This is a genomic window from Pelomonas lactea, assembly GCF_043555885.1.
Taxonomy (GTDB): Bacteria; Pseudomonadota; Gammaproteobacteria; order Burkholderiales; family Burkholderiaceae_C; genus Pelomonas; species Pelomonas lactea.
Genome location: NZ_JBIGHX010000001.1, coordinates 949,383 through 1,005,965 on the forward strand (window position 1 = coordinate 949,383; position 56,583 = coordinate 1,005,965).

Consider the following 56,583-nt stretch of genomic DNA (forward strand, 5'->3'; position numbering starts at 1 on the left):
TGGCGGCGGCGCCGCCGAGCACGGCACTCTTGCCGGCGTCCTGCACCACCTGGCCGGCGTTCACCGACTCGCCGCGGGCCGCGCGCACGCCGGCGTCCACCAGCGTGGCCGCAGCGCCGCCCACCGCGCCATAGCGCGTCGACGGTGCGCGCGGATAGCCCTCGCGGGCGCCCGTCAGCGCCTGGCGGGCGCGGTCCAGCCGCGTGTCGCCGCGGCCTTCCAGGCCCTCGTTGGCGGCCGACAGCGGCCGACCCGGGGCATCCGCGGGCGCGAAGCTGCGTGCATCGTTGGTCGTGTTGCGCACGACGGGCGGGCGCACGCCCGCCTGCTTGTCCAGCAGGCCATCGCGATAGGTGCGCGCATCGGCCGGCATGGGCTGGACGACGCCGGCGGCCGGCAGCTTGGCCACCACCGCGCCGTCCGGGCCGTGGCGCGTGACCGACAGCGGCGTGACCTGGTCGGGCCGGGTGTTGCGGCTGACGATGTCGATCTGCTCGCCACCAACGGCCGCCGGCGCGCGCAGCCCGCTGGCGCCGTTGTCCGACGCGCCCTTGCCGGCCTGCTGCGGCAGCGTGTACGGATGCTCGCCGGTGAGCTGGTGCAGCCAGCTGGGGTGGTCGCCCCCCTTGGGCTGCACCAGCGCCGCGGCCGGCAGCCGGGCGGCGCGCGCCCCCTCGGCCATGTCGGCCACGCCGCCGCGGCCCTGCGCATCCGGCGTCGCGGTGTAGCGCAGCTCGACGACGCTCTTGTTCTTCAGCGGATGCTCACCCGGCGCGGCGTAGACCGCGTTCTCGCGCAGCAGGCCGGCGGCGTCGGGCGCTGTGTAGATCATGCCCTGGCCGCGCGCATTGCTGCGGCCGGGGCCGCCGTACTCGTGGTTCAGCGCACCGGCCTCGTAGTCCGTCCTCGTCGCACGCAGCACGTTGGCGTCGAACGCGTGCTGCGGCGCCGCGCGGCCGGCCTCGTAGGCGCGCTGCTGCAGCGACTGCACCAGGCCTTCGCGCCCGGCGGCACCCGCCACGCCCGTCAGCGCATTCGCGACGACGGCCGGCAGCACGACCGGCTGGCCGGCCGGCAGCGAGCGGGCCTGCGCGAGATCGGGGTTGGCCTCGCGCAGCGCGGCCTCGTCAACCCCGTGGCGTTGCGCCACATCGGCCAGGCGGTCGCCACGTTGGGCATAGACGACGTCAGGGGTGGACGGCGCGGGAGGGGTGGGCCGCCAACCGGCGGCCTCCAGGGCTTGGGGCATGGGGAGCTCCTTGCAGCAGGGGCAGGAAGAACACGGGGCCGGCAGCCGGTGCGGTGGCACCGGCCGCGGCCCCGTGGCAGGCGGGTCAGAACTGGAAGCGGAACACCGTCAGCGAGAAGCGGTGCGCGTCACGCGTCTGTGGCTCGCGGGCCTCGTTGTTGACGGCCGAGGCCAGCGCGCCGAGGAAGGCGCCGCTGAACGACACCGACAGCAGGCTGCTGAACATGCCGATCAAGTCGCGCGCGAAGTCGCCGGCGCGGGCCTGCGTGGCGGCGTCCACGCCCGGGTTCAGCTTCAGGTCGGTCTTGTTGATGTAGGCCTGGTCGACCTTGTGGATGTTGCCGCTGGCGTCCACGCCCAGGTAGCCGGCGCCGGCCGGGTTCTCCTGCAGCACGTTGCCGTCGTCGTGCGTCCAGTCCAGCACCTCGCCGTAGCCCTTGGCCTCGTTGATCTTCAGGTCGCCGACGGTGCGGGTGTCCACGCCGCTGATCTGCACGCCGTAGTCACCGTTGGTGATGTTGACCTTGCTGGCCAGCGTCATGTTGTTGCCGGCGTCCACGGTCTCGATGGTGACCTTGGTGCCGTCCTCCAGCTTGAAGGTGGTGGTGCCCCAGAAGTCGAAGGCGTGCTTGCCGTCAATGGAGACGTGCGGGTCGCCCCAGATGTTGGTGGTCTCGCCGGTCTTCTTGTTGAAGATGTTGACGTTGTTGTCGTCGCCCGCGGTGATGCGGTAGTTGTCGTTCTCGAACACCGCCTTGCCGCCGCTCATGTGCGTGCTGGCGTTGGTCGGGTTGGACGGGTCGGCGGCCGCCGTCGTGTTGAACGAGGCGGCGCTTGTGGCCTGGATCGTGGTCATGGAAAGCTCCTCTGAGATGTCTTCTTCAGTCGCCCGGGCATTGCACGCGCAAGCGCCGCCACGCGCCAGCTGCGGCCGCCCGCAATTCGGGGCGGCCGCAGCTAGGGTCCGCCGCAACGGCGGCGGGCGAGATGACGCGCGCCAGGCCGGATAGCCAAGCCCGGCCACACCTGCTGTAATGGTCCTAACCGGCAGACCGAGGGAGGACCGTGCGAATGCCAGACGAAGCCCTCGCGCTGATGGCCCGCGAGTCTCCGGACGCGCTGATCCTGCTGACGCCGCAGGGCCGCGTGGTGCACTGGAGCGGCGGTGCCGGCACCGTCTTCGGTTACGAGCTGAGCGAGGCGCAGGGCCGCCCGCTGAGCGAGCTGGTCATCCCCGCCGACCGCGTCGACGAGCAGGCCCAGCGGCTGGCCGAGGCGTTGGCCGACGGTGGCGGCACCTACGAGTCGGTGCGCCGGCGCAAGGACGGCTCGCTGCTGTATGTCGACGTGTCCACGCGCCGCGTGCGCGCGGCCGATGGCGCGGCGCTCATCCTCGCGGCCGAAAAAGACGTCACGCACATCAAGGTGCTGCGCGACGCCAAGCTGATGGAGGCGCGCTTTCGCGACCTGCTGGAGTCCATGCCCGACGGCATCGTCATGGCCAACGCCACCGGTCACATCGTCATCGCGAACAGCCAGGCCGAGCGGCTGTTCGGCTACGACGCCGGTGAGCTGCGCGGCCGCACGGTGGAGACGCTGCTGCCCGAGCGCTACCGGCACGCCCACGTGGGCCACCGCTCCAACTACTTCCTGCAGCCGCGCAAGCGTGCGATGGGCTCCGGGCTGGACCTGGCCGGCCTGCGCAAGGACCGCAGCGAGTTCCCCATCGAGATCAGCCTGAGCCCGCTGCGCACCGAGGAGAGCTCGTTCGTCATGAGCGCCATCCGCGACGCCAGCGAGCGCAAGCGCTTCGAGAAGGCGCTGCAGGAGAAGAACCAGGAGCTGGCCAACGCCAACCGCGCCAAGGACAACTTCCTCGCCGGCATGAGCCACGAGCTGCGCACGCCGCTGAACGCCATCATCGGCTTCACCGGCACGCTGCTGATGAAGCTGCCCGGGCCGCTGAACGACGAGCAGCACAAGCAGCTGCGCACCGTGCAGTCCAGCGCGCGCCACCTGCTGGCCCTCATCAACGACCTGCTGGACGTGTCCAAGATCGAGGCCGGCAAGGTGCAGCTGGCCTTCGAGGCGGTGGACTGCCAGGCCGTCGTCGACGAGGTCGCCGCCGCGCTGCGGCCGCAGGCGCTGGGCAAGGGGCTGGCGTTCGACGTGCACGCGCCCGACGCCCCCGTCGTGCTGCACACCGACCGCCGCGCGCTGAGCCAGATCGTCTTCAACCTGGCCGGCAACGCGATCAAGTTCACCGAGCAGGGCCACGTGAGCCTGACGTTGCGCGTGCTGCCCGGCACCGGCCCGCAGCGCGCCGAAATCCGCGTCGACGACACCGGCATCGGCATCCCGCCGGCCGACCACGACAAGCTCTTCGCCGCCTTCAGCCGCGTCAACGCCGCCCGGCCCAATGCGCCGGACGGCACCGGCCTGGGCCTGCACCTGAGCCAGAAGCTGGCCGAGCTGCTGGGCGGCAAGATCGTGTTCACCAGCGAGAGCGGCAAGGGCAGCAGCTTCTCGCTGCTGCTGGGAGGCGGCTGAGCATGCCGGCGCGCATCCTCGTCATCGAAGACAACGCCGCCAACCTGGAGCTGGTGCGCTACCTGCTGAGCTACAGCGGCCATGCGGTGCTGGAGGCGCGCGACGGCGCACAGGGCGTGGAGACGGCGCTGCGCGAGCGGCCCGACCTCATCGTCTGCGACCTGCAGATGCCGCAGCTGGACGGCTACCAGGTGCTGGACCGCCTGCGCGCCGACCCCGGCTGCGCGGGCGTCGTCATCGTCGCGGTGACGGCGTTCTCCATGCCCAACGACCGGCAGAAGGTCATCACCGCCGGCTTCGACGGCTACCTGTCCAAGCCCATCGAGCCCGAGCACTTCGTCGCGCAGATCGAGGCCTTCCTGCCGCCGGGGCTGCGCACGCCGCCCCGCGCGGACGCCTGAGGAGGGTGGCGATGGCCAAGGTACTCGTCGTCGACGACCAGGCCGCCAACCGCGACCTCGTCGTCACGCTGCTGAAGTACGCGGGCCACGAGCCGCTGGAGGCGGCGGACGGCCACGTCGCGCTGGCGCAGGTGCGCGAGCAGCGCCCGGCCCTGGTCATCTGCGACATCCTGATGCCCACGATGGACGGCTACGAGTTCGTGCGCCAGCTGCGCGCCGAGCCGGACATCGCGCACACCGACGTCGTCTTCTACACCGCCACCTTCATGGAGCGCGAGGCGCGCACGCTGGCGCTGTCCTGCGGCGTGTCCACCGTGCTGCTCAAGCCCACCGAGCCGGAGGAACTGCTGCGCGTCATCGAGCAGCGGCTGGCCGGCGCCGCGCCCGTCGCGCCGGTGGCCGACGCCCAGCAGTTCGACCGCGAGCACCTGCGGCTGCTGACCGACAAGCTCGCGTTCAAGGTCAGCGAGCTGGAGGCCGCCAACCAGCGGCTGTCGGCGCTGACCGAGCTGAACCTGCAGCTCGCCTCCGAGCATGACCCGCACGTGCTGCTGGACAACGTGTGCCGCGGCGCGCACGGGCTGCTGGGCGCGCGCTACGCGGTGCTGGCCGTGCGCAGCCGCGACGGCGACGCCCGCGGCCACCTCAGCAGCTGGGGGCTGGCGCCGGAGCAGGTGCAGGCGCTGCAGCCGCTGGCCGTCGACGCCGGGCTGTGCGGCCAGGTGCTGGCCGACGGCCAGGCCCGCCGCTTCGTGCAGGCCGACGCCGCACGGCTGCCGGCCGAGCTGCCGCCCGCGGCCAACGGGCTCATCGCGCCCATCATGTCGCTGCAGCGCACCTATGGCTGGGTGCTGCTGGCCGACAAGCTGGGCGCGCCGGCGTTCACCGACGACGACCAGCACCTGCTATGCATCTACGCCGCGCAGGCCGGTCGCATCTACGAGAACGGCAGCCTCTACCAGGCCATCAAGCAGGCCGCCGAGCTGCTGCAGACCGAGGTGGACGAGCGCAAGCGCATCGCCCGGGACCTCAGCGTCGCCAACGAATCGCTGGAGCAGCGCGTGCTGCAGCGCACGGCGGAGCTGCACGCCGTCATCGACGGGCTGGAAAGCTTCAACCGCAGCGTGTCGCACGACCTGCGCGGCCCGCTGGGTGGCATCGCCGGCGCGGCACGCATGGCGCAGCAGTTCGTCGCCAACCAGGAGCCCGAGCGGGCCATCAAGTTCCTGCAGGTCATCGCCACGCAGGCCGAGACCACCGGCCAGCTGGTGGAGGCGCTGCTGGCGCTGGCGCGCGCGAGCGACGCCACATTGCACCGCGAACCCGTGGACATGAACGCGCTCACCGCCGAGGTGCTCGCCACGCTGCAGCCCGCCGCGGCGCCACCGCCCGTCGTCGTCGAGCCGCTGGCCGCCATCCATGCCGACCGCAAGCTGGTGCGCCAGGTGCTCGCCAACCTGATCGGCAACGCGCTCAAGTTCAGCGCGCGCGCCACGCCGCCGCAGGTGCGCGTGGGCATGGCCAGCGCGGTGCAGGGCGGGCCGCTGTTCTACGTGCGCGACAACGGCGTGGGCTTCGACGCGCACAACGCACAGCAGCTGTTCAAGCCCTTCCACCGCCTGCACGACACCCGCTTCGAGGGCTCCGGCGTGGGGCTGTCCATCGTCAAGCGCATCTGCGAGCGCCACGGCGGCACGGTCTGGGCCGACAGCGCCCCGGGCCAGGGCGCCACCTTCTACTTCAGCTTCGGCGACGACCCACCGGCCTGAGGCCCTCACCGCGCTGTCACGCGCCCGGCCTAGGCTGGCGCGCCGCATGACCGTTCCCACCTTTCCCGACGCTCCCGACTGGGCCTGGCCACTGTTCGCCTGGGGCCTGCTGATGGCCAGCCTCGCCGCGCTGCAGGGCCGGCTGCTGTTCGGCCGCACGTGGCGCATCCGCCGCGCCGCGCCCGGCCCCGCCGCAGCCAGGCGGCGCCGCATGCCCGTGTGGCTGGCGCGCCCGGGCGGCACGCTGCTGCAGGGCTGGCTGACGCTGCCCGAAGGCGGCCCTCCGCCCGCACGGCTGCTGCTGTGGTTCGGCGGCCGCAACGAGCATGTGGCCTGGACGCCCGACCTCGCCGGCTGGCTGCCCGACGACTGCGCGCTGCTGGCCTTCAACTACCGCGGCCTGGGCGGCAGCGGCGGCTGGCCCGGCGAGGCCGCCTGCGTGGCCGATGCCGAGGCCATCGCCCGCTGGGGCCTGGCGCGGCTGGGCCTGCCGACGGCCGCGCTGCACCTGGCCGGCCGCAGCCTGGGCACCGGCGTGGCCATGCAGCTCGCAGCCCGGCTCGCCGCGGCCGGCACGCCGGTCGCCGGCGTTGCGCTGATCACGCCGCTCAAGAGCCTGCGCGCGGTGCTGAGGCGCAACCCGCTCATCGCGCCGCTGATGCCGCTGCTGCGCTCGCCGCTGGACAGCCTGGCCGCCGCACGGGCGCTGGCCTGCGAGGTGCTCGTGCTGTTGGCCGAGCGCGACCGCCAGGTGCCGCACGCGCATTCGCACGCCCTCGTCGGCGCGCTGCAGGCGGCCGGCTGCACGGTGACCGTGCAGCAGTTCGCTGGCACCAACCACCGCAGCCTGGCGCGCACGCCGGCGGCGATGCAGACCCTGGGCGGCTGGCTGGCCCAGCCAGCCTGAGCGCGCTGCGCGAAGCGGCCGCCCGCGGCTGACCCGCCGATGTCGTCAAGAGGCTGAGCGTTCGGCGGGCCCCGCGCCGGCACACTGCCCCCCCATGAAGCGCCGCCTGCTGCTGTCCACCGCCCTGCTGCCCATGCTCACCCTTGCCGCCCCGCCCGTTGAGATCTCGCTGTGGCCCGAGGGCGTGCCGCCCGCGCGGCGTGCCGACGCCCCGGCCGCGCGCGGCGAGCTGGGCCCCGAGCGGCTGGAAGCCGACGGCCGCATCGCTAACGTGTCGCAGCCCACGCTGACCGTCGTGCCGCCCGCCGTGGACCGGCCCAACGGCACCGCGGTCATCCTGTGCCCGGGCGGCGGCTACGCCTACCTGTCCAACGCCCGCGAGGGCCAGCAGTACGCCGCGTGGCTGAGCACGCTGGGCATCACCACCTTCATCCTGAAGAGCCGGCTGCAGGAATGGGGCCACCCCGCACCGCTGCAGGACGTGCTGCGTGCCATCCGCCTGGTGCGCTCGCGCGCGGCCGAGTTGGGCGTGGCGCCGAACCGCATCGGCGTCATGGGCAGCTCCGCCGGTGGCCACCTGGTGGCCAGCGCCAGCACGCTGTGGGACCACGCCGACGGCCGCACCGGCGCCGTGCTGGACGCCGTCAACGCCCGGCCCGACTTCGCCATGCTCGTCTATCCCGTCATCACGATGACCGACCCCGCCGCCCACGCCGGCTCGCGCCGCGCGCTGCTGGGCGGGCGGCCCGCGCAGGCGCTGCTGACGCTGATGTCCGTGGAGCAGCAGGTGACGGCCGCCACGCCGCCCACGCTGCTGCTGCACACGCAGGGCGACAAGTCCGTGCCGGCAGACAACAGCCTGCTGTACTTCCAGGCTCTCACGCGCGCCGGCGTGCCTGCCGAGCTCTACGTCTTCGAGCAGGGCGGCCACGGCATCGGCATGCGCGACGGGCTGGGCAACGCGTCCGCCTGGCCGCGCCGTGCCGAGGACTGGCTGCGCCAGCGCGGCCTGCTGAACAGGGAGGCCGCACGATGAAGCGCCGCGACCTGCTGGCGCTGGCCGGCGCGCTGCCCGCCTGGGCGCGTGCGGCCGGCACGATGACGCTGCCCGGCATGGACCTGCACGATCCCTTCATCGTGACCGACACCACCAGCCAGACCTACTGGCTGTTCACGAAGAACAACCCGACCGTCAGCGGCAGCCCGGCCCTCGGCGTGATGGCCTACCGCAGCCGGGACCTCCAGCACTGGAACAAACCGGAACTCGTGTTCCAGCTGCCCGCCGACAGCTGGGCCAACGACGGCTGCTGGGCGCCCGAGGTGCACCGCTGGCGCGGCCGGTGGTACCTGTTCGTCACCGTCCACAACGAGGGCCTGGCGCTTGCCGAACCCAGCCCGGTGCCGGGCCAGCGCAGCTACCGCCGCAGCACCGTGCTGGCCGTGGCCGACCAGCTGGGCGGACCGTTCACGCTGGTGCGCGGCGGCGAGCCGGTGGTGGACAAATCACTGATGACGCTGGACGGCACGCTGCACGTCGACGCGGCCGGCAAGCCGTGGATGGTCTACGCGCACGAATGGCTGCAGCTGCGCGTGGGCGCCTTTGCCGCCGTACCGCTGGATGACGAGCTGCGCGCCACGGGCAGGCCGCGCGAGCTGTTCCGCGGCAGCGCCTCGCCCGCCGCACGACCGCAGCAGGGCCAGGGCATCATCGTCACGGACGGCCCACAGCTCTACCGCACCGCCGACGGCAGCCTGCACATGCTGTGGTCCAGCTGGGGCGACGACGGCTACTTCCAGACCCTGTCGCGCTCGCCCTCCGGCGAGCTGTTCGGGCCCTGGGAACACGGGCCCGTCTGGCTGGCCAAGGGCAGCGGCCACGGCATGCTGTTCAAGACGCTGGCCGGCGCGTGGATGCTCGTCGTGCACCGCCCGTTCAAGAACGCGCGCGGCAAGCTGTACGACGTGCGGGAACTGCACAGCGGGTTCGAGCTGGTGCGCCAGCGGGTCGACCTGGACCTCGATGCCGCGCCCCTGCCGCCACCGGCCACCGCCGCGGCCTTGCCATGAACCCGTCCACCTCGATGGGCGGCGGCGAGGCGCTGGCGCCCCGCCGCCTCCACGCTTACTTCGAGAACCAGCCGGCGATGCGCTGCTTGAGGCGCAGGAAGAAGCCGGCCCGCTCGACATCGGCCAGCGCAACGACCGGCGCCTCGCCCAGCACCTTGCCATTGGCCGACGCAACCACCTTGCCGATGACCGCGCCCTTGGCGATGGGCGCCTCCAGGCCCGGGTTCAGCGTCACCTCGGTCTTCAGCGCGGCGGCCTGGCCCTTGGGCACCACCAGCGTCCACGGCTTGGCCACGCCGGCCGCCACCTCGGGCGCCACGCCGTAGACCACCTTGGGCGTAGTCAGCGTCGCGCCGGCCTGGGCCGGCGTGGCCTCCTCGAAGTTGGCGTAGCCCCAGTTGAACAGCACGCGGGTCTGGTCGGCCCGGGCCTGCTTGCTGCTCGCGTTCAGGATGACCGAGATCAGCCGCATGCCGTTGCGCTTGGATGAAGCCACCAGGCAGTAGCCCGCCTCCTCCGTGTGCCCGGTCTTGAGGCCGTCGACGGTCGGGTCGGTGTAGAGCAGCGCGTTGCGGTTGCCCTGCTTGATGTTGTTGTAGGTGAACTCGCGCTCCGCGTAGAGCGGGTAGTACTCGGCGCTGTTGCGGATGATGGCCGCGGCCAGCACGGCCATGTCGCGCGCCGAGGCCTTGTGGTTGGCACCCGGCAGGCCGTCGGCGTTCTCGAAGTGCGTCTTCGTCATGCCCAGCTTGGCGGCCTCGGCATTCATCTGCGTGACGAAGCCGGCTTCCGAGCCGCCCAGGTGCTCGGCCAGCGCCTTGGACGCGTCATTGCCGCTGGCGATGACCACGCCGCGCAGCATCTCCATCAGCGAGGCCTGCGCGTTCAGCGGCACGAACATGCAGCTGTCGCCGTTCTTGCCGCCGCGGCACCAGGCGCTCTCGCTCATGGTGACCTTGTCGTCGGGCTTGACCTTGCCGCTCTTCAGCGCCTGCTCGACCAGGTAGCTGGTCATCATCTTCGTCAGAGACGCGGGCGGCAGCGGCTCGTCGGGGTTGGACGACGCCAGGACCTGCCCCGTGTTGAAGTTCATCAACACCCAGGCCTTGTTCTCCAGCAGCGGGATGGACTGGCCGTTGGCGTCGGTCGTCATCGCCTGTTCGGCCGGCGCGGCCGGCTTGGCCTTGCGGGCGGCGGCGGCCTTGGGCTTGGCGTGCGGGGCGGCTTCGGCGGATGTGAAGGAACCGGCCAGCAAGGCGGTGGCGAGGAGGGTGGGGAGCAGGGGGGACATGCGGGGTTTGCGGGTCATGGGGAGGGGCTTGATGGGAAGCCGGTAAGTGGCTCGCGATCAGTGGCGTGATCGCCGAGAGAGGTGGTGAGTTCTGCGTGGGCTGCTGCGTGCCGCGGGTCCGGCGCGCCGGCCGGGGGCGGCGGCGGGCTGTCGCGGAACGCTGAGGATTCGTCAAAAGCCACATTGTCTGCTTGCCATGGCGTGAGCTCGTACCTGCCACGGGCAAGCTCAGCGGCGGCGCTTGCCAGGCCTGGTGTTGGCTGACGAGCTGATCGAGCGCATCCGGGCCGAGCTGGGGCGGGTATGTTGACGCAGCCATGGGCCATTCCACCCGGCGCCGCAGCCGCGAGAATGGGCCCACAACAGGGAGGAGCGTGCGTGCAGTTCAAGTTCGCCGACGACAAAACCAAACGCCGGCGGCTGCTGAAGCCGGGCGGCGTCGTTCTGCGGCTTGCAATACTGCCACCGGCATCCAGCGGCCCTGCCCTGACGCCCAGGCCCCTCTGACCATTGAACCGCCCCAGCCCGCGCATGAACCCCACCGAGCAACAGTTTTTTGACGCCCTCGAACGCAAGCTCTGGACCGCTGCCGACAAGCTCCGCTCCGCACTGGACGCGTCGGTCTACAAGCACGTGGTACTGGGCCTCATCTTCCTGAAGTACGTCTCCGACGCGTTCGAGGAGCGGCAGCAGGAACTGCGCGCCCAGTTCCAGGACCCCGGGCACGACTACTACATGGACCCCGCCGAGTACGGCGGCGCCGGCACGCCTGACTACGAAGCCAACCTCGCCGCTGAACTGGAAGTGCGCGACTACTACACCGAGAAGAACGTGTTCTGGGTGCCGTTCGAAGCCCGCTGGCAGACGCTGCGCGAGCTGGCCCAGCTGCCGCCAGGCAGTGAGCTGCCCTGGCAGGTGCCCAAGCGCGACAGTGACGGCCGCTACGAACGCAACGACGCGGGCGAGCTGGTCATGGTGCCCGACAAGATGCGCACCGTCGGCTGGCTGATCGACAACGCCATGGAGGCCGTGGAGCGCGAGAACGGCAAGCTCAAGAACGTGCTGAACAAGGAGTTCGCACGCACGCAGATCGACAGCCACAAGCTGGCCGACCTGATCGCCCATTTCTCGGACACGAACTTCAGCCAACCCGTGCACAACGGCCAGCGGCTGGACCTCAAGAGCAAAGACATCCTCGGCCACGTGTACGAGTACTTCCTCGGCCAGTTCGCGCTGGCCGAGGGCAAGAAGGGCGGCCAGTACTACACGCCCAAGGCCATCGTCACGCTGATCGTGGAGATGCTGCAGCCCTTCAAGGGCCGGGTGTACGACCCGGCCATGGGCTCGGGCGGCTTCTTCGTGCAGAGCGAGGAGTTCATCGCCCAGCACGGCGGCAAGGTCGCCAACGGCAAGACCGGTCAGATCAGCGTCTACGGCCAGGAGAGCAACCCCACCACCTGGAAGCTGGCAGCCATGAACATGGCCATCCGCGGGTTGGACTTCAACTTCGGCGGCCAGCCGGGCGACACGCTGCTGAACGACCTGCACCCCGACCTGCGCGCCGACTACGTGATGGCCAACCCGCCCTTCAACATGAAGGAATGGTGGAACGCCAAGCTGGAGGGCGACTGGCGCTGGATCGTGGGCGCGCCGCCCCAGGGCAACGCCAACTTCGCCTGGCTGCAGCACATGCTGGCCCACCTGGCCCCCACCGGCAGCATGGCGCTGCTGCTGGCCAATGGCTCCATGAGCAGCAACACCAACAACGAAGGCGAGATTCGCAAGCAGCTGGTGGAGCGCGATTACGTGGAATGCATGGTGGCCCTGCCCGGCCAGCTGTTCACCAACACGCAGATCCCGGCCTGCATCTGGTTCCTGACCCGCGACAAGGCCAACGGCTTCAACCTCGACAAGAAAAAGCGCGACCGGCGCGGGCAGTTTTTGTTCATCGACGCCCGGCAGCTGGGCTACATGAAGGACCGCGTGCTGCGCGACTTCACGGGGGATGACATCCAGAAGGTGGCCGACACCTTCCATGCCTGGCAGCACGGCGAGGGCTATGAAGACGTCCCGGGCTTTTGCTATTCAGCCTCGCTGGCCGACATCCAAAGGCACGAGCACGTGCTGACGCCGGGGCGCTATGTGGGCGCCGAGGAGCAAGAGGAAGACGGCGAAGTTTTTGCCGACAAGATGGCGCGGCTGACGGCACAGCTGGCGGAGCAGTTTGCGGAGAGTGCCGAGCTGGAGGGGGATATCAAGAAGAACTTGGCGGGGTTGGGATATGGCTTCTGATCACCCCGTAGTTCGGCTGGGCGACTATGTGGATGCATGCCTGGGGAAGATGCTTGATGCGCAAAAGAATCGAGGCGAATTGCACCCATATCTGGGAAATAGCAATGTGCGCTGGGGCTCATTCGAACTCGAAGCATTGTCGACCATGCGCTTTGAGGATCACGAGGAGGAGCGCTATGGCATCCGCGATGGCGATCTGATCGTTTGTGAAGGCGGGGAACCTGGACGTTGCGCCATTTGGCGAGGCAACGCGCCGATGAAGATTCAAAAGGCATTGCATCGCGTCAGAACAAAGGCGGGCCTAGACAACTATTTTTTGTACTACTGGTTTCTGCGAGCCGGTCGCACCGGGGAATTGGAGCCGTTCTTCACCGGTACGACGATCAAGCATTTGACCGGGAAGGCACTCGCCGAACTTCGCATTCCGCTCCCCCCAATTGATTTGCAACGCGAAGCGGCCAGGGTATTGAGGTCGCTCGACGAAAAGATTGACCTCAACCGCCGCATCAGCCAAACGCTCGAAGCCATGGCGCAAGCCATCTTCAAATCGTGGTTTGTCGATTTCGACCCGGTCAAAGCCAAGATCGCTGCCAAGACCGAAGGCCGCGACCCACTGCGCGCCGCGATGAGCGCCATCAGCGGCAAGGCTGAGGCTGAACTCGATGCGCTGCCGCCCGAAGCCTTCGAACAACTCGCCGCTACAGCCGCGCTGTTCCCGGATGAAATGCAAGCGTCGGAGTTGGGGGAGATTCCAAAGGGGTGGGCGTTCAAGTCCCTGGCTGATATCGCTCAGTTCGCAAGCGGCAAGATTGAGGTCTCGGCATTGACCGAAGACCTCTACATCTCTACAGAAAACATGCTTGAGAACAGGGCTGGCATCACCCGCGCCAGTTCGTTGCCGTCTGTGGCCACCGTCCCGAGTTTCAAAGCAGGGCACATTCTTGTTTCCAACATTCGCCCGTACTTTAAGAAGATTTGGACGGCCCGCTTTGACGGCGGACGATCACCGGACGTGCTGGCATTTGAGCCTATCGATTATCTGTGGGCTGAGTTCGCGTACAACTTGATGTACCAAGATGCATTCTTTGAGTTCATGACGCGCACTGCCAAAGGCGCCAAGATGCCTCGCGGAGACAAAGATGCCATCATGGGTTGGAGGTTCCCATGCCCAGGCGGACATCTAATGATTGCCTTTTCGGAAACGGTCAGACCCAACTACGCTCACATCGAGAGCCTGAATTCGCAAAACAAGTCCGTTTCCGAGTTGCGCGACACCCTCCTCCCCAAACTCCTTTCCGGTGAGCTGGCCGTGGCAGAGGTTGACGCATGACCGACGCTGAGATGCCGCCGAGCGAAACGATCTCATCTGAGTCCAGCGACTACTTCGAGAAGATCCCGCTGTGGACCAACGAGAGCGCGGCCAAGCGCTTTGAGATCATGGCTGACGAGCTGAGCGGGCGAATCCCGGTAACACGGCTTAAGAGCTGGCGCGACTTCACCGCTCTGCTCGAGAGTGACTTCTTCAACCGGTCGGACGCGCAACTGGTTTTTCGTGGTCATCGGCGCTTCGACTGGGGCCTGATGCCCACACTGGCCCGACTGACTACCAACGGCATCGTCACGGAGGCGTTGGCGACCGCGCAATTGGATCGCTTCAAGCGTGCGGTGCGCGGGCGGCTCAGCGATGCCGCCATGGTGGACGAGGACGACGAGCTGTGGTCAGTGGGCCAGCACCACGGCCTCATGACGCCACTGCTCGACTGGACCTACTCGCCGTATGTGGCGCTGTTCTTCGCCTTCCACAAAGAAGACAGCAAAGACGAACAGAAGGACAACCCCTACCGCGCGGTGTATGTGCTTAACAAGCGCTTTCTGGCGGAGCATGAGGCCGAAACCGGCATCCGCGTCTGCGAACCACGCAAAGATGACCACGGCCGCTTGGTGAACCAGGCCGGTTTATTCACCTTCTCGCCCACCGACGCCACCATCGAAAATAAGCTGGCCAGCGTGCTGGCCGATGACCAGCTTTTTGAGGATGAAGAGCTGCGCTCTGCGTCTGAAGACGAGCAGCCTGGCATTCTGGCCAAGTACATCTGCAAGATATACATCCGTAATGAAGAGCGCGACGCCTGCCTGCGGCACTTGCGCCGCATGAACGTGCACCACGCGAGCTTGTTCCCCGACCTGCTGGGCGCCTCGGAGTACTGCAACATCCTCACGACCGAGGCCGAGATGGCCGAAGCGGTCCGCCTACGCGGTAGGCACATCGAGCTCACGATCACCGAGAGTGCGGCAGCGATGGACCAAGCCGATGCGACGGTGACGCCTGCCGCTGCGCCGGGCACACTGACCAGCATCGAGGCCTTGCTGCAGCAACCCGCTGGCGCAGAGCAGGTGGAGCCTGGGAGCATTGCGCTGATGGCCGAAGAACTGGCGTCGTCCATTGCCAAGAACAAGGTGGTGGACTGGGAATCGCGCGACGCGGTGCAGGCCCGGCTGCGCAACGTGGTGCGGGTGGTGCTGCGCAAGTACGGTTACCCCCAGGCGCTGCGCGAGCGGGTGGCGGAGCAGGTGCTGGTGCTGGCCAAACTTGCTGAGGGAGGCACCAGCCCATGACGATCACGCCCGCGCAGATCGACCTCTGGCGCGCAAGCGCCTCTGAATCCCAGAACCTCGAATTCAAGGAGGCCGCCACCCAGTACGACACGCGCAAGCTGTGCCGCTACTGCGTGGCCATGGCCAACGAAGGCGGCGGGCACCTGGTGCTGGGCATTGCCGACAAGCCGCCGCGCCCCGTGGTGGGCAGCCAGGCCTTCCCGGACACGCAGGACGTTGCCGAGAAGCTGTTCCATTGGCTGGGCTTTCGCGTGGATGTGGAGGCGGTGGCCCATCCGGAGGGGCGGGTGCTGGTGTTCAGCATTCCTGCGCGCCCCAAAGGCACGGCCTACCACCACGACGGCGCCTACCTGATGCGCTCGGGCGAAGAGCTGGTGCCGATGAGCGAAGACCAGCTGCGCAAGATCTTTGCCGAAGGGCAGCCGGGCTGGCTGGAGAACCCGGCGCTGAAAGATGTGTCCGCGCAAGACGTGGTGCAGTGGCTGGACACGCAGGCATTCTTCGACCTGCTGCGCCTGCCCTACCCGACCGACCAGGCGGGCGTGCTGGCCCGCCTGCTGGACGAGCGCCTGATCGAGCGCAGCGCGGCGGGCTTCAACATCCTGCGCATCGGTGCGGTGCTGCTGGCCAAGAACATGCGGCAGGTCCCGGACATCAGCCGCAAGGCGGCGCGTGTGATCGTCTATGCGGGCGAGTCCAAGATGCAGACGGTCTCTGACATCACCGGCGAGAAGGGCTACGCGGTGGGCTTTGCCGGGCTGGTGCAGTACGTGATGGGCAAGCTGCCGCAGAACGAGGTGATCGAGGGGGCCATCCGCAAGGAGGTGAAGCTGCTGCCGGAGGTGGTGGTGCGGGAGCTGCTGGCCAATGCGCTGATCCACCAGGATTTCGACATGGGCGGCGCCTCGCCGGTGGTGGAGGTGTTCAGCAACCGCGTGGAGATCTCCAACCCGGGCGAGCCCATCGTGCCGGTGGAGCGCTTCATCGACGGCTACCAGTCGCGCAATGAGCGGCTGGCGGACCTGATGCGGCGCTTTGGCATCTGCGAGGAGAAGAGCAGCGGCATTGACCGGGTGATCGAGGCCGCCGAGTTGATGCAGTTGCCGGCCCCCGAGTTCTTGACCAGCCACCGGCGCACGATCGTGGTAATCCACGGGCCGCGGGCTTTCCGCGACATGAACGGCGGCGACCGGGTGCGGGCCTGCTACCAGCACTGCGTGCTGCAGTACGTGCTGCGCCGGCAGATGACCAACCAGTCGCTGCGGGAGCGCTTCGGTCTGCCGGAGGGCAGCAGCAACACGGTGTCGCAGATCATCACGGCCACGCTGGAGCAGGGGCTGGTGAAGATGGACCCCAACGCACCAGACTCGCGGCGCTATGCGCGCTACATCCCGGCATGGGCGTAGCGGCTATTTCATCGGTGACCCGGCTCGGCGAGCCAGGCGCCGGCAAGTCATTGATTTGCCGAGGGTTTCTTATTTCATCGCAAACCGGCTGGGTGGCTCGGCGGTGCAGCGTGGCCAAGGGAGGCCGACATGCTGAATGAACAACAACTCGAAGCGCTTTGCCTGGGCTGGTTCCAGGAGACGGGCTGGCGCTTGGCGCATGGCCCGGACGTTGCCCCCGACAGCAGCACACCCGAGCGCACCGACTACCGGCAGGTGGTGCTGCGCGAGCGCCTGCTGGGCGCGCTGGCTCGCATCAACCCGCAGCTGCCGGCCGCCGCGCTGGAGCAGGCCGCGCATGCGCTGCAACGGCTGAGCGAGCCGCAGATGGTGGTGCGCAACCGCAGCGTGCACCGCCTGCTGCTGAACGGCGTGATGGTGGACTTTGCGCTGGGCGACGAGAAGAAGACCGACTTGGTGCACTTCATCGACTTCGCGCAGCCCGGCAACAACGACTTCCTGGTGGTGAACCAGTTCACCATCACCGGCAGCAAGCAGCCGCGCCGGCCGGATGTGATCGCGTTTGTGAATGGCCTGCCGCTGGCCGTGGTGGAGCTGAAGAACCCCGCCAATGAGCAGACCGACGTGTGGGACGCCTTCAACCAGCTGCAGACCTACAAGGACGAGATCAGCGACCTGTTCAACAGCAACGCAGCCCTGGTGGTGAGCGACGGCTGGACGGCGCGCGTGGGCTCGCTCACGGCGAATGCCGAGCGCATGCTGCCCTGGCGCACCATCGCCAACGAAGACGACCGGCCGCGCCTGCAGATGGAGCTGGAAACGGTGGTGCGGGGCTTCTTCAAGCCGGAGCTCTTTCTGGACTATCTGCGGCACTTCGTGCTGTTTGAGCAGGACGGCGACGCCCTCATCAAGAAGATTGCGGGCTACCACCAGTTCCATGCCGTGCGCGAAGCAGTGCGTGCCACGGTGATTGCCGCGCAGACCCCGGACAAGGGCTTGCTGGAGGTGCACGAGGAGCGGGCCACCTACGGCAAGGAGGTCAGGCCGGGCTCGCGCAAGGCGGGGGTGGTGTGGCACACGCAGGGGTCGGGCAAGAGCATCACCATGGCCTGCTATGCGGGAAAGCTGCTGCAACAGCCGGAGATGAAGAACCCCACGCTGGTGGTGGTGACGGACCGCAACGACCTGGATGGCCAGCTGTTCGCCACCTTCAGCGCGGCCAGTGACCTGCTCAAGACGACGCCGGTGCAGGCGGGCGACCGCGACGAGCTGCGCGAGATGCTGGCCTCACGCGAGGCCGGCGGCATCATCTTCACCACGGTGCAGAAGTTCGCGCTGCTGGAGGGTGAGGAGGCGCACCCGCTGCTCTCAAGCCGAACCAACATTGTTGTGATCTCTGACGAGGCGCACCGCAGCCAGTACGGCACCAAGGGTCGACTGGACACCAAGACGGGCAAGTACGTGTTTGGCTACGCCAAGCATTTGCGCGACGCGCTGAAGAACGCCACCTTCATCGGCTTCACCGGCACGCCGATTGCGCTGGAGGACAAGGACACTCGGGCCGTGTTCGGCGGCTACGTCAGCATTTACGACATCCAGGATGCGGTGGACGATGGCGCGACGGTGCCGATCTTCTACGAGAGCCGACTGGCCAGGCTGGACGTGAACCAGGCCGAGATCGAGGTGCTGAACGCGCAGGTGGACGAGGTCGTCGAGGACGAAGAAGACATCGCCCACCGCGAGAAGACCAAGAGCGAATGGGCCGCGCTGGAAAAGCTGGTGGGTTCGCAGCCGCGCCTGCAGCAGGTGGCTCGCGATCTCGTCCAGCACTTCGAGGCGCGGGTCTCGGTGGTGGATGGCAAGGCCATGATCGTTTGCATGAGCCGGGACATCTGCGTGCAGCTCTACAACGCCATCTGCATTGGCGACAAGGACAACCCGCCCTTGCGCCCCGATTGGCACAGTGCCGACCCGGAGCAAGGCGCGATCAAGATCGTGATGACGGGCTCAGCCGCTGACAAGGCACTGCTGCAGCCGCATCTGTACAGCAAGCAGGTGAAGAAGCGGCTGGAAGCGCGTTTCAAGGATGCGCGCGACCCGCTCAAGCTGGTGATCGTGCGCGACATGTGGCTGACGGGCTTTGACGCGCCGTGCTGCCACACGATGTACATCGACAAGCCCATGAAGGGGCACAACCTGATGCAGGCGATTGCTCGGGTGAACCGGGTGTTCAAGAACAAGCCGGGCGGCTTGGTGGTCGACTACATCGGCATTGCCAACGAGCTGAAAGCGGCGTTGAAGGACTACACCGAGGCCAAGGGCAAGGGCGACCCCACGCATGGCGCGGCCGAGGCACTGGCGGTCTTGCTTGAAAAGCTCGATGTGGTGCGCGGCCTGATGCACGGCTTTGACTACGGCGCGTTCGAGACGCAGGCGCTGCCGCTGCTGGTTCCGGCAGCGAATCACCTCCTGGGCTTGAAGGACGGCAAGACACGTTTCCTGGACACGATGGTGGCCGTGGCGAAGGCGTTCTCGCTATGCGGCACGCTGGACGAAGCGGCTGCGCTGCGCAAGGAGATTGCGTTCTTCTCCGCAATCAAGGCGGCCATCGCGAAGTTCACGACCGTGGACAAGAAGCGCAGCGACGCGGAGAAGAACAGCGCACTCAAGCAAATCCTGGACAACGCCATCATTGCCGACGGCGTGGCGGACGTCTTCGCGCTGGCGGGGCTGGACAAGCCGAACATCGGCCTGCTGTCCGACGAGTTTCTGGAGGATGTGCGGCGCATGGAGAGCCGCAACCTGGCCGTGGAGCTGCTGGAGAAGTTGCTGCGCGACGAGATCAGGGCGCGTGCGCGCAACAACGTCGTGCAAGAGCGGAAGTACGGCGACCGGCTGCTGGAAACCCTCCGCAAGTACCACAACCGAGCGATCGAAACGGCCCAGGTCATCGAAGAGTTGATCCAGATGGCCAAGGAGTTCCAGGACACGCTGGAACGAGAGGCCGCTCTCGGACTCGGCGCCGATGAGGTGGCGTTCTATGACGCCTTGGCCAACAACGAGAGCGCAGTACGTGAGCTGGGTGACGAGATCTTGAAGAAGATTGCCGTGGAGATCACCGAGAAGCTGCGCGCGAGCACGACTGTGGATTGGCAGGTGCGCGAGAGCGTTCGAGCCAAGCTACGTATCCTGGTGCGGCGTTGCCTGCAGAAGTGGAAGTACCCGCCAGACCAGCAGCTCCAAGCGGTGGAGTTGGTGCTGAAGCAAGCGGAGACCTTGTCGGAGACTTGGTCGAGCGCGATGTAACGCGCTGGGGCCGGCCTCAAACGTCGATATTGCCAGCCCGCAGCGCGTTGGTCTCGATGAAATCGCGACGGGGTTCAACTTCATCCCCCATGAGCATCGTGAACACCTTGTCCGCCTCGATGGCGTCTTCGATCTGCACGCGCAGCAGGCGGCGGACGGTGGGGTCCATCGTCGTTTCCCACAGCTGCTCGGGGTTCATCTCGCCCAGGCCCTTGTAGCGCTGGCGGCCGACGCTGCTTTCGGCTTGCGTCATCAGCCAAGCCATCGCGGCGCGGAAGTCGTCGACCTTGGCTTCCTTGGCCTTCTCGCCTTCACCCTTGCGCACGAGGGCGCCGGGCTTGATCAGGCCCTGGAAGCTCAGGCCTGCGTCGGCCAGCACTTCGTAGTCGGCGCCGTGCACGAAGTCGGCGCTGATGACGCTAGCGCGCACGTTGCCGTGGTGGATGCGGGCGATCTTCAGGAACAGCTTGTCGGTGCGCGGGTCGGTCTCGACGGTGACTTCGGCGTTGTGCAGCCGGCTCTTCAGCGCGGCCGCGCTGGCCTCAGCTTCTTCACGGGTGTCGACCTTCAGCGCCAGGCCGTTGGCCAGCACGTGCAGCGCTTCGATGTCCATCCAGTTGGACAGGCGCTCGATGACGCTCTGCGCGGTGACGTATTTGCGGGCCAGCGCGTCCAGCGCGTCGCCCTTGAGCGTGTTGCCGTCGCCGGTGTCCAGGCTCGCGTCCTGCAGCGCCACCTTGAGCAGGAAGCCGTCGAACTCGTGGCCGTCCTTCAGGTATTGCTCGTGCTTGCCGACCTTGACCTTGTACAGCGGCGGCTGCGCGATGTAGATGTGGCCGCGCTCGACGAGCTCGGGCATCTGGCGGTAGAAGAAGGTCAGCAGCAGGGTGCGGATGTGGGCGCCGTCCACGTCCGCGTCGGTCATGATGATGATGCGGTGGTAGCGGAGCTTGTCGGGGTTGAAGTCGTCCGTCCCGGCGCCGCGGCCGATGCCGGTGCCCAGTGCGGTGATCAGCGTGATGATTTCGTTGGACGTCAGCAGCTTTTCATAACGCGCCTTCTCCACGTTCAGGATCTTGCCGCGCAGCGGCAGGATGGCCTGGAACTTGCGGTCGCGGCCCTGCTTGGCGGAGCCGCCGGCGGAGTCACCCTCCACGATGTAGATCTCGCACTGGGCCGGGTCTTTTTCCTGGCAGTCGGCCAGCTTGCCGGGCAGGCCCAGGCCGTCGAGCACGCCCTTGCGGCGGGTCATCTCGCGGGCCTTGCGGGCGGCTTCGCGGGCGCGGGCGGCGTCGAGGATCTTGCCGCAGATGGTCTTGGCGTCCAGCGGGTTCTCGAGCAGGTAGTCGGTCAGCAGGCGGCTGACGATGTCTTCCACCGGCGCGCGCACTTCCGAACTGACGAGCTTGTCCTTGGTCTGCGAGCTGAACTTGGGCTCAGGCACCTTCACCGACACCACGCAGGCCAGGCCTTCGCGCATGTCGTCACCGGCGACTTCGACCTTGGCCTTCTTGGCCAGCTCGTTGTCTTCGATGTACTTGTTGATGACGCGGGTCATCGCGGCGCGCAGGCCGGTCAGGTGGGTGCCGCCGTCACGCTGCGGGATGTTGTTGGTGAAGCAGAGGACGTTCTCGTTGAAGCCGTCGTTCCACTGCATGGCCACTTCGACGCCGATGTTGGTGCCCTGGTCGGAGATCTTGTCGCCCACGGCGTGGAAGATGTTCGGGTGCAGGGTCGTCTTGCCCTTGTTGATGAACTCGACGAAGCCCTTCACGCCGCCCGCGTAGGCGAAGTTGTCTTCCTTGTTGGTGCGCTCGTCGACCAGGCGGATCTTGACGCCGTTGTTCAGGAAGGACAGCTCGCGCAGGCGCTTGGCGAGGATGTCGTAGTGGTAGTCGTTGTTCTCCTTGAAGATCTCGGTGTCGGGCAGGAAGTGGACTTCCGTGCCGCGCTTGTCGGTCTCGCCGATGACCTTCATGGGGCGGGTCTCGACGCCGTCCACCATGACGCTCTCGCCGTTCTGCGGAATGCCCTTGGCGAACTCCAGGAAGTGCACCTTGCCGCCCTGGCGCACCGTCAGGCGCAGGAACTTGGACAGGCCGTTCACGCAGGACACGCCCACGCCGTGCAGGCCGCCCGAGACCTTGTAGCTGTTCTGGTTGAACTTGCCGCCGGCGTGCAGCTCAGTCAGCGCGATCTCGGCCGCCGAGCGCTTGGGCTCGTGCTTGTCGTCCATCTTGACGCCGGTCGGGATGCCGCGGCCGTTGTCGATGACGGAGATGGAGTTGTCGGTGTGGATGGTGACGACGATGTCGTCGCAGTGGCCGGCCAGGGCTTCGTCGATGGAGTTGTCGACCACTTCGAACACGAGGTGGTGCAGGCCCGTGCCGTCCGAGGTGTCACCGATGTACATGCCCGGGCGCTTGCGCACCGCCTCCAGGCCTTCCAGGATCTGGATGGAACTGGCGTCGTAGGCCGCAGGCGCTTGCGGGGCCGGTGCGGGGACGTTCTCGGGGGTGGCGTTATCGCTCATCGGGGACTTTCAAGGCCGCAACGCGGCCGGTACAACTCTCAAACTAGAACCCCCCGCTCGGCGGGGGGCAGGGGGGTGCGAAACATGCACCGCGCAGCGGATCAGAGCCGCAGGCTCAGATCCGCATCGGCATCACCACGTACTTGAAGCCGGTGGTGTCCGGAATGGTGAGCAGCGCGCTGGAGGCGCTGTCGTTGAGATCGATGCAGACCATGTCCTGGCTCATGTTGGACAGGGCGTCCATCAGGTAGGTGACGTTGAAGCCGGTCTCGATCTTGTCGCCGCCGTAGTCGATCTCGATCTCTTCCTTGGCCTCTTCCTGCTCGGCATTGCTGGACGCGATGGACAACAGGCCCGGCTCGAAGGTCAGGCGCACGGCCTTGAACTTCTCGCTGGTCAGGATGGCGGCGCGCTGCAGGCTGGCCAGCAGCGGGGCGCGGCCCAGCGTCAGGCGGAACTTGTGGTTCTTGGGGATGACGCGGTTGTAGTCGGGGAACTTGCCCTCGACCAGCTTGGTCACGAACTCCATGCCGCTGAAGCTGAACTTGGCCTGGTTGCCGGCGAAGCGCATCTCGATCGCGTCGTCGTCCTTGCCGTCCTTCAGCAGGCGCTGCAGCTCCAGCACCGTCTTGCGCGGCAGGATGACTTCCTGCTTGGGGATGTCCACCTCCAGCTCGGCCTGGGCCAGCGCCAGGCGGTGGCCGTCGGTGGCGACCAGCGTCAGGTTCTTGCCCTCGGCGACGAACAGGATGCCGTTGAGGTAGTAGCGGATGTCGTGCACCGCCATCGCGAAGTGCACCTGGTTGATCAGGCCCTTGAGCGCCTTCTGCGGCACGCTGAACGCGGGGCCGAAGTCGGCGGCTTCCTGCACCAGCGGGAAGTCGTCGGCCGGCAGCGTCTGCAGCGTGAAGCGGCTCTTGCCGCCCTGCAGCGTCATCTTGTTCTGGTTGCTCGTCAGGCTGACGGTCTGGTCGCTGGGCAGCGCACGCAGGATGTCGATGAGCTTGCGCGCGCCGACGGTGGTGGACAGGTTGCCGGCGTCGCCGTCGAACTGCACCGTGGTGCGGACCTGGATCTCGAGGTCGCTCGTCGTCAGCTCCACCTGGTTGCCGGTCTTGCGGATCAGCACGTTGGCCAGGATGGGCAGCGTGTGCCGCCGCTCGACGATGCCGGACACCGCCTGCAGCGCGCCGAGCACCTGGTCCTGGGGAGCTTTCAAAACGATCATGAGGGCCTCTTGGGAGGAGATCTGAGGGAGAACTTTTCCGGGGACAAGCCCCAAAAACGCGCGCGCGCGTGAAGCTGCGATTGTCGCCCGGAATGGGTGCGTGGCCGGGCGGGCGGCGCGCGATGGAAGCTACGGGTCAACCCGAGTGCGCGGGCCGGGCGCCGTGCCGCCCCAAGCCGGCCCGTCCTGGCGATGTTTGCCGGCCAATCCGGCAAGCATCGCCGCCCCCTCGGGGGACCGACTGGGCTTGCCCGCGTTCAGCGAGGCAAGACCGGGCGAGGGGCTAACCCTTCAGCGTCTGCTCCAACACGTGCAGCTGCTGGTTCAGCTCGGTGTTCTTCTGCCGCTCGCCGCCGATCTTGCGCACCGCGTGCAGCACGGTCGTGTGGTCACGGCCGCCGAACAGCTCGCCGATTTCGGGCAGGCTCTTTTGCGTGAGCTCCTTGGCCAGGTACATCGCGATCTGGCGCGGCCGCGCGATGCTGGCCGGGCGCTTCTTGGAGTACATGTCGGCGACCTTGATCTTGTAGAAGTCGGCCACCGTCTTCTGGATGTTCTCCACACCGATCTGGCGGTTCTGGATGGACAGCAGGTCCTTCAGCGCCTCGCGCGCCAGGTTGATGCTGATCTCCTTGTGCGAGAACTTGGCATAGGCCAGCACCTTGCGCAGCGCGCCTTCCAGCTCCCGCACGTTGGCGCGCACGTTCTTGGCGACGAAGAAGGCCACGTCCTCGGGCATGGGCGTGCCCTCGGCCTCGGCCTTCTTGATCAGGATGGCCACGCGCATCTCCAGCTCGGGCGGCTCGATGGCCACCGTCAGGCCGGCGTCGAAGCGGGAGGTCAGCCGCTCGTCGATGTCCACCAGCCCCTTGGGGTAGGTGTCCGACGTCATGATGATGTGCGCCTTCTTGGCCAGCAGCGCCTCGAAGGCGTTGAAGAACTCTTCCTGCGTGCGGTCCTTGCCGGCGAAGAACTGCACGTCGTCGATGAGCAGCAGGTCCAGCGAGTGGTACTTGGCCTTGAGCTCGTCGAAGGTCTTGCGCTGGTAGTTCTTGACGACGTCGGAGATGAACTGCTCGGCGTGCAGGTACAGCACGCGGGCGTCCGGGCGGTCCTTCAGCAGCGCGTTGCCGACGGCGTGGATCAGGTGGGTCTTGCCCAGGCCCACGCCGCCGTAGATGAACAGCGGGTTGTAGGTGATGCCCGGCGCGCCGGCCACGTGCAGGGCCGCGGTGCGCGCCATCTGGTTGGCGCGGCCAGGCACGAGGGTGTCGAAGGTGAGCTGCGGATTGATGCGGTGCTTGGCCGAGGCCGGCGCCTGCGAGGGCAGCACAACCGGCGCGGCCGGCGGCTGAACAACCGGGCGCAACGCCGCGCTGGGCTCGGGCGGCAGCAAGGACGGCTGCTGCGGCACGGCCGCCGCGGAGGTCGGCACGGCAAGCGCCGCCGCCGACGCATCGCGCGCGGCCAACGCCAGTTCCAGCCGCGTCGGGCGGCCGGCGAGTTCGGTCAGGATGGCCTCGATGCGCGCCGCATACTGGCGACGGATCCAGTCGCGCTTGAAATGGTTGGGCACCTTCAGCGTGGCCACCAGCGCGCTGGCGGCATCGGCGCCCTCGCCGGCTACGGTGGCGGGCGGCAGCGGGCGAATCCAGGTGTTGAATTGCTGCTCGGGCAGTTCGGTGGCCAGGCGCTCGCAACCGCGCCGCCAGAGGTCCGAAGCCCATTCCGCCGTGTTCATGCCCGCTGTCACCTGCATCCCATCCGCCCTGTTGTGTTCTTCTAGGCTCATTGTGGAAAACTTGTTTTCGAGCAGCCGGATTGTACGGAGTCGGCGCCCGCCAGACCGGGGGTTATCCACAGAATTTCGAAGGGGGTCAATCCCCGGCAAACCCGGCTTGAGACTCTCGACTTATTGACCGGCGCCGCCGCATCTGCTGTAATCACGGGTTTTCGCGCATTGGCGAGTCGTCGCCGTGCGAGCGTCGGCCGGGGTCTCTCAGGGGGCATCGGCGCCATTGCCGGGTGCCAACCGCTGCGCCCAGCCTGAACAACCAAGCCTCAAAAGGGGTTCCCCATGAAGCGTACCTACCAAGCCTCCAAGACCCGTCGCGCCCGCACCCACGGCTTCCTCGTTCGCATGAAGACCCGTGGCGGCCGTGCCGTCATCGCCGCGCGCCGCGCCAAGGGCCGCAAGCGTCTGGCTGTCTAAGGTCTTGTCGCACCAGGCGGCGCTGCCGCGCCGCCCGCTGCCGGGCACCTGATGATCGGTCGCATCCAACGCCCGGTGGATTTCGAGCGGGTGCTTGCCCGCCCGAGCCGCTCCCGCAGCGCGCATTTTGCGTTGCACCATCTCTCGGCCACGCCAGCGCCCAGCGCCTGGAACGCCGCGCAGTTGCGCACAGCCCGGGCCGAGTTATCAACAGGCGACACACAGCCTGCGCACAGCCCTGTGGAGCATGCCCCACCCGCTGAGCCCTCCTCTGCCGTCGAGGGCTGCTGGGTGGGCTTGGTCGTGCCCAAGCGGCATGCCAAGCGCTCGGTGACCCGCCAGCTCTTGAAGCGCCAGATTCGCGCCGCATTTGCCGAGCGCCCCGGCATGCCGCCGGGTCTGTGGGTCGTGCGCTTGCGTTCTCCGTTTGACCGCCAGAAGTTTCCCAGCGCCGCGTCCGATGCGCTGCGTGCCGCCGCGCGCGCCGAACTGGCGCAGCTGCTGGACCGCGTGCTCGCGCCCCGGGCGGAGAAGCTGGCATGACGCCCAGCTGGCCCGCCCGCGCGCTGATGGCCGTCGTTCGCGGCTACCGGCTCATGCTGAGCCCGTGGCTGGGCAACGCGTGCCGCTTCGAGCCGACCTGCTCGCGCTACTCGCTGGCCGCGCTGGAACAGCATGGCGCGCTCGCCGGCAGCTACCTCACGGTGCATCGCATCCTGCGCTGCGCACCGTGGTGCGCCGGCGGCCACGACCCGGTGCCCGACAATCCGCCGCGGCTGTTCACCCGCCTCGTCCCCTCCACGGTGCGCGCCTGCGCGTCGTCCTCTTCCTCGTCCGAGTCTTCCCATGACTGATATTCGCCGCACCGTGCTGTGGGTGGTGTTCACCATGTCCCTCGTCCTGCTGTGGGACGGCTGGCAAAAGCACAACGGGCATCCCTCGATGTTCAGCCCGGCGCCCAAGGCGGTCGCCACCGCGCCGGCCGGAGCCGCCGCGAGCGGCGTGCCTGCGGCCGCGTCGACGGCCGGCGGCGCCCAGGCAGCCGCTGCCGCCGCCACGCCGGCGGCAGCGCCGTCGGAGAAGGTCACGATCCGCACCGACGTGCTGACGGTCACGGTCGACACGCTGGGCGGCGACATCGTCCGCGCCGAGCTGCCCAAGTACCTCACTTCGCCCGACCCGACGGTGACGGACCAGCTGCTGCAGATGGTTCATCTGCAGAAGAAGCCCGAGTTCACGCCCGAGCCGGTCGTGCTGTTCAACGCCGCGCAGCACTACCGTGCGCAGACCGGCCTGGTGGGCGGCAGCGGCCCGCTGCCGACGCACAACACGCCGATGACGGCCGTGCAAGGCCCGCGCGAGCTGGAAGCCGGCAAGGACGAGGTGAAGCTGCGCCTGGAATCGGCCGAAGTCGGCGGCGTCAAGCTGGTCAAGACCTACACGTTCAAGCGCGGCGCCTACACGGTGGGCGTCTCGCACGAGGTCATCAACGCCGGCAGCGCGCCCGTCACGCCGCAGGTCTACCTGCAGCTGGTGCGCGACGGCTCCACCGTCACCGGCGGCGCGGCGTTCACGCCCAGCTTCACCGGCCCGGCGGTCTACAACGACAAGGCCAAGTTCAAGACGATCAAGTTCGAGGACATCGACAAGAACAAGGTCGACATCGAGAAGCATGCCAACGACGGCTGGGTCTCGATGGTGCAGCACTACTTCGCCAGCGCCTGGCTGGTGAACGAGCCGGGCAACCGCGAGTTCTTCGTCCAGAAGCGCCCGGGCGCCGTGGGCGTCGCGCCCGACACCTACGCCACCGGCATGGTGTTCACGCTGCCCACGCTGGCGCCCGGCGCCAGCACGACGCAGAACGCCACGCTGTTCGCCGGCCCGCAGGAGGAGAACAACCTCGCCAAGCTCGCCCCCGGCCTGGAGCGCGTCAAGGACTACGGCATGCTGACCATCCTGGCTGAGCCGCTGTTCTGGCTGCTGGACAAGCTGCACGGCGTCATCGGCAACTGGGGCTGGACCATCGTCGCGCTGGTGCTGCTGCTGAAGATCGCGCTGTACGGCCTGAACGCCAGCGCCTACAAGTCCATGGCCCGCATGAAGGCCGTCGCGCCGCGCATCAACGAGATGAAGGAGCGCCTGAAGGACAACCCGCAGCAGATGCAGCAGGAGATGATGAAGATCTACCGCGAGGAGAAGATCAACCCCATCGGCGGCTGCCTGCCCATCTTCCTGCAGATGCCCATCTTCATGGCGCTGTACTGGGTGCTGCTGTCCACCGTCGAGATGCGCCAGGCACCGTGGATGCTGTGGATCACCGACCTGTCGGTGCGCGACCCCTACTTCATCCTGCCGCTGCTGATGATGCTGTCCAGCCTGTTCCAGGTCTGGCTGAACCCGCCGGCGGCCGACCCGATGCAGCAGAAGATGATGTGGATCATGCCCGTCGCCTTCGGCATCATGTTCTTCGTCTTCCCGGCCGGCCTGGTGCTGTACTGGCTGACGAACAACATCCTGTCCATCGCGCAGCAGTGGATGATCAACAAGCAATTGGGCGTGAACTGAATCACGTGAATCTGCACAGCCCCCGCGCCCGGGGGCTTTTTTGTGCCGGCGCGAAGCAGTTCAATGGCGGTGCGGGGCAGAGAACACCGGCCCGGACCAGCCTCACGAGAGTGCTCGAACCTGGCCTCCCCCGCGCCAACACCTGAAACAGCCGCTCACCCGAGCGGCTGTTTCTTTTTCAGCGCCGCGACAATCGCCGCCATGCTCGCCCGACACGCCGACCCCATCGCCGCCATTGCCACCGCCCCGGGGCGTGGCGCCGTGGGCATCGTGCGGGTGTCGTCGCCGCATGACCTTGCCGCGCTCATCGAGGCCGTCTGCGGCCGCACGCTGAAGGCCCGCGAGGCGACCTACCTGCCGTTCCGCGACGCAACCGGCCAGGCCATTGACCAGGGGCTGGCGCTGCACTTCCCGGCGCCGCATTCCTACACCGGCGAGCATGTGCTGGAGCTGCAGGCCCACGGTGGCGCCGTCGTCATGCAGCTGCTGCTGGCCCGCGTCATCGAGGCCGGGCTGAACGTGCGCCTGGCGGAGCCGGGCGAGTTCACGCAGCGCGCCTTCATGAACGGCAAGCTGGACCTGGCCCAGGCCGAGGCGGTGGCGGACCTCATCGACGCCAGCACCGAGGCCGCAGCGCGCAGCGCCAGCCGTGCGCTGGGCGGCGCGCTGAGCCACGAGGTCGGCGTGCTGCGCGACCAGCTCATCCAGCTGCGCATGCTGGTGGAGGCGACGCTGGACTTCCCCGAGGAGGAGATCGACTTCCTGGAGAAGGCCGACGCCTTCGGCCGCCTGGACCGCCTGACGGCGCAACTGAGCGCCGTCCAGGCCCGCACACGCCAGGGCGCGCTGCTGCGCGACGGGCTCAAAGTCGTGCTCGCCGGCCAGCCCAACGTCGGCAAGAGCTCGCTGCTGAACGCGCTGGCCGGCGCCGAGCTGGCCATCGTCACGCCCATCCCCGGCACCACGCGCGACAAGGTCAGCCAGACCATCCAGATCGAAGGCGTGCCGCTGCACATCACCGACACGGCCGGCCTGCGCGACGACACCGCCGACGAGGTGGAGCGCATCGGCGTGTCGCGCTCGTGGGATGCCATTGCAGACGCCGACGTCGTGCTGTTCCTGCACGACCTGGGCCGCGTGGCCCAGCCCGACTACGAGGCCGAGGACGAGCGCATCCGCGCGCGGCTGGCGGCGGTCGATTCAGGCCGCATCGTGCAGGTGTTCAACAAGGCCGACCTCGCGGCGGCACCCGACGGCGAGATCGCGCTGAGCCTGAAGACCGGCGACGGCCTGGAAGCGCTGCGCCAGCGCCTGCTGAAGACGGCCGGCTGGCAGGCCGTGCCGGAAGGCCTGTTCATCGCCCGCGAGCGCCATGTGCAGGCACTCGCGCGCACGGCGGAGCACCTTGAACTGGCCCGCGCCATCGCCGAGCAGCGCGACGCGGCGCTGGACCTGCTGGCCGAGGAGCTGCGGCTGGCCCACGACGCACTGGGCGAGATCACCGGCGCGTTCTCGGCGGACGAACTGCTGGGGGTCATCTTCAGCAGCTTCTGCATCGGCAAGTAGTCAGGGATTGGCTGCCTTCCAGCGCGGGTAGGCCTCCAGCACCCGCTGCGGCCAGATCCCCCACCAGGCATAGCCGTTGCGGCGACCCTTGGAGATCTCGTTGACGTCGTCGTGGATGGTCTTGCCCCAGTCGCCGAAGATGGGGCGGCCGGTGGAGATGTCGTAGAGGCGCGCCCACAACGGACCGGCGCCGGGTTGCGGCACGAGCCGGCGGCCGTCGGGCGTCATCGTGAAGGCGTGGTCGCGCAGCGCATGGGCCTGCAGCCAGGCGATGCCGGCCTCGACGGCCGCCCTGATCGCGGGCGCGGGACGCGGCTGCTGCATCAGGAACAGCAGCACGCCGGCGCTCTCGGCGCTGGCCAGGCCGCGCGGCTCGTAGTTGCGGGCGGAGATGGGCGCCAGCGTCAGGGCGTCGACCTGCTGCGGCCACAGCGTCAGGCGGCCGTCCACCCTGACCTGCGCGGCGAGCAGCACATCGACCGACCGCGCCGCCGCCGTGCGCGCCTGGCGGCGCAGCGGCTCGGGCACGAAGGCGAAGCCGGGCGCGCCGTCGGCCACGTCCTGCAGCAGCCGCGCGGCCTCGGCCACGGCGTCGTCATTGAAGGTGATGCCGTCGTGGAAGCCGCCTTCCAGCGGGTAGTTCTGCGGCCAGCCGCCGTTGGGGTACTGAGCCATCAGCAGGTAGGCGATGCCCCGCAGGATGGCCGCACGGTAGGCGTCGCCGGGGTGCTGCTCGTTCACGCGGGCGAGGAAGCGGATCTCGCTGTGCGTGGCGTCGTTGTCCAGCGTGCCGACGAAGGTCCAGAAGCGGTCGCGCGGCTCGTCGAAGCTGCCGGTGCCGACGGTCATGGTCTCGGCATCGTTGGCGTAGCGCTGGCCCGGACGGCGCGGCGGGCCGCGGCGGTCCTGGTTCTTGCTCCAGCCGCCGCTGGGGGTCTGGAAGCTGAGGATGGTGGCGGCGATGCGGGCCGCGTCGTCGGAGGCGTACCAGGCCGGTTCGCGGTCCAGCGGCGCGTTCATCTTGCCGGCGGTGGGCGGGGGCGGCACGGCATCGCCGGCCTTCAGCTCGCGGGCCAGCGTGGCGCGGTCCAGCGCCATCTGGCGGTCGGAGCGGTCGAGGTAGGCCTGCCAGGCCGGGCGCTGCGCGGCGGGCAGTTCGGCCAGGCGGGCGGCGCTCATCTCGGGTGCGGGCGTGTTGTGGCCGATGACGGCGGCGAGCGCAGCGCCGGGCAGCAAGGTGAGGAGGAGCAGTCGTTTCATGGCAGCGGCAGCAGGCCTTCGGCGCGCACGGTCCAGTCCTTGGGGAAGCCGGGCGCAGGGCCGGCGGGCGCGCCGTCCCAGCCGCCGGCCATCAGGCCCAGCGCCATCAGGTAGGCAGCGTTGGTGGGCAGGTAGGCCACGGCGCCTTCGGGGTCGCGCGGGCGGCGGCTGTAGCCGCTGGGCATGAAGCGGGCCGACGGCGCGGTGTTGGCGAGGATGGCCACGGCGCGCTCGGGCTCGCCCAGCCGCGCCGCCGTCAGCGCGCCCTGCCCCATCTGCCAGCTGACCCAGCCGCCGTCGGCGCCACGCTGCTCGTGCACGGCATGGAAGGTGCGGCGCGCGGTCTCGGTGTCGATGACCGGCGAGGCCGGCAGGTAGCCCAGGGCCAGCAGCATGGACGATGGCGCACCCTGCTTGCCGGGCCGGAAGATGTCGCGGATGCCGGCGATTTCCAGGTATTTGCTGTCCTGCTGCGGCGGGGCGGCAAGGTGCTTGATGACGTCGTCCCAGTGCGGCTCGGGCGCCAGGCCCTGGCGCTGGCGCCACTGCTGGGCCACACGCAGGCCGTAGTGCCAGAAGGCCAGCTCGAAGGTCGGGTCGCGCACCAACTCGACGGAGGTGCTCTCGCTGACGTTCTTCAGCGGCGGCCCGAGGTGGTAGGTGCCGGTGGCCGGGTCGCGCTGCGCGAACGAGGCCAGGAACCTGGCGGACTCGGCCACCAGCTCGCCGTAGCGCTGCAGCGTGGCCTGCATCGGCCTGGCGCGGTAGACCAGCTCGGCCAGGTAGATGGGGTTGGGCTGGTTCCAGATGATGTAGGGGTTGATGGCGCCCGGCGTGGGGCGGCCGTCCAGGCCCGACATCTTGGGCCAGCGCACGCCGTCAAAGCCTTCGCTCTTCGCCTGCGCGATGCCCCTGGGCAACTGCGCCAGGTACCAGGCCAGGCCCTTCTCCAGCAGGTCCACATGGCCCCATTGGTAGAACTGCGCGGCGTGGAAGACGTAGACCTCGGAGTTGTGCTTGCCGAACCAGCTCAGGTGCTGCAGCCCGGTTTCGGCAGGCGGGAAGCTGCCAGCGTAGTTGACCCGCATCAGGTACAGCGACTGGATGGCGCGGCGCTCGATCTCCCTGGCGCGCGGGTCGGCGGCGGTGCCGAGGTCCACCATGCCGCCCTTCGTCCAGTAGTCGTGCCAGGCCTGCCTCGACGACGCCAGCGTGCTGTCGACGGTCTCCTCGGGCGCCGGATGCTCGGCGTCGGCGAACGCAGCCGTGAAGGCGAGCGTGTCGCCGCCCGTCGCACGCAGGCGGAAGTCGTGCGGCGCGGCGAGCTGCGGCGTGGCCGCGCTCACCAGCTCGGCCGGCGTGCTCCAGCGCAGCTCGGTGTCGTAGCGCGTGCCGTCGGCCTCGCGGGCGATGCGGGCGTGGCCGGGGCCGACCTGCGTCAGCGTGCTGCGGTGCCGTTCGGGCTGCTCCCAGATGAAGGGCGGCTTGTGCGCTATTGAACTGCGGTAGGCATAGGGAAAGCGCACGCGCACCTGAAGGTCTCCGCTGGCGATCAGCGGGGAGCGCGCCCGCACGGCCAGCACGGCGGCGCTGCCGTGGGCGGCCGTCGTCACTTCCAGCGGTTGGCCGCGCACCAGCAGCCGGCTGGTGACGATGCCGGTCCACAGGTCCAGCGTCTGGTGGATGCCGGCGATGTCCTCGCTGCGCAGCACCTCGCCGAACAGCGTGAACTGGAACTGGCCCAGCGGCATGGGCTGGGGGTTCTCGCGGAAGTAGCGGCCGGCGGGCGTGTTCTGCTGCGTGGGGTAGAGGATCTGCCGGCCGTGGAAGGGCACCGGCGCCAATGTGTCCTCGAAGCGCAGGCCGTCGGGGTTGGGGAAGCTGTGCCAGCTCCACGTGTTGCGCGTCTCCAGCGGCAGGCCGTTGTCGTAGTAGAGGCGCTCCAGCGTCTGCAGGCCGGTCACGTCGACGGTGACGGCGAAGTCGCCGTTGCCGACGGTCAGTGCGGACTCGGGGTTGAGGCCGGTGTTGCGCACCGCATGGCGGGCGACGACGGCGGCGCGGTCGATCGCGCCGGCAGGCTCGGCGGCCTGCAGGACCGGGGCTGAGACGGACAGCAGCAAGGACAGCAGCAGGCGGGCGAGCATGGGGCACTGTCGCCGAGATCGCCGACGCCATGCGCGCAAGCGCTTGATCGGTTGGCGCGGCAGGGCGGGCGCCAGCGAGGAGAAGGGTGTGCCCGGCGACCGACGCTACAGTGAACGGTCGTTCACATTTCAGCGCCTTTCATGCCGACACCCCTCCGTGATGCCCGGCCCTGGCCCGGCGCGTCCGCCGTCGCTGCAGCCCTGCTGGCTGTGGCCGCGCTGGCCCTGGCCGGCTGCGCCACCCAGGCCACGACCGCCGCCGCTGCCGCTACGCCGGCCGCTGCCGAGCAGCGCGCCCCCGTGACCCTGCTCGTGTCCATCGACGGCTTCCGCGAGGACTACCTGCGCCGCGGCGTGACCCCCACGCTGTCGCAGCTGGCGGCCGGCGGCGTCACGGCGGTCATGCACCCGTCGTTTCCGACCAAGACCTTTCCCAACCACTGGACGCTGGTGACTGGCCTGCGCCCGGACCGCCACGGCATCGTCGGCAACCGCATGGAGTCGCCCGAGCGCAAGGCACCCTTCACGATGGCCACGGACGACCCCTGGTGGTGGAACGGCGCCACGCCGATCTGGGTGGATGCCGAGAAGGCCGGGCTGCGCACGGCCGTCATGTTCTGGCCGGGCGCCAACGTCGCCATCGGCAGCATGGAAGACGCCGAAGGCCGCAAGCAGGTGCAGGGCACGCGGCCGTCTGACTGGATGCAGTACCACCAGGCCATCACCGACGTGCAGCGCGTGAACACGGTGCTGGACTGGCTGCGCCGGCCGGCGGAGATCCGCCCCAGGTTCCTGACGGTGTACTTCGAGCGGGTCGACGCCGCCGGCCACGACCACGGGCCGGACAGCGCGCAGACGACGCAGGCCGTGGCCGAGGTCGACGCGTCGGTGCGCGCGCTGCTGGCCGGCCTGAAGGAGCTGGGCCAGCCGGCCAATCTCGTCATCGTGGCGGACCACGGCATGGCGGCCACCAGCAGCGAGCGCACGATCGCGCTGGACCAGCTGGTCGACCCCAAGCTGTACCACCTCGTCGAGACGGGCACGTTCGCCAGCATCGCGCCGCAGCCCGGCATGGAAGCGCAGGTCGAGAAGGCCTTGCTCGTGCCGCATGCGCACATGCAGTGCTGGCGCAAGGCCGACATCCCCGCGCGCTTCCACTACGGCTCCAACCCGCGCATTCCGCCCATCCTGTGCCTGGCCGAGCCCGGCTGGCTGGTGCAGGCCAGCGCGCCGCGCAAGCCCGCCACCGGCGGCAACCACGGCTACGACCACATGGCGGTGGAGATGAACTCGCTGTTCATCGCCAGCGGCCCCGCCTTCGCCACGGGCCGCGTGCTGCCGGACTTCGACAACGTCCAGGTCTACCCGCTGCTGCGCCAGCTGATCGGGCTGCCGGCGGCCAGCGGGGTGGATGGCGACGGCGCGGTGTTCCGCGGCGCCTTCAGTCGTCGTTGAACAGCGTCTCCGCCAGGTACAGCCCCGCGGCGACGGGCATGCCGAACAGGCTGCCCGACTGCGGCATGGCCATCAGCTCGGCGCTGCTCAGGCCCACGCGGGCGGTCGTCACGGTGAGGTGGTCGCCGTTCGGGCCGCCGAGGGCGGGGCAGGTGACGTCGCGCACCGGCACGCTGTAGCGGGCCAGCAGGCGGCCGTCGGACGCGTAGCGGGCCACGGCGCCATTGCCCCATTCGGCGTTCCACAGGCAGCCCTGGGCGTCGACGGTGGAGCCGTCGGGCTCGGCGGCCTCGACGTCCTTCTTCACGAACAGCCGCGGCTCGCTGACGCGGGCGCTGGCCGAGTCGTAGTCGCACACCATGATGCGGCGCGTCGGCGAGTCGCAGTAGTACAGGCGCCGGCCGTCGGGGCTGAAGCAGATGCTGTTGGCGATGGCCACGCCGTCCAGCGGCAGGCGGCGCAGGCCGCGCGCACGGCTGTACTGGTAGAAGCCGCCGATGGTGCGGCGCGGTTCGGCCTCGTCCAGCGTGCCCACCACCAGCGCGCCGTGGCGGTCGCAGCGGCCGTCGTTGGCACGCGTGGTGGCCAGCTGCGCCTCCAGCGGCGCGAGCTCCTCGGGCTGGGCGTCGATGACGCCGACGGCCTGCAGGTCGGGCAGCACCAGCCGCGCGATGCGCTTGGCCATGGCCAGAATGAGCGCACCGGAGCGGGCATGCACGAAGCAGCCCACGCGCTCGGGCAGGCGCACCTGCAGCGTGGTGGCGGCGCCGGGCGTCCACGCGTGGATGCACGAGCCCTGGATGTCGGTCCACCACCAGCGGCCGCTGGCGGCGTGCCATTGCAGGCCTTCGCCGAGGCTGTTGGCCTGGGCCAGGGCGAGGGTGAAGGGGTGTTCGTGCTTGCTCATGCGGACGGGGTGTCGGTGCGGGATTCGAGGGCGGCGCGGGCCTGCTTGCGCGCGATGGCCGAGGCGTGGCGCTGGCGCTCCTCGGGCGTGAAGGGACGCAGCGGCGGCACGGGCACGGGCTTGTTGTCGTCGCCCACGGCCACCATGGTGAAGTAGCAGCTGTTCACGTGGCGCTTTTGCTGGGTGCGAATGTTCTCGGCCACCACCTTGATGCCCACCTCCATCGACGAGGTGCCGGTGTGGTTGACGCTGGCCAGGAAGGTGACCAACTCGCCCACATGGATGGGCTGGCGGAAGATGACGCGGTCCACCGACAGCGTAACGACGTAGCGCCCGGCATAGCGGCTGGCGCAGGCGTAGGCCACCTGGTCCAGCAGCTTGAGGATGTTGCCGCCGTGCACGTTGCCGGAGAAATTGGCGGTGTCCGGCGTCATCAGCACGGTCATCGTCAGTTGGTGGGCGGGCAGGTCCATGCGCGGTCTCAGCGGTTCACGAGAAGCGGTGGATTGTGGTGCTGCGGAACACCTCGCCCGGCCGCAGCACGGTGCTGGGCCAGTCCGCGCCGGCTTCGTGGTGCGGCGAGTCGGGGTTGTGCTGGGTCTCCAGGCACAGGCCGTCGCCCTGGCGGTAGATGCGCCCGCCCGGGCCCGCCAGCGTGCCGTCCAGGAAGTTGCCGGAGTAGAACTGGATGGCGGGCTCGCTGGTCAGCACGTCCATGCGGCGGCCGCTGGCGAGGTCTTCCAGCGTGGCGGCAGCGCGCAGGCCGTCGGTGTCGGGCGCGCCGTCCAGCAGCCAGTTGTGGTCGTAGCCCTTGGCCAGCAGCAGCTGCGGGTGGGCCTGGCGGATGCGGGCGTCGATGACGGTCGCCGTGCGGAAGTCGAACGGCGTGCCGTCGACGCGCGCGTGCCGCAGCGGGATCAGGTGCTTGTCGACCTCGCTGTAGCGCGACGCGGCCAGCGTGAGCCGGTGGCCCAGCACGCTGCCGGCACCGGCGAGGTTGAAGTAGTCGTGGTGCGTCAGGTTGACGACGGTGGCGCGGTCGGTCGTGGCCTCGTAGTCGATGCGCCAGCTGTTGTCCGTCGCACTCAGCGCGTAGCGCACGCTCACGCGCAGCTCGCCGGGGAAGCCCTGGTCGCCGTGCGGGCTGATGAGGCTGAACCGCAGCGCTGCGGCCTCGCCCGCGAGCAGATCAGCAGGCGCGACGGGTTCGGCCTGCCAGAGCCGGTGGCCGAAGCCCTCGGTGCCGCCGTGCAGGCAGTTGGGGCCGTCGTTGCGGGCCAGCGTGTGGGTCTCGCCGTCGAGCTCGAAGCCGGCATGGGCGATGCGGTTGCCGTAGCGGCCGACGATGATGCCGAACGACGGGTTGCGGTGGACGTAGTCGTCCAGGTTGTCGAAGCCCAGCACGACGTTGCCTGCGGTGCCGTGCGCATCGGGCGTCCACAGGCCGGTGACGATGCCGCCCAGCGTGATGGCGGTGAGCTTCAGGCCGAGGCCGTTGTCCAGCGTGTATTCATGGACCATGCGGCCATCAGGCAGCAGGCCGTAGTCGCGGCACTCCATCAAACCCAACCTCCGTCAACGATGAAGTCCTGTGCGGTGCACATGGCGCTGTCGTCAGCCGCCAGGAACAGCGCCATCGCCGCGATGTGCTGCGGCATCAAGGGCTTGTTGATGCACTGGCCCTTGGCGATCTCCTGCTTGGTCTCTTCGGTGACCCAGAGCTTGAGCTGCTTCTCGGTCATCACCCAACCCGGCACCAGCGTGTTGACGCGGATGTTGTGCGGGCCGAAGTCGCGTGCCAGGCAGCGCGTCAGGCCCTGCGCGGCCGCCTTGCTGGCCGTGTACGCGGGCATGCCGCCCTGCTTGAGCATCCAGCTGATGCTGCCGAAGTTGATGATGCTGCCGCCGCCCAGCGCCTTCATGTCGGGCAGCACGGCCTGCGCGGTGAAGAACTGGTGCTTGAGGTTGACGGCGGTGCTGGCGTCCCAGAACTCGGGCGTGGTGTCTTCGACCGCATGGCGCTTGTCGTTGGCCGCGTTGTTCAGCAGCACGCCGAACGGGCCGGTGCGCTCGCGCAGCGTGGCAATGGCCTGGCGCAGGGACTCGACCTTGGACAGGTCCGCGGCGATGAACTGCGGCGCGTGGCGAGACGTGGCGCCAAGGCGAGCCGCCAGCGCCTCGCCCTCGGCGGCAGCCAGGTCGATGAAGGCCACCCGGGCGCCCTGCGCAGCAAAGGCCTCCACCAGCGTTTCGCCAATGCCGGTGGCCCCGCCGGTGATCAGGACGCCCCGGTCCTGCAGGCTCGGGTACTGGGCGTAGGAACTCATCGACATGTCTCCGGTCGGATGCGGCCCGGCTTCTTTGGCCAGGCGATGCCAAGATTATTAGTCATACTTTTTTGTTTGCAAAGTCAGCAAACAACGGGTTAACCCCAATGATCTTGCGCAAATAGTCATACTTTAATGGCGACCATGCCAGCGACAACAGCCGGCCGTGCGCCGTGCCACGCCGGCGCTTGATCCAACTTCCCCAGAGACAAGGGACCGCACCCATGAGCGCCTCCACCACCCGTCCGTACCGCGGCGTCTTCCCGGTCGTGCCGACCATCTTCCACGCCGACGGCACGCTGGACCTCCCCGGCCAGCTGCGCTGCGTGGACTTCATGATCGACGCCGGCTCCACCGGCCTGTGCATCCTGGCGAACTTCTCCGAGCAGTTCGTGCTGTCGGACGCCGAGCGCGAGACGCTGACGCGAGCCATCCTGGAACACGTCGCCGGCCGCGTGCCCGTCATCGTCACGACAACGCACTACTCGACGCAGATCTGCATCGAGCGCAGCCAGCTGGCGCAACAGCTCGGTGCGGCGATGGTGATGGTGATGCCGCCGTACCACGGCGCCACCTTCCGCGTGTCGGAAGGCCAGATCGAAGGCTTCTACCAGCGCCTGTCCGACGCGATCTCGATTCCCATCATGATCCAGGACGCCCCGGTGGCCGGCACGCCGCTGTCGGTCCCGCTGCTGGCGCGCATGGCGACGAACATCGCCAACGTGAAGTACTTCAAGCTGGAGATGCCGCAGGCTGCGGCCAAGATGCGCGAGCTGATCCGCGTGGGCGGCGCGGCCATCGAAGGCCCGTGGGACGGCGAGGAAGCCATCACGCTGCTGGCCGACCTGGACGCCGGCGCCACCGGCGCGATGACCGGCGGCGGCTTCCCGGACGGCATCCGCAAGATCTTCGACGCCTTCCACGCCGGTGACCGCGAGACCGCCGTGGCCGAGTACGGCCGCTGGCTGCCGCTGATCAACTACGAGAACCGCCAGGGCGGCATCCTGACCGCCAAGGCGCTGATGAAGGAAGGCGGCATCATCAAGAGCGATGCGCCGCGCCACCCCTTCCCCGAGATGAGCCCCGAGACGCGCGCCGGCCTGCTGGATGCGGCCAAGCGCCTCGACCCCCTCGTGCTTCGCTGGGGCAAGTAATGCGCGCGCTGTGGGCGCTGGTCGCAGCGCTGGCGCTGTGCCTGGCCGCACGCGTCGATGCCGTCGAGCCACCGCAGGCCGAGCCCGGCGCGCACGACCCGACGCTGCTGATCCAGCCCGACCGCTGGTTCGTCTTCACGACCGGCAAGGGCCTGCAGCGCCTGGCGTCCGGCGACCAGGGCAAGACCTGGCAGCGCCTGGCGCCGGTGTTCGAGCAGGCGCCCGCCTGGTGGGCGCAGGCCGTGCCCGAGCACAAGGGGCTGGACGTCTGGGCACCCAAGGTGTTCCAGCACCAGGGCCGCACCTGGCTGCTGTACTCCATCTCCAACTTCGGCAAGAACCGCTCGGCCATCGGCCTGGCCAGCAGCGACCGGCCGGACGGCACCGACTGGCGCGATGAAGGCCTGGTGGTGCAGAGCGCGGCCAGCGACAACTTCAACGCGATCGACCCCGACCTCTTCGCCGACCGCGACAGCAAGCTCTGGCTGAGCTACGGCTCCTTCTGGGGCGGGCTGCGGCTGACGCAGCTGGACGCAGCGACGCTCAAGCCCATCGGCAGCACGCGCTTCATCGCGCGCAGCCCGGCCATCGAGGCGCCAACGATCGTGCGGCGCGGCGACTGGGTCTACCTGTTCGCGTCCTACGACCTGTGCTGCAAGGGCGCCGACAGCACCTACAACGTCCGCGTGGGCCGCGCGCGCAGCGTCGAGGGTCCGTACCTCGACCGCGACGGCAAGGCCTTGCTGGACGGCGGCGGCACCCAGCTGCTGGCCGCCACCGGCACGCGCTGGAAGGGCCCGGGGCACCAGGACGTCGTCGGTGACGTGATGGTGCACCACGCCTACGACACCGAACGCGGCGGCAAGCCGCATCTGCGCATCGCGCAACTGAGCTGGTCCGCAGACGGCTGGCCCGTGATCCAAGAAGAATGAACCGGAGACTGCCGTGGCAGGCCTGAAGCTGGAGAACATCTGCAAGCGCTATGGCGCGGTGCAGGTCATCGAGAACCTGTCGCTGGACGTGGCGCCCGGCGAATTCGTCGTCTTCCTCGGGCCGTCGGGCTGCGGCAAGACCAGCCTGCTGCGCATGATCGCGGGCCTGGAAGAAGTGACGGGCGGCCGCATCCTCATCGGCGACCGCGACGTGACGACCGCCGCGCCCGGGCAGCGCAACCTGGCGATGGTGTTCCAGCACTACGCGCTGTACCCGCACATGACGGTGCGCGACAACCTCGCGTTCGGCCTGAAGAACATCGGCATCCCGGCCGACGAGATCGCCAAGCGCATCACCGAGTCGGCCCGCATGCTGGAGCTGGACGCGCTGCTGGACCGCAAGCCCGGCCAGCTCTCCGGCGGCCAGCGCCAGCGCGTGGCCATCGGCCGGGCGGTGGTGAAGGAGCCGGGCATCTTCCTGTTCGACGAGCCGCTGTCGAACCTGGACGCGGCTTTGCGCGGCCGCACGCGGCTGGAGCTGGCGCAGCTGCACCAGCGCCTGGGCGCGACCATGGTGTTCGTCACGCACGACCAGATCGAGGCGATGACGCTGGCCACGCGCATCGTCGTCATGAAGGGCGGCGCCATCGAGCAGGTGGCCACGCCGGCCGAGCTGTATCGCCGGCCGGCGACCAAGTTCGTCGCGAGCTTCATCGGCACGCCGGGCATGGGCTTTGTGCCGGTGGAGCGCGGCGCGGATGCCGATGGGCGTGCGGTCGTGACGGTGCCGGGTGGCTTGAGCGTCACCACCCGTGTGCCGGCGGCGGGCCTGCCGGCGCAGGGCCTGGTGCTGGGCGTGCGGCCCGAGAACCTGAAGGTGGCGGAAGCCGGCCCGCTGCGCGGCCGCGTGGAACTGGTGGAGTTCCTCGGCGAGCGCACGCTGGCACACCTGAAGCTGGAGGGCGATTCGCCGTTGATCGTCACGGTGCCGGCCGGCATGTCGCCCAAGCTGGGCTCGTATGTGGCTGTCAGCGTTGATGTTGCGGAGGCGCACCTGTTCGATGCGGACGGGCGTGCGCACCATGCGCAGGAGGCTCTTCAATGAGCAGCTTGACGCCAAGGCCCAGCCGGGATTTCGTCCCGGCGGCCGACTCACTTTCTTGCGCGCGCAAGAAAGTAAGCAAAGAGAGCGCCCCTGCAAAACCGCCCGCCCAAGGGCGGGTTCCCTGCGCTGCCCGAATCCCAGGGGCCGCGCTGAACTCGCTTCGCTACGCTGCGCTCAAACAGTCATCGCGGAGTCAGTTCTTGAAGCGTGCTGCGCACGCCCCCTGGGAGTCGGGCATCGCAGGCGGTTTAGAAGGGGAGGCCCCAAACAGCCAGCCCCGACAGCCAACAGCCAAGCCCACAGACCATTCGCACCGAGGTATTCCTCTTCCCCCCTTGAGCACCGCGGGGAAACGCAAGGCCCGAAGCCCGCGAGCGCAGCTCGCCTCAAGAACTGACTCGCGACGCTTGTTTGAGCAGAGCGTAGCGACGCGAGTTCGGCGCGGGGCTTCGGGCCTTGCGTTTCTCGGGAACCCCGAAGGGGCGGTGCGGTCGGGGGTCGTTTCTTTGCCTACTTTCTTGTCGACACAAGAAAGTAGGTCGCCCGCGGGGGCGAACTCCCCGCTGGGCCTTGGCGCCAAGCTGCACGGGCCGGAGCAAACCCCATGAGCGCCCCCACCGTCGGCCTCCGCGCCAGCCGCCCCGCCCACGCCCTCTTCGTGCTGCCCTTCGTCACGCTCTACGCGCTGATGCTGCTGTGGCCGCTCGCCAAGGGCGTGTGGATCAGCTTCCACGACCACGACCTGCTGTCCGACGACAGCTTCTGGGTCGGCTTGGCGAATTACAAAGAGCTTTGGCAAGACGAAGTCTTCCGCCAGGTCGTCTGGAACACGCTGCGCTTCGTCGCCATCAGCACGCCCATCTTCGTCATCCTGTCGCTGATGCTGGCGCTGGCACTCAACCGCCCCGGCAAGCTCGCCACCTTCCTGCGCGCCACGTTCTTCTGCGCGTCGGTGTTCTCGGTCACGCTGATCACGTTGGTCTGGAAGCTGGCCCTCATGCCCGAGCGCGGGCTCATCGCGCAAGCGTTCACGGCCATGGGCATTCCGGAGCTGCCGCTGCTCACCAGCGACCACCTCGCGCTGCTCACCATCGCCCTCGTCACCGTGTGGTGGATCGTGGGCCTGCCGATGATCCTGTTCCTGTCGGCGCTGCAGCAGATCCCGGGCGACATCTACGAAGCCGCCGCGCTGGACAACACGCCGCGCTGGCGCGTGTTCACCCACATCACGCTGCCCAGCCTGAAGCGCGCCATCGTGCTGGTGGCGCTGATCGAGGTCATCCGCCAGTTCCAGGTCTTCCCGCAAATCATGCTGATGACCAACGGCGGGCCCAACAACACCACGCGGTCCATCGTGCAGTTCACCTACGAGCAGGCCTTCATGCAGCTCTCGCTGGGCTACGCCACGGCGGCCTCGCAGATCCTCTTGGCCATCATGCTGGTGGGCGTCTCTGCGCAGCTCTGGCTCGAACGGAAATGAAGCCCCTCGTCCAACGAGTACGTTGGCCGGTCCCCCGCGGGGACGGCGATGCCCGCAGCTTCGAGCCGCGAGCACATCGCCTGAGCGGGCCGGCTTGGGAGCGGCCCGGCGCTCGGCCCGCATGCGGAATGGAACACTGACATGAACCCCTTGCTCCGCCGCGGTTGGTTTGACCGCATCGTCATGGCCGCGCTCACGCTGCTGGCGCTGGCCTGGATGGCCCCGCTGCTGTGGGTGCTGGCGCTGTCCTTCAAGCCCAACGAGTTCCTGCTGCGCCACACCGACGTGTTCCTGGCGCCGCCCTACACGCTGGCCAACTACCTGGACATCCTGCAGACCTCGCAGGTGTTCCGCTGGCTGGGCAACAGCGCCCTCGTCGCGCTGCTGCAGACGGTGGGCGTGCTGGTGCTGTCGTCGCTGGCCGGCTACGGCTTCGCGCGCTGCGAGTTCCCGGGCCGCCGCGTGCTGTTCGCCGTCGTCATGTTCGGCCTGGCCGTGCCCGCGCAGTCGGTGTTCATCCCGCTGCATCGCCTTTTCTCGGAGTGGAACCTGCAGAACACGATTGCCGGCCTGGCACTGCCGGGCCTGGCTGCGCCCTTCGGCGTGTACCTGATGACGCAGTACTTCAAGGCCATCCCGGCCGAGCTGGAAGAGGCCGCGATGCTGGACAACGCGTCGCGCTTCAAGACCTTCCTCACCATCATCCTGCCGCTCACGCTGCCCGCCCAGGCCACGCTCGGCATCTTCACCTTCCTGGCCTGCTGGAACGACTACCTGTGGCCGCTGGTGATCGCCACGCAGCCCGACATGTACACGTTGACCCGCGGTCTCGCGTCCACGCAAACCAACTTCGCGCAGTCCGAGGGGCTGGGCTTCTTGATGGCGCAAGCCGTGTTCGCCGGTGTGCCCGCGCTGATGCTGTATCTCTTCTTCCAACGCCACCTCGTGACGGCGGTCGCCGGGACGGGCAAGTCATGAAGCGCCTGTTGATTTCCCTGTCCGTCGTGCTGCTGGCCGCCTGCGGCCCGGGCGCGAAAGACCCGGCCAAGACCGAGATCACGCTGATGCGGTTCTTCGGCAGCTGCGAGTCGCAGTTCGGCCAGGTGGTGAAAGCCTCCGAGGGCGTGGGCGAGTGCGGCATCGTCACCGCGCTGGTCAACGAGTTCAACGCCACGCACCCCGACATCGTGGTGCGCACGCAGATCGGCGAGTGGGGCCCGTACTACGACCAGCTCACCGCTCGCCTCGTGTCCAAGGACATCCCGACGGTCGCCGTCATGCACGAATCCGCGTTGGGCGACTACGTGCGCCGCAAGCTGGTGCTGCCGCTGGATGCTGACCTCGCCCGCGTGGGCGTGCCGGTGGACGACTTCACCGAACATGCCCGCAAGGGCACCACGTTCAACGGCCAGACCTACGCGCTGCCCTTCGACACCTGGGCCTGGCTGTGGCACATCAACACCACGCTGATGAAGCAGGCCGGCCTGCTGGGCGCCGACGGCCAGCCGGTGCTGCCGCGATCGCCCGAAGAGCTGCTCGCGCAGGCACGCCAGTTCAAGCAGAAGACGGGCAAGCCCTACTTCGCCTGGGCCGTGGCCAACGAGACCGCCGCCAACAACCGCACCTTCCAGACGCTAATCGCGCAGCAGGGCGCCCCGCTGTTCTCGGCCGATGGCAAGCGCATCACCATGCAGCAGCCCGCCGTCACGAACGCGCTGACGCTGATGCAGACGCTCTACCAGGAAGGCCACGTGCGGCCCAACCTCGACTACGCCGCCGCCAACCAGGCCTTCCTGAACGGCGAGGCGGGCGTGGTGGTGGTGGGTACCTGGACCATCGACCAGTTCCTGCGCGAATCGCAAAAGCCCGACTCCCCGCTGCAAGGCGGCTACGCGGTGCGACCGTTCGCACAGCTGTACGAGCGCCCGGCGGTGTTCGCCGACGGCCACTCGTGGGCGCTGTTCAAGGGCGGCACCCAAGACGCGAAGGGCCATGAGGCCGCGCTGACCTTCCTGAAGTTCGTCTGGGACCGCACGGCCGAGTGGTCGCGCACCGGGCACCTGCCGGTCAGCCAGACCGTGGCGCAGAGCGAGGCCTTCCGCGCGCTGCCGCAGCGGGCGGCGCTGGCCGAGATCACCACCACCGGCGCGTCCATGCCGGGCAACGTGCCCACGCAACGCAACATCGAACTGCTGATCGGCGAGGACGTGGCCAACCTGCTGCTGTCGGGCAAGCCCGTGGCCGAGGTGCAGGCCAGCGTCGAGAAGCGTGTGAACAAGGCCCTCTCCAAGGCACGCCGATGAGCTTCCAAGCCTCCCTCACCGTCGACCGCGATTTCGACATCGCCCCGCTGGACCGCCGCCTGTTCGGCGTGTTCGTCGAGCACCTGGGCCGCTGCGTTTACAACGGCATCCACGAGCCGGGCCACCCGACCGCCGACGAGCACGGCTTTCGCGGCGACGTGGCCGCGCTGACGCAGGAGCTGGGCGCCACCATCGTGCGCTACCCCGGCGGCAACTTCATGTCGGGCTACAACTGGGAAGACGGCGTCGGCCCGAAGGACCAGCGCCCGCGGCGCCTCGACCTCGCCTGGTTCTCCACCGAGACCAACCAGGTCGGCACGCATGAGTTCATGGCCTGGTGCCGCAAGGTCGGCATCGAGCCGATGTTCGGCGTCAACCTCGGCACGCGCGGGCCGGACGAAGCGCGGCACTACCTCGAGTACTGCAACCACCCCGGCGGCACAGCGCTGTCGGACCTGCGCCGCAGCCACGGCGCGGAAGAGCCGCTGGGCGTGAAGTTCTGGTGCCTGGGCAACGAGATGGACGGCCCCTGGCAGATCTGCCAGAAAACGCCGGACGAGTACGGCCGCATCGCCAAGGAAACCGCCAAGCTCATGCGCTGGGTGGACCCGACCATCGAGCTCGCCGCCTGCGGCTCGTCGGCCTACGACATGCCGACCTACGGCTTCTGGGAAGACCGCGTGCTGGAGCACTGCTTCGAGTTCGTGGACTACCTGTCGCTGCACAGCTACTTCGTGAAGCCGCCGGCGGACACGAGCACCGAGAGCTTCTTCGCGCAGATCGAGACGAACGCGCGCTACATCGAAGACACGGTGGCGATTGCCGATTCGGTCGCCACGCGCAAGCGGTCCAGCAAGCGGCTGATGCTGAGCTTCGACGAGTGGAACGTCTGGTACCGCGCCCGCCACGGCGAGCACCTCAAGCAGGCCGGCTGGCCCGAGGCGCCGCGGCTGCTGGAAGAGGTCTACACGGCCGAGGATGCGCTGCTGATCGGCGGCATGTTGACCATGTTCATGAACCATGCGGACCGCCTCAAGGTGGCCTGCATGGCGCAGCTGTGCAACGTCATCGCGCCCATCATGACCGAGCCCGGCGGCCCGGCCTGGCGGCAAACCATCTTCCACCCCTTCGCGCAGGCCGCGCGCTGGGCGCGGGGCGATGTGCTGCGGCCGGTCGTGAAGTCGCCCGGCTACGCGAACGCCAAGCACGGCGAGCTGCCCTACCTGTGCGCCAGCGTCGTGGACGACGCCGCCACGGGCCAGACGGCCATCTTCCTGCTGAACCGCCACCTGACCGACACGATGGACCTGTCCATCACGCTGCGCGGCCTCGGCATGGAGCGCCAGCTCGTCAGCGCCGAGCAACTGCAATCGGCAGACCTGAACGCCACCAACACCGCCGACGCACCCGACCGCGTCGCACCCCAAGCCCTGGACGGCGTGGCCATCGACGGCGAGCAGCTGCGCGTGACGCTCAAGCCCGCCTCGTGGAACGTCATCGTCACCCAAGCCCCACGCGCATGAGCACGACCTGGAACAACCCCCTCATCGAACAGCGCGCCGACCCGCAGATCACGCTGGTCGACGGCCGCTACTGGTTCACCGCGTCGGTGCCCAGCTTTGATGCCATCGAGATCCGCGCGGCCGACAGCATCGCCGGCCTCTCGACCGCCACGCCCAAGACCATCTGGCACAAGCACGACAGCGGCCCGATGAGCTTCCATGTGTGGGCGCCGGAGCTGCACCGCATAGCCGGCCGCTGGTACGTCTACTTCGCAGCCTCGGAGCGCGGCGACATCTGGAAGCTGCGCATGTACGTGCTGGAGTGCCTGGGCGACAACCCGCTGACCGGCGAGTGGATCGAGCGCGGCCAGATCGCGACGCCCGAGGAAGGCTTCTCGCTGGACGCGACGCCCTTCGAGCACGGCGGCCGGCGCTTCCTGTGCTGGGCGCAGAAGAGCCCGCCGACGGAAAGCAACCTCTACATCGCCGAGATGGCCAACCCGTGGACGCTGGCGACCGAGCCGGTCGTCATCACGCGGCCCGAGCTGGCCTGGGAGCGCATCGGCTTTCACGTCAACGAAGGCCCGGCCGTGCTGAAGCGCAACGGCCGCGTCTTCATCGCCTACTCGGCCGCCGCCACCGACGCCAACTACTGCATGGGCCTGCTGTGGGCCGATGAACACGCCGACCTGCTGGACCCGGCGAGCTGGCACAAGTCGCCCACGCCGGTGTTCACGACGGACGAGTCCGTCAGCCAGTTCGGCCCCGGCCACAACAGCTTCACGACGACGCCCGACGGCGCGACCGACCTGCTGGTCTATCACGCCCGCAACTACCGCGACATCGTCGGCGACCCGCTGAACGACCCCAACCGCCACACGCGCGTGCAGGCCTTCGGCTGGCGCGCGGACGGCTTCCCCGACTTCGGCACGCCCGTGGCCGACGGCCCCTGTTCACTCTGATTTCACGGAGATCGCGACCATGCGCCTCACACTCGCTTTGCTGTCGTTCGCTGTTCCCGCCCTCGCCCAGGCCCTGAACAGCCCCGACGGCCAGCTGCAGGTCGACGTGTCGGTCAACGACCAGCAGCAGCTGGTCTACACCGTGCAGCGCGCCGGCCAGCCGGTGCTGGGCGCCTCGCGGTTGGGCCTGGTGCTGGCGCAGGGCGACTTCGCCAACGGGCTGAAGCTCGTCGCCACCTCGCCCGTGCAGGCCCGCCGCGAGCAGTACGCGCTGATCGGCAAGAAGAGCCGGGTCAACGTCCGCGCCAACGAGCAGCGCTTCACGGTGGCCAACACGGCCGGCCAGCGCATGACCGTCACGCTGCGCGCCGCCAACGACGGCCTGGCGCTGCGCTACACGGTGGACGGCGCGGGTCGCAAGCAGTTCAAGGACGAGCTGACCAGCTTCGCCTTCCCGGCCGACGCGCGCGCCTGGCTGCAGCCCATGTCCGTCGCCAAGACCGGCTGGAAGCGCACCAACCCGTCCTACGAGGAGCACTATCTGACCGACATCCCCGTCGGCACGGCAGCGCCTTCACACGCCGGCTGGGTCTTCCCGGCACTGTTCCGCGCCGGCACCAACTGGGTGGCGCTGACCGAAGCCGGCATGGACGGCCGCTTTCACGCGTCGCGCCTGGCGAGCGACTCGACGGGCGGCACCTACCGCATCGGCCTGCCCGAAGCGAGCGAGGTCAACACGAACGGCCATCTGCTGGCTGAAGTGAACGGCCCGCTGACGACGCCCTGGCGCGTGCTGGCCATCGGCCCGCTGAAGACCGTCATGGAGTCCACGCTGGGCACCGACCTGGCGGCACCGGCTGTCCGGTTTGACAAGGCCAAGCTCCAACCCGGCCCCGCGTCGTGGAGCTGGGCCATCCTGAAGGACGACGGCACCGTGTTCGAGGTGCAGAAGCGCTTCATCGACCACGCCGCCGACATGCACTGGCCCTACACGCTGGTGGACGCCGACTGGGACCGCAAGATCGGCGACGCCAAGATGAAGGAGCTGGCCGACTACGCCAAGACGAAGGGCGTGGGGCTGCTGGCTTGGTACAACTCTTCCGGCGCCTGGAACGACACCGAATACAGCCCCAAGAGCGCGCTGCTGACGAAGGAAGCGCGCGCCAAGGAATTCGCCCGCATGAAGGCCATCGGCGTGAAGGGCCTGAAGGTGGACTTCTTCGGCGGCGACGGCGTCTCCATGCAGGCCTACTACGTCGACCTGCTGAAGGAGACGGCCGCCGCCGGCCTGCTGCTGAACTTCCACGGCGCGACGCTGCCGCGCGGCTGGAGCCGCACCTACCCCAACCTGATGACGGCGGAGGCCGTGAAGGGCTTCGAGTTCGCCACCTTCACGCAGGAGGACCAGGACAAGGTCGTTCGCCACGCGGCCATGCTGCCGTTCACGCGCAACCTGTTCGACCCGATGGACTTCACGCCCGTCGTGTTCCACGAGATCCCGAACATCAAGCGCGCCACGCGCAACGGTTTCGAGCTGGCCGAGAGCGTGGTGTTCCTGTCCGGCATCCAGCACTACGCCGAGACGCCCGAGGGCATGGCCACCGTGCCGGCCTACGTGAAGACCTTCCTGCGCGAGCTGCCGCGCGCCTGGGACGAGGTGCGCTTCCTCGACGGCGAGCCGGGCAAGTACGTCGTGCTGGCCCGCCGCGCGGGCAGGCAGTGGTTCGTGGCCGGCCTGAACGCCGACGACACGCCGCGCGAGGTGAAGCTCGACCTTGCCTGGCTGGGTGACCGCGAAGGCCAGCTCATCACCGACGGCACTGGCCCGCGTGAGTTCGCCGAAAGCAGGCTCACCGCCCCCGCCGCGACGCTGACGCTGGCACCCAAAGGCGGCTTCGTCGCGCGCTTTCGATAATGCGGGCTTTGTTCGGTAGCCTGCCGCCGATGAAAACCAGAGCGGATCACTCCACCTACAGCGCCCAGCACGAGGGCAAGAGCCAGCACGGCCGCATCGTCAGCGAGCTGGGGCTGGCCATCGTCGGCGGCCAGCTGCAGCCCGGCGACAAGCTGCCGGCCGAGGCCCAGCTGCTGGAACGCTACGAGATCAGCCGCCCCGTGCTGCGCGAGGCCGTGCGCGTGCTCGTCGCCAAGGGGCTGGTGGTGTCGCGCCAGCGCGCCGGCGCCATCGTGCGCCCGCGCAACGAGTGGCATCTGCTGGACCCCGACGTGCTGTACTGGCTCATCCAGGCCCAGCCCCAGCGCGACTTCGTGCAGACGCTGCTGGAGGTGCGCCAGATCTTCGAACCCGCCGCCGCCGCGCTGGCCGCCAAGGCCGCGACCGACGAGCAGCTGGCCGGCATCGCCACCGCCTACGAAGGCATGGCCGCGGCCAAGACCACGGCCGAGCTGCTGGAACCCGACCTGGCCTTCCACCGCCGCATCGCCGAGGCCACCGGCAACGACCTGCTGGCCTACATCGGCAACATGCTGTCGCTGGCGCTGCGCGAGTCCATCATCCTGAGTAGCCAGCTGCCCAACACGCACGAGCTCTCGCTGCCGCGCCACAAGGCCATCCTGACCGCGCTGCAGGCCCGCGACCCACTGGGCGCCCGCCAGGCCACGCTGGTGCAGCTGGACGAGACGGGCGACGACATCAACAGCGTCTTGGCCAACGATGGCCGGGTCAACTTGGCTTGATATGGCGCGCGACAACGACGATGACACCGGCGGCCTGACCGACACCAGCCCCAACCCGAACTGGTTCCTGCGCGCACGGCTGAAGACGCGCCAGCTGTTGCTGCTCATTGCGCTGGACGACGAGCGCAACATCCACCGCGCCGCCGAGGTGCTGTGCATGACGCAGCCGGCCGCGTCCAAGCAGCTCAAGGACCTGGAGGACATGCTGGACGTGAAGCTCTTCGACCGCCACCCGCGCGGCATGGAGCCCACGCTGTACGGCGAGACCATGATCCGCCACGCGCGCATGGCGCTGACCAGCCTGTCCGCCGCGCACGACGACATCGTTGCGCTGAAGCATGGCCTGTCGGGGCAGGTGGAGGTGGGCGTCATCATGACGCCGGCCATGGGCCTGCTGCCGCGCGCCATCTCGCGCATCAAGCTCCAGGCCCCGAAGCTGCGCATCGGCGTGCACATGGAGAGCAGCAAGCAGCTGCTGGACATGCTGCAACGCGGCTCGCTGGACTTCATGATCGGCCGCATCCTGGAAGACGAAGGCGCCACCGGCCTGCACTACGAGGAGCTGACGGTGGAGCCGGCCTGCGCCGTCGCGCGCGTGGGGCACCCGCTGCTGAAGTCCGACAACCTGAAGCTGGCCGACCTGGCCAACCAGCCCTGGATCCTGCCGCCGCCGGGCAGCGTGCTGCGCCACCGCTGGGAGCTGATGTTCCGCCGCGCCGCGCTGGAGCCGCCCACCAACTGCGTGGACACGACGGCGCTGCTGCTCATCACGGCGCTGCTGCAGCAGACCGACTCGCTGCATGTGATGCCCGTGGAGGTGGCGCGTTATTACGCATCGCTCAACGTGCTGGCCATCCTGCCCATCGAGCTGCCGTGTCACATGGACGCGTTCGGCATCATCACGCGCGAGGGGCACCTGATGTCGCCCGGCGCGCGGCAGCTGCTGCACGAGGTGAGGCTGGCAGCGCGCGACCTCTACTGAGGCTGGGGCTCAGGTGCTGACGGCGTTCGTGAACGTCAGCCGGTTGCCGAACGGGTCGGTCACCGACACGTCGCGCGAGCCCCAGGGCGTGTCGTGGATGCCAGGGCGCGCGTGGCCGTAGTGCCGGGCGCTGAGTTCGGCATGGAAGGCGTCGATGTCGCTGACGCGGATGCGCATGCCGGCGCCGGGGCAGCAGTCGCCGTGATGCTCGCTCAGGTGCAGCACGCAGTCACCGCGCGACAGCTGCATGTACAGCGGCAGGCCGGGCTCGAAGCGGTGCTCCCAGTCGACCGTGAAGCCCAGGAAGTCCACATAGAACTCGCGCGCCTTGGCCTCGTCGAAGCTGCGCAGGATGGGGGTGGTCTGGTCGAAGTGCATGGGTGCAGTGTGCGCCGGCTTGCTTCACTCGTCCTCGGGAGCGACGAAGACCGCCCGGAAGGCATCGGCGAACTCCGGCGATGCGCTGAGCGTCAGCGTGACGGTGACCCAGCCGCCGTCCTCGTGCTGCACCAGCAGCTCGTGGTCCCAGGCGTTGCCGTCTTCCACCGGACCCTGCCGCCCGCCGAACTCGGCCCGCGCCCAGGCCAGCACCTGCTCCACCTCGGCCATCACCGCCGCATGCTCGGGCGCGCGCGTGGAGGCCATGGCATCCAGCGTGAGGATGTCGTCGGAACCGTCGGAGAGGTCGAAGCTGAGGTGGCGCATGACTTAAGTGTCTGCGCGATTGCGGGCGCCCGGCCAGTCACGCCGCCGGCTGCAGCCCCGCCAGCCCGAAGCCCGGTTCCGCCCGCGCGATGGCGCCTTCCAGCACGGTCTCGAAGCGCGCCGTGATGTCGCCCCAGTCCAGCCGCCGCGCCGTCACCCGCGCGCCCTCGGCCACTGCGCGGCGCGCCGCGGCGTCGCCGGCCGCCACACGCACCGCGGCGACGAACTCCGCCTCGCGCCCCGGCCCGGCGAGCCAGCCGTTCACGCCGCTGCGGATGAGCTCGCCCGCCGCTGCACTCTCGAACGCGACGACGGCGCAGCCGCTGGCCATCGCCTCGGTCGTCACGTTGCCGAAGGTCTCGGTCAGGCTGGCGAACAGGAACAGGTCCAGCCCCGCGTAGTGCGCGGCCAGGTCGTCGCCACTGCGCGAGCCGGCGAACACCGCATCGGGCACGCGCGCGGCCAGCTCGGCACGCATGGGGCCGTCGCCGACGAACACGAGGCGGGCCCGCGGTTGCGCGATCTTCACGGCCTCGTAGGCGGCCAACACGACACCCAGGTTCTTCTCCGGTGCGAGCCGGCCCACGTAGCCCATGACGAGGTCGTCCGGGCCGGCGCCCCAGCTGGCGCGCATCGCGTCGCTGCGGCGCGCCGGGTCGAAGCGCTGCGCGTCCACGCCGCGCCCCACCACCGTCAGGCGCTCGAAGCCGCGCTCGGCCAGCAGCACGCGCATGGCCTCGGTGGGCACCATGGTGGCGTCGCAGCGGTTATGGAACTTGCGCAGATAGCCCAGGATGGGCTTGGCCAAAAGGCCCAGCCGGTAGTGCTTGCCGTAGGCGTGGAAGTTGGTGCGGTAGTCCGACGTGACCGGCAGCGCCAGGTGCTGCGCGGCCTGCAGCGCCGACCAGCCCAGCGGCCCCTCGGTGGCGATGTGCACCACGTCGGGCCGCTTCAGCGACCACAGCTTCACGAGTGCGCGCTTGCTCGGCACGCCCATGCGCAGGTTGGGGTACAGCGGCACGGGCAGACCCTTGGTCAGCACCTCGTCCACGGCGGGCTTGCCGGTGGGTGGCGTCGTCAGCTTGGCGGACTGGCGCGGCCGGATCAGCTGCACATCGTGGTTGCGGCGGTTCAGGCCATCAACGACGCGCGCCATCGACATGGCGACGCCATTGACTTCGGGCGGATAGGTTTCGGTGACCACCGCCAGCCGCCGCGAGTGGCGCGGCGCGGGCAGGTCATCGACCAGGATGTCATCGGCGTCGGCGGTGTTCATGCCGCGCATGGTCAGGCCGTCATGCAACAACACTGTGACAGCCGGGCCGTCACGCCGATTTCACGCAAGCCCCCCACCATCCGCCCCGCATTCCACCCCCAACACGAGGACGGGACGACGTGAACGAGTTCTTCCAAACCCTGAAGACCCAGCGCTGGGACGACCACCGCTACTACCACCACAGCCGCATCAACCAGAGCCTGCACCTGATCAGCGCGCTGAGCTTCCTGGTGTCGTACGGTCTGGTGTTCGTGAACCCGGCCTGGGCGGCGCTGCTGGCCTGGTGCGTGTCGATGACGACGCGCCAGGCGGGTCACTTCTTCTTCGAGCCGCGGGGCTACGACCACGTGAACCAGGCCACCGACGAGTACAAGGAAGAGATCAAGGTGGGCTACAACATCCGCCGCAAGATCATCCTGCTGGCCGTGTGGGTGGCGCTGCCCGCCGTGCTGTGGGTGTTCCCGTCGCTGGGTGGCCTGATCGAGCCGGCGGCCGACACGCGCGGCTTCATCGAGGACGTGGGCATGGCCTGGTTCTGCCTTGGCGTGACGGGCCTGGTGTTCCGCGTCGTGCAGCTGTGGATCACGCAGAACCTGATGCAGGGCCTGGCCTGGGGCTTCAAGATCATCACCGACCCCTTCCACGACGTGCTGCTGTACTGGAAGTCGCCCCTTTATCTTTTGCGTGGGCAGCTGATCGACCCGATGGAACACGTCGGCTCCAGCCAGGCGCACTGAACCGATGGACGAAGCCCTCACCCTGTCGGCGCTGGCTCTGGGCGTGCTGGCGCTGCTGCCGGCCGCCAAGCGGCGCATCGAGCTGTCGCGCGCCAAGCACCGCTCGCTGGCCGGCCACTCGCGCATGGCCAAGCGGCTGGCGCGCTGGGTGCCGGGCTATGCCTACGACGAGGCGCAGTTCTTCGGCGTGGACGGCGCGCCCGCCGACGTCGCAGCGCAGCGCAAAGCTGCATTGCAGCGGCTGGGTGCCGAGTTCGACACGCGCTTCGCGAAGACGCTGGCGGCCACCGAGCAGGCGCGCGACGCGATCTCCGACCTCAAGTTCACCGGTCGCTACCGCGTGCCCTTCCAGTTCAGCCCGGTGCTGCGCGAGCACTTGAAGGTGGGCGCCTTCCTGCAGGCCAGCTCCGGCGTGCAGGTCGAGGACCTGGACGGCAACCGGCTGATGGACCTGACCGGCTCCTACGGCGTCAACGTGCTGGGCTACGACGCGTACAAGGCCTGCATCGATGAAGCCGTGGCCACCGCACGCGAGCTGGGCCCCGTGCTGGGCGCCTACCACCCCTGCGTGCTGGACGTGCTGGGACGGCTGAAGGCCATCTCCGGCCAGGACGAGGTGAGCTTCCACATGAGCGGCACCGAGGCCGTCATGCAGGCCGTGCGGCTGGCGCGTTATCACACCAGGAAGAAGCGCCTGGTGCGCTTCGCCGGCGCGTACCACGGCTGGTGGGAGGACGTGCAGCCCGGCCCCGGCAACCCGCTGCCGCCGCGCGAGACCTTCACGCTGCAGGACATGGCCGAGCGCTCGCTGAAAGTGCTGGCCACGCGGCGCGACATCGCCTGCGTGCTGGTGAACCCGCTGCAGGCGCTGCACCCCAACGTCAACGCGCCGGGCGACTCCAGCCTCATCGACGGCAGCCGGCGCGCGGCCTACGACCGCGAGGCGTACACGGCCTGGCTGAAGCGCCTGCGCGAGGTGTGCACGGCGCGCGGCATCGTGCTGATCTTCGACGAGGTGTTTGTCGGCTTCCGCCTGGCACCCGGCGGCGCGCAGCAGTACTTCGGCGTGAAGGCCGACCTCGTCACCTACGGCAAGACGCTGGGCGGCGGCCTGCCGGTGGGCGTGGTGTGCGGCCCGCGCGCGCTGATGCAGCGCTACCGTGACGAACGCCCGGCCGACATCTGCTTTGCGCGCGGCACGTTCAACGCCCACCCCTACGTGGTGGCGGCGATGGCGGCCTTCCTGAAGCGCCTCGAGCGCCCCGAGGTGAAGGCGCTGTACGACGGCCTGGACGATCGCTGGAACGCACGTTGCGCCCAGTTCAACGCGCGGCTGCAGGCGGCCGGCGCGCCGGTGCGCCTGGCCAACCTGTCGACGATCTGGACGGTGACCTACACCCAGCCGGGCCGCTACCACTGGATGCTGCAGTTCTACCTGCGCAAGCACGGCCTCGCGCTGAGCTGGGTGGGCACGGGCCGGCTGATCTTCAGCCTGAACTACGGCGACGCCGAGTTCGCCGAGGTCATGGACCGCTTCGTCACCGCCTGCGACGAGATGCGCGCGGATGGCTGGTGGTGGACGGCGCCCGAGCTGACGGGCCAGGCCATCCGCCGCGGCGTGTTGCGCGAGATGCTTTCCCACAAGTTCTGACGATGAAAAGCCAAGACGCAGCGCCGGCCCTGGACGGCGGCGTGAAGGACAGCCGAGGCTGGCTGGCGCGCCTGGGCGCGCAGGAAGACCTGAACTTCCTGCTCACCAACCGCATCCCGCGCATCGCCGCGACACGGCTGATGGGCCGCATCGCCAACATCCGCAGCCCGCTGTTCACGCGGCTGGCCATCTGGGTGTGGCAGCTGTTCACACCGCTGGACCTGCGCGAGGCCAGGCAGCAGCGCTTCACGTCCATCAAGGACTGCTTCACGCGCGAGCTGAAGGACGGCGCCCGCGTGTTCGACGCCCGGCCGGACGTCTTCGCCAGCCCCTGCGACGCCATCGTCGGCGCGATGGGCACGGTGCAGCAGGGCCAGGTCTACCAGGCCAAGGGCTTCCCGTACTCGACGGCCGAGCTGTTCGGCCCGACGCAGGACGCCAGCGCCTTCGAGGGCGGCCGCTTCATCACGCTGCGGCTCACGTCGGTGATGTACCACCGCTTCCACGCGCCCGCCGACGGCACCGTGGAGCACGTGACCTACCTCAGCGGCGACACCTGGAACGTGAACCCCGTGGCGCTCAAGCGCGTGGAGCGGCTGTTCTGCCGCAACGAGCGCGCCGTGGTGCGCATGCGGCTGGCGGGCGGTCAGCCCGTCGCGCTGGTGCCGGTGGCTGCCGTGCTGGTCGCCAGCATCCGGCTGCACTGGCTGAACGTGCTGCTGCACCACGGCCACCGCGGCGCGCACGAGATGCCCTGCGCGGCGCCGCACGTGAAGGGCCAGGAGATGGGCTGGTTCGAGCACGGCTCCACCATCATCGTCTTCGTGCCCAAGGGCTTCGAGCTGGCCGAGGGCATTGCCACCGGCGCACAGATCCGCGCGGGGCAGGCGCTGCTGCAAATCAGCTGAGCATGGACTCCGGCTCGGCCGCCGCCGCGGCCGCCGCCGCTGGCACGGGGACAGGCACCGGCAGCGCCGCCGGCCTGACCTTGCTGCCCGCCGGCAGCATGCCCGGCAGCGCCGCCTCGTCGCCGCGGTCGATGA

The 56,583-nt window shown here is 68.8% G+C and carries 47 protein-coding genes (2 of these 47 running past the window's edge); 31 read left to right on the top strand and 16 right to left on the bottom strand.

Going from position 1 to position 56,583, the window contains the following annotated elements:
- Positions 1 to 1,249 carry the 5' portion of an RES domain-containing protein gene (locus ACG04Q_RS04315; RefSeq protein WP_394509603.1) on the bottom strand. The gene continues 410 nt to the left of window position 1, outside the view, so only the first 1,249 of its 1,659 coding nucleotides appear in the window; its start codon is at positions 1,247 to 1,249; its stop codon lies off the left edge, out of view.
- A gap of 85 nt (positions 1,250 to 1,334) precedes the next feature.
- Entirely contained in the window at positions 1,335 to 2,105 is a 771-nt protein-coding gene (locus ACG04Q_RS04320; protein ID WP_394509604.1) for a DUF1521 domain-containing protein, read from the bottom strand.
- 215 nt (positions 2,106 to 2,320) lie between these two features.
- Between ACG04Q_RS04320 and ACG04Q_RS04325 the strand changes: the two genes are divergently transcribed.
- From ACG04Q_RS04325 to ACG04Q_RS04350, 6 genes are all read left to right on the top strand, one after another.
- A complete protein-coding gene (locus ACG04Q_RS04325) occupies positions 2,321 to 3,799 on the top strand; it encodes a PAS domain-containing sensor histidine kinase (RefSeq protein ID WP_394509605.1) in 1,479 nt (492 codons plus the stop codon).
- Between the two features lie 2 nt (positions 3,800 to 3,801).
- Positions 3,802 to 4,200 (top strand): response regulator, encoded by a 399-nt coding sequence (locus ACG04Q_RS04330; RefSeq protein WP_394509606.1) that lies wholly within the window; start codon positions 3,802 to 3,804, stop codon positions 4,198 to 4,200.
- A gap of 11 nt (positions 4,201 to 4,211) precedes the next feature.
- Entirely contained in the window at positions 4,212 to 5,969 is a 1,758-nt protein-coding gene (locus ACG04Q_RS04335) for an ATP-binding protein (protein WP_394509607.1), read from the top strand.
- A 46-nt stretch (positions 5,970 to 6,015) separates the two neighbouring features.
- Positions 6,016 to 6,876, top strand: a complete 861-nt coding sequence (locus tag ACG04Q_RS04340; RefSeq protein ID WP_394509608.1) for an alpha/beta hydrolase family protein — start codon at positions 6,016 to 6,018, stop codon at positions 6,874 to 6,876.
- 94 nt (positions 6,877 to 6,970) lie between these two features.
- Positions 6,971 to 7,912, top strand: coding sequence for an alpha/beta hydrolase (locus ACG04Q_RS04345; RefSeq protein ID WP_394509609.1), 942 nt, complete (start codon positions 6,971 to 6,973; stop codon positions 7,910 to 7,912).
- Positions 7,909 to 8,943, top strand: coding sequence for a glycoside hydrolase family 43 protein (locus tag ACG04Q_RS04350; protein WP_394509610.1), 1,035 nt, complete (start codon positions 7,909 to 7,911; stop codon positions 8,941 to 8,943). Before ACG04Q_RS04345 ends, ACG04Q_RS04350 begins: the two co-directional genes overlap by 4 nt.
- Before the next feature lie 55 nt (positions 8,944 to 8,998).
- Here the strand turns inward: ACG04Q_RS04350 and ACG04Q_RS04355 are convergent, their stop codons facing one another.
- The gene (locus ACG04Q_RS04355; RefSeq protein ID WP_394509611.1) at positions 8,999 to 10,234 is read right to left on the bottom strand and encodes a D-alanyl-D-alanine carboxypeptidase family protein; all 1,236 of its coding nucleotides are present in this window, start codon (positions 10,232 to 10,234) and stop codon (positions 8,999 to 9,001) included.
- 531 nt (positions 10,235 to 10,765) lie between these two features.
- Between ACG04Q_RS04355 and ACG04Q_RS04360 the strand changes: the two genes are divergently transcribed.
- From ACG04Q_RS04360 to ACG04Q_RS04380, 5 genes are all read left to right on the top strand, one after another.
- Positions 10,766 to 12,526, top strand: a complete 1,761-nt coding sequence (locus ACG04Q_RS04360; protein ID WP_394509612.1) for a class I SAM-dependent DNA methyltransferase — start codon at positions 10,766 to 10,768, stop codon at positions 12,524 to 12,526.
- Positions 12,516 to 13,856: a restriction endonuclease subunit S gene (locus ACG04Q_RS04365; RefSeq protein ID WP_394509613.1), complete on the top strand. Its 1,341-nt coding sequence runs from the start codon at positions 12,516 to 12,518 to the stop codon at positions 13,854 to 13,856. Before ACG04Q_RS04360 ends, ACG04Q_RS04365 begins: the two co-directional genes overlap by 11 nt.
- Positions 13,853 to 15,142, top strand: a complete 1,290-nt coding sequence (locus tag ACG04Q_RS04370; RefSeq protein ID WP_394509614.1) for an FRG domain-containing protein — start codon at positions 13,853 to 13,855, stop codon at positions 15,140 to 15,142. The genes ACG04Q_RS04365 and ACG04Q_RS04370 overlap by 4 nt, the downstream gene beginning before the upstream one ends.
- The gene (locus ACG04Q_RS04375) at positions 15,139 to 16,548 is read left to right on the top strand and encodes an ATP-binding protein (RefSeq protein WP_394509615.1); all 1,410 of its coding nucleotides are present in this window, start codon (positions 15,139 to 15,141) and stop codon (positions 16,546 to 16,548) included. Before ACG04Q_RS04370 ends, ACG04Q_RS04375 begins: the two co-directional genes overlap by 4 nt.
- A gap of 129 nt (positions 16,549 to 16,677) precedes the next feature.
- Positions 16,678 to 19,854, top strand: coding sequence for a type I restriction endonuclease subunit R (locus ACG04Q_RS04380; protein ID WP_394509616.1), 3,177 nt, complete (start codon positions 16,678 to 16,680; stop codon positions 19,852 to 19,854).
- Between the two features lie 16 nt (positions 19,855 to 19,870).
- Here ACG04Q_RS04380 and gyrB read toward each other — a convergent pair whose 3' ends face one another.
- The 3 genes from gyrB to dnaA all read right to left on the bottom strand — a co-directional run bounded on the left by gyrB (position 19,871) and on the right by dnaA (position 25,356).
- Positions 19,871 to 22,387, bottom strand: a complete 2,517-nt coding sequence (gene gyrB / locus ACG04Q_RS04385; RefSeq protein WP_394509617.1) for a DNA topoisomerase (ATP-hydrolyzing) subunit B — start codon at positions 22,385 to 22,387, stop codon at positions 19,871 to 19,873.
- A gap of 115 nt (positions 22,388 to 22,502) precedes the next feature.
- Positions 22,503 to 23,615, bottom strand: a complete 1,113-nt coding sequence (gene dnaN / locus ACG04Q_RS04390; protein WP_394509618.1) for a DNA polymerase III subunit beta — start codon at positions 23,613 to 23,615, stop codon at positions 22,503 to 22,505.
- 283 nt (positions 23,616 to 23,898) lie between these two features.
- Entirely contained in the window at positions 23,899 to 25,356 is a 1,458-nt protein-coding gene (dnaA, locus tag ACG04Q_RS04395; protein WP_394509620.1) for a chromosomal replication initiator protein DnaA, read from the bottom strand.
- Positions 25,357 to 25,692: 336 nt separating this feature from the next.
- Between dnaA and rpmH the strand changes: the two genes are divergently transcribed.
- The 5 genes from rpmH to mnmE all read left to right on the top strand — a co-directional run bounded on the left by rpmH (position 25,693) and on the right by mnmE (position 29,958).
- Complete coding sequence (rpmH, locus tag ACG04Q_RS04400) at positions 25,693 to 25,827, top strand: 50S ribosomal protein L34 (protein WP_054021782.1); 135 nt, start codon at positions 25,693 to 25,695, stop codon at positions 25,825 to 25,827.
- Positions 25,828 to 25,878: 51 nt separating this feature from the next.
- Positions 25,879 to 26,370 carry a ribonuclease P protein component gene (locus ACG04Q_RS04405; protein ID WP_394509621.1) on the top strand — a complete coding sequence of 164 codons (492 nt, stop codon included), beginning with the start codon at positions 25,879 to 25,881 and terminating at the stop codon, positions 26,368 to 26,370.
- On the top strand, positions 26,367 to 26,681 hold the full coding sequence (gene yidD, locus ACG04Q_RS04410) for a membrane protein insertion efficiency factor YidD (RefSeq protein ID WP_394509622.1): 315 nt from the start codon (positions 26,367 to 26,369) through the stop codon (positions 26,679 to 26,681). Before ACG04Q_RS04405 ends, yidD begins: the two co-directional genes overlap by 4 nt.
- On the top strand, positions 26,674 to 28,392 hold the full coding sequence (gene yidC, locus ACG04Q_RS04415) for a membrane protein insertase YidC (RefSeq protein ID WP_394509623.1): 1,719 nt from the start codon (positions 26,674 to 26,676) through the stop codon (positions 28,390 to 28,392). The genes yidD and yidC overlap by 8 nt, the downstream gene beginning before the upstream one ends.
- A 201-nt stretch (positions 28,393 to 28,593) precedes the next feature.
- Positions 28,594 to 29,958: a tRNA uridine-5-carboxymethylaminomethyl(34) synthesis GTPase MnmE gene (mnmE, locus tag ACG04Q_RS04420; RefSeq protein ID WP_394509624.1), complete on the top strand. Its 1,365-nt coding sequence runs from the start codon at positions 28,594 to 28,596 to the stop codon at positions 29,956 to 29,958.
- On the opposite strand, the gene pelA is transcribed toward mnmE, so the two are convergent.
- Both pelA and ACG04Q_RS04430 read right to left on the bottom strand, forming a co-directional pair.
- Positions 29,959 to 31,218 carry a pectate lyase gene (gene pelA, locus ACG04Q_RS04425; RefSeq protein WP_394509625.1) on the bottom strand — a complete coding sequence of 420 codons (1,260 nt, stop codon included), beginning with the start codon at positions 31,216 to 31,218 and terminating at the stop codon, positions 29,959 to 29,961. It abuts the gene before it with no gap.
- Positions 31,215 to 33,365 (bottom strand): glycoside hydrolase family 65 protein, encoded by a 2,151-nt coding sequence (locus ACG04Q_RS04430; protein ID WP_394509626.1) that lies wholly within the window; start codon positions 33,363 to 33,365, stop codon positions 31,215 to 31,217. The genes pelA and ACG04Q_RS04430 overlap by 4 nt, the downstream gene beginning before the upstream one ends.
- A gap of 141 nt (positions 33,366 to 33,506) precedes the next feature.
- Between ACG04Q_RS04430 and ACG04Q_RS04435 the strand changes: the two genes are divergently transcribed.
- The gene (locus tag ACG04Q_RS04435; RefSeq protein ID WP_394509627.1) at positions 33,507 to 34,820 is read left to right on the top strand and encodes an alkaline phosphatase family protein; all 1,314 of its coding nucleotides are present in this window, start codon (positions 33,507 to 33,509) and stop codon (positions 34,818 to 34,820) included.
- On the opposite strand, the gene ACG04Q_RS04440 is transcribed toward ACG04Q_RS04435, so the two are convergent.
- Genes ACG04Q_RS04440 through ACG04Q_RS04455 form a run of 4 tightly spaced genes read right to left on the bottom strand, consistent with a single transcriptional unit; the run spans position 34,807 to position 38,054 of the window.
- The gene (locus ACG04Q_RS04440; protein WP_394509629.1) at positions 34,807 to 35,727 is read right to left on the bottom strand and encodes an SMP-30/gluconolactonase/LRE family protein; all 921 of its coding nucleotides are present in this window, start codon (positions 35,725 to 35,727) and stop codon (positions 34,807 to 34,809) included. The two genes, ACG04Q_RS04435 and ACG04Q_RS04440, sit on opposite strands and share 14 nt — an antisense overlap.
- Entirely contained in the window at positions 35,724 to 36,200 is a 477-nt protein-coding gene (locus ACG04Q_RS04445) for an acyl-CoA thioesterase (protein WP_394509630.1), read from the bottom strand. Before ACG04Q_RS04445 ends, ACG04Q_RS04440 begins: the two co-directional genes overlap by 4 nt.
- Positions 36,201 to 36,216: 16 nt before the next feature.
- Positions 36,217 to 37,287, bottom strand: a complete 1,071-nt coding sequence (locus ACG04Q_RS04450) for an aldose epimerase family protein (RefSeq protein WP_394509631.1) — start codon at positions 37,285 to 37,287, stop codon at positions 36,217 to 36,219.
- Positions 37,287 to 38,054, bottom strand: a complete 768-nt coding sequence (locus ACG04Q_RS04455) for an SDR family NAD(P)-dependent oxidoreductase (protein WP_394509632.1) — start codon at positions 38,052 to 38,054, stop codon at positions 37,287 to 37,289. Before ACG04Q_RS04455 ends, ACG04Q_RS04450 begins: the two co-directional genes overlap by 1 nt.
- A gap of 224 nt (positions 38,055 to 38,278) precedes the next feature.
- Between ACG04Q_RS04455 and ACG04Q_RS04460 the strand changes: the two genes are divergently transcribed.
- The 11 genes from ACG04Q_RS04460 to ACG04Q_RS04510 all read left to right on the top strand — a co-directional run bounded on the left by ACG04Q_RS04460 (position 38,279) and on the right by ACG04Q_RS04510 (position 51,171).
- On the top strand, positions 38,279 to 39,208 hold the full coding sequence (locus tag ACG04Q_RS04460) for a dihydrodipicolinate synthase family protein (RefSeq protein WP_394509634.1): 930 nt from the start codon (positions 38,279 to 38,281) through the stop codon (positions 39,206 to 39,208).
- Positions 39,208 to 40,140: an arabinan endo-1,5-alpha-L-arabinosidase gene (locus ACG04Q_RS04465; protein WP_394509635.1), complete on the top strand. Its 933-nt coding sequence runs from the start codon at positions 39,208 to 39,210 to the stop codon at positions 40,138 to 40,140. The genes ACG04Q_RS04460 and ACG04Q_RS04465 overlap by 1 nt, the downstream gene beginning before the upstream one ends.
- A 13-nt stretch (positions 40,141 to 40,153) precedes the next feature.
- Positions 40,154 to 41,245, top strand: a complete 1,092-nt coding sequence (locus ACG04Q_RS04470; protein WP_394509636.1) for an ABC transporter ATP-binding protein — start codon at positions 40,154 to 40,156, stop codon at positions 41,243 to 41,245.
- A 604-nt stretch (positions 41,246 to 41,849) separates the two neighbouring features.
- Positions 41,850 to 42,725 (top strand): carbohydrate ABC transporter permease, encoded by an 876-nt coding sequence (locus tag ACG04Q_RS04475; RefSeq protein WP_394509637.1) that lies wholly within the window; start codon positions 41,850 to 41,852, stop codon positions 42,723 to 42,725.
- Between the two features lie 141 nt (positions 42,726 to 42,866).
- Positions 42,867 to 43,703, top strand: a complete 837-nt coding sequence (locus ACG04Q_RS04480) for a carbohydrate ABC transporter permease (RefSeq protein ID WP_394509638.1) — start codon at positions 42,867 to 42,869, stop codon at positions 43,701 to 43,703.
- Complete coding sequence (locus tag ACG04Q_RS04485; RefSeq protein WP_394509639.1) at positions 43,700 to 45,028, top strand: extracellular solute-binding protein; 1,329 nt, start codon at positions 43,700 to 43,702, stop codon at positions 45,026 to 45,028. The genes ACG04Q_RS04480 and ACG04Q_RS04485 overlap by 4 nt, the downstream gene beginning before the upstream one ends.
- Positions 45,025 to 46,551 carry an arabinosylfuranosidase ArfA gene (arfA, locus tag ACG04Q_RS04490; protein WP_394509640.1) on the top strand — a complete coding sequence of 509 codons (1,527 nt, stop codon included), beginning with the start codon at positions 45,025 to 45,027 and terminating at the stop codon, positions 46,549 to 46,551. The genes ACG04Q_RS04485 and arfA overlap by 4 nt, the downstream gene beginning before the upstream one ends.
- Positions 46,548 to 47,492: a glycoside hydrolase family 43 protein gene (locus tag ACG04Q_RS04495; RefSeq protein WP_394509641.1), complete on the top strand. Its 945-nt coding sequence runs from the start codon at positions 46,548 to 46,550 to the stop codon at positions 47,490 to 47,492. Before arfA ends, ACG04Q_RS04495 begins: the two co-directional genes overlap by 4 nt.
- Before the next feature lie 19 nt (positions 47,493 to 47,511).
- Complete coding sequence (locus ACG04Q_RS04500) at positions 47,512 to 49,407, top strand: glycoside hydrolase family 97 protein (protein WP_394509642.1); 1,896 nt, start codon at positions 47,512 to 47,514, stop codon at positions 49,405 to 49,407.
- 29 nt (positions 49,408 to 49,436) lie between these two features.
- The gene (locus ACG04Q_RS04505; RefSeq protein ID WP_394509643.1) at positions 49,437 to 50,189 is read left to right on the top strand and encodes a FadR/GntR family transcriptional regulator; all 753 of its coding nucleotides are present in this window, start codon (positions 49,437 to 49,439) and stop codon (positions 50,187 to 50,189) included.
- Position 50,190: 1 nt separating this feature from the next.
- Complete coding sequence (locus tag ACG04Q_RS04510) at positions 50,191 to 51,171, top strand: LysR family transcriptional regulator (RefSeq protein WP_394509644.1); 981 nt, start codon at positions 50,191 to 50,193, stop codon at positions 51,169 to 51,171.
- Positions 51,172 to 51,180: 9 nt separating this feature from the next.
- Here the strand turns inward: ACG04Q_RS04510 and ACG04Q_RS04515 are convergent, their stop codons facing one another.
- Genes ACG04Q_RS04515 through ACG04Q_RS04525 form a run of 3 tightly spaced genes read right to left on the bottom strand, consistent with a single transcriptional unit; the run spans position 51,181 to position 53,152 of the window.
- Positions 51,181 to 51,549, bottom strand: a complete 369-nt coding sequence (locus ACG04Q_RS04515) for a glyoxalase superfamily protein (protein ID WP_394509645.1) — start codon at positions 51,547 to 51,549, stop codon at positions 51,181 to 51,183.
- Positions 51,550 to 51,573: 24 nt separating this feature from the next.
- The gene (locus ACG04Q_RS04520; RefSeq protein WP_394509646.1) at positions 51,574 to 51,876 is read right to left on the bottom strand and encodes a hypothetical protein; all 303 of its coding nucleotides are present in this window, start codon (positions 51,874 to 51,876) and stop codon (positions 51,574 to 51,576) included.
- A 37-nt stretch (positions 51,877 to 51,913) separates the two neighbouring features.
- Positions 51,914 to 53,152, bottom strand: coding sequence for a glycosyltransferase family 4 protein (locus tag ACG04Q_RS04525; protein WP_394509647.1), 1,239 nt, complete (start codon positions 53,150 to 53,152; stop codon positions 51,914 to 51,916).
- Positions 53,153 to 53,271: 119 nt separating this feature from the next.
- Between ACG04Q_RS04525 and ACG04Q_RS04530 the strand changes: the two genes are divergently transcribed.
- The 3 genes from ACG04Q_RS04530 to asd are packed head-to-tail and all read left to right on the top strand — an operon-like array spanning position 53,272 to position 56,448.
- The gene (locus tag ACG04Q_RS04530) at positions 53,272 to 53,889 is read left to right on the top strand and encodes a hypothetical protein (protein WP_394509648.1); all 618 of its coding nucleotides are present in this window, start codon (positions 53,272 to 53,274) and stop codon (positions 53,887 to 53,889) included.
- 4 nt (positions 53,890 to 53,893) lie between these two features.
- Complete coding sequence (locus tag ACG04Q_RS04535; protein ID WP_394509649.1) at positions 53,894 to 55,540, top strand: aminotransferase class III-fold pyridoxal phosphate-dependent enzyme; 1,647 nt, start codon at positions 53,894 to 53,896, stop codon at positions 55,538 to 55,540.
- Positions 55,541 to 55,542: 2 nt separating this feature from the next.
- Positions 55,543 to 56,448, top strand: coding sequence for an archaetidylserine decarboxylase (asd, locus tag ACG04Q_RS04540; protein WP_394509650.1), 906 nt, complete (start codon positions 55,543 to 55,545; stop codon positions 56,446 to 56,448).
- On the opposite strand, the gene ACG04Q_RS04545 is transcribed toward asd, so the two are convergent.
- A protein-coding gene (locus ACG04Q_RS04545; RefSeq protein ID WP_394509651.1) for a UDP-2,3-diacylglucosamine diphosphatase crosses the window boundary here: on the bottom strand, positions 56,441 to 56,583 show its 3' portion. It continues 766 nt past the right edge of the window; the window shows 143 of its 909 coding nt (coding positions 767-909); the start codon falls outside the window, past its right edge — the gene reads right to left on this strand; the stop codon is at positions 56,441 to 56,443. The two genes, asd and ACG04Q_RS04545, sit on opposite strands and share 8 nt — an antisense overlap.

Bases quoted from the DNA above. Each gene is read 5' to 3' on its own strand.
- ACG04Q_RS04320 (WP_394509604.1), bottom strand. From the start codon at position 2,105: ATGACCACGATCCAGGCCACAAGCGCCGCCTCGTTCAACACGACGGCG.
- ACG04Q_RS04325 (WP_394509605.1), top strand. From the start codon at position 2,321: ATGCCAGACGAAGCCCTCGCGCTGATGGCCCGCGAGTCTCCGGACGCG.
- ACG04Q_RS04330 (WP_394509606.1), top strand. From the start codon at position 3,802: ATGCCGGCGCGCATCCTCGTCATCGAAGACAACGCCGCCAACCTGGAG.
- ACG04Q_RS04335 (WP_394509607.1), top strand. From the start codon at position 4,212: ATGGCCAAGGTACTCGTCGTCGACGACCAGGCCGCCAACCGCGACCTC.
- ACG04Q_RS04340 (WP_394509608.1), top strand. From the start codon at position 6,016: ATGACCGTTCCCACCTTTCCCGACGCTCCCGACTGGGCCTGGCCACTG.
- ACG04Q_RS04345 (WP_394509609.1), top strand. From the start codon at position 6,971: ATGAAGCGCCGCCTGCTGCTGTCCACCGCCCTGCTGCCCATGCTCACC.
- ACG04Q_RS04350 (WP_394509610.1), top strand. From the start codon at position 7,909: ATGAAGCGCCGCGACCTGCTGGCGCTGGCCGGCGCGCTGCCCGCCTGG.
- ACG04Q_RS04355 (WP_394509611.1), bottom strand. From the start codon at position 10,234: ATGTCCCCCCTGCTCCCCACCCTCCTCGCCACCGCCTTGCTGGCCGGT.
- ACG04Q_RS04360 (WP_394509612.1), top strand. From the start codon at position 10,766: ATGAACCCCACCGAGCAACAGTTTTTTGACGCCCTCGAACGCAAGCTC.
- ACG04Q_RS04365 (WP_394509613.1), top strand. From the start codon at position 12,516: ATGGCTTCTGATCACCCCGTAGTTCGGCTGGGCGACTATGTGGATGCA.
- ACG04Q_RS04370 (WP_394509614.1), top strand. From the start codon at position 13,853: ATGACCGACGCTGAGATGCCGCCGAGCGAAACGATCTCATCTGAGTCC.
- ACG04Q_RS04375 (WP_394509615.1), top strand. From the start codon at position 15,139: ATGACGATCACGCCCGCGCAGATCGACCTCTGGCGCGCAAGCGCCTCT.
- ACG04Q_RS04380 (WP_394509616.1), top strand. From the start codon at position 16,678: ATGCTGAATGAACAACAACTCGAAGCGCTTTGCCTGGGCTGGTTCCAG.
- gyrB (WP_394509617.1), bottom strand. From the start codon at position 22,387: ATGAGCGATAACGCCACCCCCGAGAACGTCCCCGCACCGGCCCCGCAA.
- dnaN (WP_394509618.1), bottom strand. From the start codon at position 23,615: ATGATCGTTTTGAAAGCTCCCCAGGACCAGGTGCTCGGCGCGCTGCAG.
- dnaA (WP_394509620.1), bottom strand. From the start codon at position 25,356: ATGAACACGGCGGAATGGGCTTCGGACCTCTGGCGGCGCGGTTGCGAG.
- rpmH (WP_054021782.1), top strand. From the start codon at position 25,693: ATGAAGCGTACCTACCAAGCCTCCAAGACCCGTCGCGCCCGCACCCAC.
- ACG04Q_RS04405 (WP_394509621.1), top strand. From the start codon at position 25,879: ATGATCGGTCGCATCCAACGCCCGGTGGATTTCGAGCGGGTGCTTGCC.
- yidD (WP_394509622.1), top strand. From the start codon at position 26,367: ATGACGCCCAGCTGGCCCGCCCGCGCGCTGATGGCCGTCGTTCGCGGC.
- yidC (WP_394509623.1), top strand. From the start codon at position 26,674: ATGACTGATATTCGCCGCACCGTGCTGTGGGTGGTGTTCACCATGTCC.
- mnmE (WP_394509624.1), top strand. From the start codon at position 28,594: ATGCTCGCCCGACACGCCGACCCCATCGCCGCCATTGCCACCGCCCCG.
- pelA (WP_394509625.1), bottom strand. From the start codon at position 31,218: ATGAAACGACTGCTCCTCCTCACCTTGCTGCCCGGCGCTGCGCTCGCC.
- ACG04Q_RS04430 (WP_394509626.1), bottom strand. From the start codon at position 33,365: ATGCTCGCCCGCCTGCTGCTGTCCTTGCTGCTGTCCGTCTCAGCCCCG.
- ACG04Q_RS04435 (WP_394509627.1), top strand. From the start codon at position 33,507: ATGCCGACACCCCTCCGTGATGCCCGGCCCTGGCCCGGCGCGTCCGCC.
- ACG04Q_RS04440 (WP_394509629.1), bottom strand. From the start codon at position 35,727: ATGAGCAAGCACGAACACCCCTTCACCCTCGCCCTGGCCCAGGCCAAC.
- ACG04Q_RS04445 (WP_394509630.1), bottom strand. From the start codon at position 36,200: ATGGACCTGCCCGCCCACCAACTGACGATGACCGTGCTGATGACGCCG.
- ACG04Q_RS04450 (WP_394509631.1), bottom strand. From the start codon at position 37,287: ATGGAGTGCCGCGACTACGGCCTGCTGCCTGATGGCCGCATGGTCCAT.
- ACG04Q_RS04455 (WP_394509632.1), bottom strand. From the start codon at position 38,054: ATGAGTTCCTACGCCCAGTACCCGAGCCTGCAGGACCGGGGCGTCCTG.
- ACG04Q_RS04460 (WP_394509634.1), top strand. From the start codon at position 38,279: ATGAGCGCCTCCACCACCCGTCCGTACCGCGGCGTCTTCCCGGTCGTG.
- ACG04Q_RS04465 (WP_394509635.1), top strand. From the start codon at position 39,208: ATGCGCGCGCTGTGGGCGCTGGTCGCAGCGCTGGCGCTGTGCCTGGCC.
- ACG04Q_RS04475 (WP_394509637.1), top strand. From the start codon at position 41,850: ATGAGCGCCCCCACCGTCGGCCTCCGCGCCAGCCGCCCCGCCCACGCC.
- ACG04Q_RS04480 (WP_394509638.1), top strand. From the start codon at position 42,867: ATGAACCCCTTGCTCCGCCGCGGTTGGTTTGACCGCATCGTCATGGCC.
- ACG04Q_RS04485 (WP_394509639.1), top strand. From the start codon at position 43,700: ATGAAGCGCCTGTTGATTTCCCTGTCCGTCGTGCTGCTGGCCGCCTGC.
- arfA (WP_394509640.1), top strand. From the start codon at position 45,025: ATGAGCTTCCAAGCCTCCCTCACCGTCGACCGCGATTTCGACATCGCC.
- ACG04Q_RS04495 (WP_394509641.1), top strand. From the start codon at position 46,548: ATGAGCACGACCTGGAACAACCCCCTCATCGAACAGCGCGCCGACCCG.
- ACG04Q_RS04500 (WP_394509642.1), top strand. From the start codon at position 47,512: ATGCGCCTCACACTCGCTTTGCTGTCGTTCGCTGTTCCCGCCCTCGCC.
- ACG04Q_RS04505 (WP_394509643.1), top strand. From the start codon at position 49,437: ATGAAAACCAGAGCGGATCACTCCACCTACAGCGCCCAGCACGAGGGC.
- ACG04Q_RS04510 (WP_394509644.1), top strand. From the start codon at position 50,191: ATGGCGCGCGACAACGACGATGACACCGGCGGCCTGACCGACACCAGC.
- ACG04Q_RS04515 (WP_394509645.1), bottom strand. From the start codon at position 51,549: ATGCACTTCGACCAGACCACCCCCATCCTGCGCAGCTTCGACGAGGCC.
- ACG04Q_RS04520 (WP_394509646.1), bottom strand. From the start codon at position 51,876: ATGCGCCACCTCAGCTTCGACCTCTCCGACGGTTCCGACGACATCCTC.
- ACG04Q_RS04525 (WP_394509647.1), bottom strand. From the start codon at position 53,152: ATGAACACCGCCGACGCCGATGACATCCTGGTCGATGACCTGCCCGCG.
- ACG04Q_RS04535 (WP_394509649.1), top strand. From the start codon at position 53,894: ATGGACGAAGCCCTCACCCTGTCGGCGCTGGCTCTGGGCGTGCTGGCG.
- asd (WP_394509650.1), top strand. From the start codon at position 55,543: ATGAAAAGCCAAGACGCAGCGCCGGCCCTGGACGGCGGCGTGAAGGAC.